This window comes from Thalassococcus lentus (assembly GCF_028023555.1).
Lineage (GTDB): Bacteria > Pseudomonadota > Alphaproteobacteria > Rhodobacterales > Rhodobacteraceae > Thalassococcus_A > Thalassococcus_A lentus.
This window is the reverse complement of the sequence record NZ_JAQIOY010000004.1, coordinates 57,672-115,342: the sequence shown is the minus strand read 5'-3', so window position 1 is coordinate 115,342 and position 57,671 is coordinate 57,672. Positions and strand designations below refer to the sequence as shown.

The 57,671-nt window shown below is 56.7% G+C and carries 52 protein-coding genes (2 of these 52 cut by a window edge); 25 read left to right on the top strand and 27 right to left on the bottom strand.

The genetic code is table 11. From position 1 onward, the window contains the following. Both PFY00_RS13220 and PFY00_RS13215 read right to left on the bottom strand, forming a co-directional pair. Positions 1 to 79 carry the start of a hypothetical protein gene (locus tag PFY00_RS13220; protein WP_271433046.1) on the bottom strand. Its footprint begins 1,019 nt before the window's first position, so only the first 79 of its 1,098 coding nucleotides appear in the window; its start codon is at positions 77 to 79; the stop codon falls past the left edge of the window. Positions 80 to 82: 3 nt separating this feature from the next. Then, positions 83 to 1,315 (bottom strand): hypothetical protein, encoded by a 1,233-nt coding sequence (locus PFY00_RS13215; RefSeq protein ID WP_271433045.1) that lies wholly within the window; start codon positions 1,313 to 1,315, stop codon positions 83 to 85. Between the two features lie 105 nt (positions 1,316 to 1,420). Here PFY00_RS13215 and PFY00_RS13210 point away from each other — a divergent pair, with 105 nt between their 5' ends. Together PFY00_RS13210 and PFY00_RS13205 are read left to right on the top strand one after the other, a co-directional pair. After that, complete coding sequence (locus tag PFY00_RS13210) at positions 1,421 to 2,305, top strand: LysR family transcriptional regulator (protein WP_271433044.1); 885 nt, start codon at positions 1,421 to 1,423, stop codon at positions 2,303 to 2,305. 303 nt (positions 2,306 to 2,608) lie between these two features. After that, entirely contained in the window at positions 2,609 to 3,424 is an 816-nt protein-coding gene (locus PFY00_RS13205) for a siderophore-interacting protein (protein ID WP_271433043.1), read from the top strand. Positions 3,425 to 3,488: 64 nt separating this feature from the next. Here the strand turns inward: PFY00_RS13205 and PFY00_RS13200 are convergent, their stop codons facing one another. The 4 genes from PFY00_RS13200 to PFY00_RS13185 are packed head-to-tail and all read right to left on the bottom strand — an operon-like array spanning position 3,489 to position 6,847. Next, positions 3,489 to 4,376 carry an amidohydrolase family protein gene (locus PFY00_RS13200; protein WP_271433042.1) on the bottom strand — a complete coding sequence of 296 codons (888 nt, stop codon included), beginning with the start codon at positions 4,374 to 4,376 and terminating at the stop codon, positions 3,489 to 3,491. Next, a complete protein-coding gene (locus PFY00_RS13195) occupies positions 4,373 to 5,428 on the bottom strand; it encodes a 4-oxalomesaconate tautomerase (RefSeq protein ID WP_271433041.1) in 1,056 nt (351 codons plus the stop codon). Before PFY00_RS13195 ends, PFY00_RS13200 begins: the two co-directional genes overlap by 4 nt. Beyond that, on the bottom strand, positions 5,421 to 6,113 hold the full coding sequence (gene ligK / locus PFY00_RS13190; RefSeq protein ID WP_271433040.1) for a 4-carboxy-4-hydroxy-2-oxoadipate aldolase/oxaloacetate decarboxylase: 693 nt from the start codon (positions 6,111 to 6,113) through the stop codon (positions 5,421 to 5,423). Before ligK ends, PFY00_RS13195 begins: the two co-directional genes overlap by 8 nt. Then, complete coding sequence (locus PFY00_RS13185) at positions 6,110 to 6,847, bottom strand: PIG-L deacetylase family protein (RefSeq protein ID WP_271433039.1); 738 nt, start codon at positions 6,845 to 6,847, stop codon at positions 6,110 to 6,112. Before PFY00_RS13185 ends, ligK begins: the two co-directional genes overlap by 4 nt. 156 nt (positions 6,848 to 7,003) lie before the next feature. Here PFY00_RS13185 and PFY00_RS13180 point away from each other — a divergent pair, with 156 nt between their 5' ends. The 11 genes from PFY00_RS13180 (at position 7,004) to PFY00_RS13130 (ending at position 18,458) form a co-directional block, all read left to right on the top strand. Beyond that, positions 7,004 to 8,194, top strand: a complete 1,191-nt coding sequence (locus tag PFY00_RS13180) for a LysR family transcriptional regulator (protein WP_271433038.1) — start codon at positions 7,004 to 7,006, stop codon at positions 8,192 to 8,194. A 112-nt stretch (positions 8,195 to 8,306) separates the two neighbouring features. Next, positions 8,307 to 9,218, top strand: a complete 912-nt coding sequence (locus tag PFY00_RS13175) for a DUF1932 domain-containing protein (protein ID WP_271433037.1) — start codon at positions 8,307 to 8,309, stop codon at positions 9,216 to 9,218. Between the two features lie 3 nt (positions 9,219 to 9,221). Next, complete coding sequence (gene ligA, locus PFY00_RS13170) at positions 9,222 to 9,629, top strand: protocatechuate 4,5-dioxygenase subunit alpha (RefSeq protein WP_271433036.1); 408 nt, start codon at positions 9,222 to 9,224, stop codon at positions 9,627 to 9,629. Next, positions 9,629 to 10,498 (top strand): class III extradiol dioxygenase subunit beta, encoded by an 870-nt coding sequence (locus PFY00_RS13165; protein WP_271433035.1) that lies wholly within the window; start codon positions 9,629 to 9,631, stop codon positions 10,496 to 10,498. The genes ligA and PFY00_RS13165 overlap by 1 nt, the downstream gene beginning before the upstream one ends. Further along, on the top strand, positions 10,495 to 11,439 hold the full coding sequence (locus tag PFY00_RS13160) for a Gfo/Idh/MocA family oxidoreductase (RefSeq protein WP_271433034.1): 945 nt from the start codon (positions 10,495 to 10,497) through the stop codon (positions 11,437 to 11,439). The genes PFY00_RS13165 and PFY00_RS13160 overlap by 4 nt, the downstream gene beginning before the upstream one ends. Before the next feature lie 28 nt (positions 11,440 to 11,467). Next, entirely contained in the window at positions 11,468 to 12,187 is a 720-nt protein-coding gene (locus PFY00_RS13155) for a sulfite exporter TauE/SafE family protein (RefSeq protein ID WP_271433033.1), read from the top strand. A gap of 555 nt (positions 12,188 to 12,742) precedes the next feature. Further along, entirely contained in the window at positions 12,743 to 13,756 is a 1,014-nt protein-coding gene (locus PFY00_RS13150) for a TRAP transporter substrate-binding protein (protein ID WP_271433032.1), read from the top strand. A gap of 87 nt (positions 13,757 to 13,843) precedes the next feature. Beyond that, entirely contained in the window at positions 13,844 to 14,842 is a 999-nt protein-coding gene (locus PFY00_RS13145) for a TRAP transporter substrate-binding protein (RefSeq protein ID WP_271433031.1), read from the top strand. Between the two features lie 81 nt (positions 14,843 to 14,923). Further along, complete coding sequence (locus PFY00_RS13140; RefSeq protein ID WP_271433030.1) at positions 14,924 to 15,508, top strand: TRAP transporter small permease; 585 nt, start codon at positions 14,924 to 14,926, stop codon at positions 15,506 to 15,508. Then, the gene (locus PFY00_RS13135; protein WP_271433029.1) at positions 15,505 to 16,866 is read left to right on the top strand and encodes a TRAP transporter large permease; all 1,362 of its coding nucleotides are present in this window, start codon (positions 15,505 to 15,507) and stop codon (positions 16,864 to 16,866) included. The genes PFY00_RS13140 and PFY00_RS13135 overlap by 4 nt, the downstream gene beginning before the upstream one ends. A 29-nt stretch (positions 16,867 to 16,895) precedes the next feature. Next, positions 16,896 to 18,458 carry a sulfatase family protein gene (locus PFY00_RS13130; protein ID WP_271433028.1) on the top strand — a complete coding sequence of 521 codons (1,563 nt, stop codon included), beginning with the start codon at positions 16,896 to 16,898 and terminating at the stop codon, positions 18,456 to 18,458. A 224-nt stretch (positions 18,459 to 18,682) separates the two neighbouring features. Here the strand turns inward: PFY00_RS13130 and PFY00_RS13125 are convergent, their stop codons facing one another. Continuing rightward, complete coding sequence (locus PFY00_RS13125; protein ID WP_271433027.1) at positions 18,683 to 20,341, bottom strand: sulfatase-like hydrolase/transferase; 1,659 nt, start codon at positions 20,339 to 20,341, stop codon at positions 18,683 to 18,685. Then, the gene (locus PFY00_RS13120; RefSeq protein ID WP_271433026.1) at positions 20,338 to 20,850 is read right to left on the bottom strand and encodes a MarR family winged helix-turn-helix transcriptional regulator; all 513 of its coding nucleotides are present in this window, start codon (positions 20,848 to 20,850) and stop codon (positions 20,338 to 20,340) included. The genes PFY00_RS13125 and PFY00_RS13120 overlap by 4 nt, the downstream gene beginning before the upstream one ends. A 139-nt stretch (positions 20,851 to 20,989) precedes the next feature. Here PFY00_RS13120 and PFY00_RS13115 point away from each other — a divergent pair, with 139 nt between their 5' ends. The 3 genes from PFY00_RS13115 to PFY00_RS13105 all read left to right on the top strand — a co-directional run bounded on the left by PFY00_RS13115 (position 20,990) and on the right by PFY00_RS13105 (position 24,874). After that, positions 20,990 to 22,045, top strand: a complete 1,056-nt coding sequence (locus PFY00_RS13115; protein WP_271433025.1) for a TAXI family TRAP transporter solute-binding subunit — start codon at positions 20,990 to 20,992, stop codon at positions 22,043 to 22,045. 77 nt (positions 22,046 to 22,122) lie between these two features. Further along, positions 22,123 to 24,435: a TRAP transporter permease gene (locus tag PFY00_RS13110; RefSeq protein WP_271433024.1), complete on the top strand. Its 2,313-nt coding sequence runs from the start codon at positions 22,123 to 22,125 to the stop codon at positions 24,433 to 24,435. Then, on the top strand, positions 24,416 to 24,874 hold the full coding sequence (locus PFY00_RS13105; RefSeq protein ID WP_271433023.1) for a DUF3237 domain-containing protein: 459 nt from the start codon (positions 24,416 to 24,418) through the stop codon (positions 24,872 to 24,874). Before PFY00_RS13110 ends, PFY00_RS13105 begins: the two co-directional genes overlap by 20 nt. Positions 24,875 to 24,965: 91 nt before the next feature. Here PFY00_RS13105 and PFY00_RS13100 read toward each other — a convergent pair whose 3' ends face one another. From PFY00_RS13100 to PFY00_RS13065, 8 genes are all read right to left on the bottom strand, one after another. Next, a complete protein-coding gene (locus tag PFY00_RS13100) occupies positions 24,966 to 26,147 on the bottom strand; it encodes an OsmC family protein (protein ID WP_271433022.1) in 1,182 nt (393 codons plus the stop codon). Between the two features lie 39 nt (positions 26,148 to 26,186). After that, the gene (locus tag PFY00_RS13095; RefSeq protein WP_271433021.1) at positions 26,187 to 28,463 is read right to left on the bottom strand and encodes a TRAP transporter large permease subunit; all 2,277 of its coding nucleotides are present in this window, start codon (positions 28,461 to 28,463) and stop codon (positions 26,187 to 26,189) included. 171 nt (positions 28,464 to 28,634) lie between these two features. Then, on the bottom strand, positions 28,635 to 29,669 hold the full coding sequence (locus tag PFY00_RS13090; protein ID WP_271433020.1) for a TAXI family TRAP transporter solute-binding subunit: 1,035 nt from the start codon (positions 29,667 to 29,669) through the stop codon (positions 28,635 to 28,637). Between the two features lie 39 nt (positions 29,670 to 29,708). Further along, positions 29,709 to 31,346: a sulfatase-like hydrolase/transferase gene (locus PFY00_RS13085; RefSeq protein ID WP_271433019.1), complete on the bottom strand. Its 1,638-nt coding sequence runs from the start codon at positions 31,344 to 31,346 to the stop codon at positions 29,709 to 29,711. 3 nt (positions 31,347 to 31,349) lie between these two features. Next, positions 31,350 to 31,829 (bottom strand): cupin domain-containing protein, encoded by a 480-nt coding sequence (locus tag PFY00_RS13080; protein ID WP_271433018.1) that lies wholly within the window; start codon positions 31,827 to 31,829, stop codon positions 31,350 to 31,352. A gap of 3 nt (positions 31,830 to 31,832) precedes the next feature. Beyond that, positions 31,833 to 32,588 carry an SDR family NAD(P)-dependent oxidoreductase gene (locus PFY00_RS13075; protein ID WP_271433017.1) on the bottom strand — a complete coding sequence of 252 codons (756 nt, stop codon included), beginning with the start codon at positions 32,586 to 32,588 and terminating at the stop codon, positions 31,833 to 31,835. Positions 32,589 to 32,622: 34 nt separating this feature from the next. After that, on the bottom strand, positions 32,623 to 33,447 hold the full coding sequence (locus PFY00_RS13070; RefSeq protein ID WP_271433016.1) for a glutathione S-transferase family protein: 825 nt from the start codon (positions 33,445 to 33,447) through the stop codon (positions 32,623 to 32,625). Further along, entirely contained in the window at positions 33,444 to 34,883 is a 1,440-nt protein-coding gene (locus tag PFY00_RS13065) for an aldehyde dehydrogenase family protein (RefSeq protein WP_271433015.1), read from the bottom strand. The genes PFY00_RS13070 and PFY00_RS13065 overlap by 4 nt, the downstream gene beginning before the upstream one ends. A gap of 215 nt (positions 34,884 to 35,098) precedes the next feature. Here PFY00_RS13065 and PFY00_RS13060 point away from each other — a divergent pair, with 215 nt between their 5' ends. From PFY00_RS13060 to nrtS, 3 genes are read left to right on the top strand one after another with little or no spacing between them, the layout of a single operon-like run. Beyond that, positions 35,099 to 35,890 (top strand): GntR family transcriptional regulator, encoded by a 792-nt coding sequence (locus tag PFY00_RS13060; RefSeq protein WP_271433014.1) that lies wholly within the window; start codon positions 35,099 to 35,101, stop codon positions 35,888 to 35,890. Between the two features lie 12 nt (positions 35,891 to 35,902). Beyond that, positions 35,903 to 37,180 carry an alkyl/aryl-sulfatase gene (locus PFY00_RS13055; protein WP_271433013.1) on the top strand — a complete coding sequence of 426 codons (1,278 nt, stop codon included), beginning with the start codon at positions 35,903 to 35,905 and terminating at the stop codon, positions 37,178 to 37,180. A 17-nt stretch (positions 37,181 to 37,197) separates the two neighbouring features. Next, positions 37,198 to 37,449, top strand: a complete 252-nt coding sequence (gene nrtS, locus PFY00_RS18985) for a nitrate/nitrite transporter NrtS (RefSeq protein WP_408648465.1) — start codon at positions 37,198 to 37,200, stop codon at positions 37,447 to 37,449. Between the two features lie 183 nt (positions 37,450 to 37,632). On the opposite strand, the gene PFY00_RS13050 is transcribed toward nrtS, so the two are convergent. From PFY00_RS13050 to PFY00_RS13025, 6 genes are all read right to left on the bottom strand, one after another. Further along, the gene (locus PFY00_RS13050) at positions 37,633 to 38,625 is read right to left on the bottom strand and encodes an ABC transporter ATP-binding protein (RefSeq protein ID WP_271433012.1); all 993 of its coding nucleotides are present in this window, start codon (positions 38,623 to 38,625) and stop codon (positions 37,633 to 37,635) included. Continuing rightward, complete coding sequence (locus PFY00_RS13045; RefSeq protein WP_271433011.1) at positions 38,622 to 39,653, bottom strand: Gfo/Idh/MocA family protein; 1,032 nt, start codon at positions 39,651 to 39,653, stop codon at positions 38,622 to 38,624. The genes PFY00_RS13050 and PFY00_RS13045 overlap by 4 nt, the downstream gene beginning before the upstream one ends. Next, positions 39,650 to 40,489, bottom strand: coding sequence for a carbohydrate ABC transporter permease (locus tag PFY00_RS13040; protein WP_271433010.1), 840 nt, complete (start codon positions 40,487 to 40,489; stop codon positions 39,650 to 39,652). Before PFY00_RS13040 ends, PFY00_RS13045 begins: the two co-directional genes overlap by 4 nt. Positions 40,490 to 40,499: 10 nt before the next feature. After that, positions 40,500 to 41,414, bottom strand: coding sequence for a carbohydrate ABC transporter permease (locus PFY00_RS13035; RefSeq protein ID WP_271433009.1), 915 nt, complete (start codon positions 41,412 to 41,414; stop codon positions 40,500 to 40,502). A gap of 63 nt (positions 41,415 to 41,477) precedes the next feature. Further along, positions 41,478 to 42,731 carry an ABC transporter substrate-binding protein gene (locus PFY00_RS13030; RefSeq protein WP_271433008.1) on the bottom strand — a complete coding sequence of 418 codons (1,254 nt, stop codon included), beginning with the start codon at positions 42,729 to 42,731 and terminating at the stop codon, positions 41,478 to 41,480. Between the two features lie 36 nt (positions 42,732 to 42,767). Next, positions 42,768 to 43,655, bottom strand: coding sequence for an N-acetylmuramic acid 6-phosphate etherase (locus tag PFY00_RS13025; RefSeq protein WP_271433007.1), 888 nt, complete (start codon positions 43,653 to 43,655; stop codon positions 42,768 to 42,770). Between the two features lie 169 nt (positions 43,656 to 43,824). On the opposite strand from PFY00_RS13025, the gene PFY00_RS13020 reads away from it, so the two are divergent. The 4 genes from PFY00_RS13020 to nagA are packed head-to-tail and all read left to right on the top strand — an operon-like array spanning position 43,825 to position 47,636. Then, entirely contained in the window at positions 43,825 to 44,706 is an 882-nt protein-coding gene (locus tag PFY00_RS13020) for a BadF/BadG/BcrA/BcrD ATPase family protein (RefSeq protein ID WP_271433006.1), read from the top strand. Next, positions 44,693 to 45,448, top strand: coding sequence for a GntR family transcriptional regulator (locus tag PFY00_RS13015; RefSeq protein ID WP_271433005.1), 756 nt, complete (start codon positions 44,693 to 44,695; stop codon positions 45,446 to 45,448). Before PFY00_RS13020 ends, PFY00_RS13015 begins: the two co-directional genes overlap by 14 nt. Positions 45,449 to 45,462: 14 nt before the next feature. Beyond that, positions 45,463 to 46,491 carry an SIS domain-containing protein gene (locus PFY00_RS13010; RefSeq protein ID WP_271433004.1) on the top strand — a complete coding sequence of 343 codons (1,029 nt, stop codon included), beginning with the start codon at positions 45,463 to 45,465 and terminating at the stop codon, positions 46,489 to 46,491. Continuing rightward, positions 46,488 to 47,636 (top strand): N-acetylglucosamine-6-phosphate deacetylase, encoded by a 1,149-nt coding sequence (nagA, locus tag PFY00_RS13005; RefSeq protein ID WP_271433003.1) that lies wholly within the window; start codon positions 46,488 to 46,490, stop codon positions 47,634 to 47,636. The genes PFY00_RS13010 and nagA overlap by 4 nt, the downstream gene beginning before the upstream one ends. A 49-nt stretch (positions 47,637 to 47,685) precedes the next feature. Here the strand turns inward: nagA and PFY00_RS13000 are convergent, their stop codons facing one another. Then, on the bottom strand, positions 47,686 to 49,329 hold the full coding sequence (locus PFY00_RS13000) for a hypothetical protein (protein WP_271433002.1): 1,644 nt from the start codon (positions 49,327 to 49,329) through the stop codon (positions 47,686 to 47,688). Between the two features lie 194 nt (positions 49,330 to 49,523). Here PFY00_RS13000 and PFY00_RS12995 point away from each other — a divergent pair, with 194 nt between their 5' ends. Both PFY00_RS12995 and PFY00_RS12990 read left to right on the top strand, forming a co-directional pair. Further along, a complete protein-coding gene (locus PFY00_RS12995) occupies positions 49,524 to 50,672 on the top strand; it encodes a phosphatase PAP2 family protein (protein ID WP_271433001.1) in 1,149 nt (382 codons plus the stop codon). Continuing rightward, positions 50,669 to 52,864, top strand: a complete 2,196-nt coding sequence (locus tag PFY00_RS12990) for a S8/S53 family peptidase (RefSeq protein WP_271433000.1) — start codon at positions 50,669 to 50,671, stop codon at positions 52,862 to 52,864. The genes PFY00_RS12995 and PFY00_RS12990 overlap by 4 nt, the downstream gene beginning before the upstream one ends. On the opposite strand, the gene PFY00_RS12985 is transcribed toward PFY00_RS12990, so the two are convergent. From PFY00_RS12985 to PFY00_RS12970, 4 genes are all read right to left on the bottom strand, one after another. After that, positions 52,865 to 53,215, bottom strand: a complete 351-nt coding sequence (locus tag PFY00_RS12985; RefSeq protein WP_271432999.1) for a hypothetical protein — start codon at positions 53,213 to 53,215, stop codon at positions 52,865 to 52,867. Positions 53,216 to 53,415: 200 nt separating this feature from the next. Further along, positions 53,416 to 55,509, bottom strand: coding sequence for a S8 family serine peptidase (locus tag PFY00_RS12980; RefSeq protein ID WP_271432998.1), 2,094 nt, complete (start codon positions 55,507 to 55,509; stop codon positions 53,416 to 53,418). A gap of 12 nt (positions 55,510 to 55,521) precedes the next feature. Continuing rightward, positions 55,522 to 56,691 (bottom strand): phosphatase PAP2 family protein, encoded by a 1,170-nt coding sequence (locus tag PFY00_RS12975; RefSeq protein ID WP_271432997.1) that lies wholly within the window; start codon positions 56,689 to 56,691, stop codon positions 55,522 to 55,524. A gap of 16 nt (positions 56,692 to 56,707) precedes the next feature. Further along, positions 56,708 to 57,671, bottom strand: partial view of a winged helix-turn-helix domain-containing tetratricopeptide repeat protein gene (locus tag PFY00_RS12970; protein ID WP_271432996.1) — the 3' portion only. Its footprint extends 716 nt past the window's final position; 964 of the gene's 1,680 nt are visible here — the last part of the coding sequence; its start codon lies beyond the right edge, outside the window — the gene reads right to left on this strand; it ends in the stop codon at positions 56,708 to 56,710.

Genomic DNA, 57,671 nt, shown 5'->3' with positions numbered 1-57,671 from the left:
TGAGGGCGGCTGCCGGCGCCAGCGCCAGAAGACCTGCCAGAGAGAGACCTCTCCAACGATTCAGGCAGCCCGGGCGCATGGGTTACTTATCCTCCCAGTACTGCGGAAAATCGAACTCCGCGACGAGATTGTGCAGGCGGTTCGGGAACCCGTTGAAGTTCGAGTCCATGTTCAGGCTGCCCGTGTACATGTCGCGTGTCAGCGATACGAAGAAGTTCTCTCCCAGATTCGCCATTTGGAGCGACATACCATCAAACATGATCGCTTTCCCGGTATCGCCAACCGGCATGATTGGCATGGTGTCCGACTTGCCGCCCTCAGGCAAATCGCCCTTGGTATAGCTTTGCGCATCGTTCAGGCTGGACACCGGAATGATATGCGGCGAGCGGCTATTGCTTGTCAGGAACAGGGACTCCTCTCCGTTCAGCTTGTAGCTGAGCATGTCAAGCGGTTGGCCGTTGCCATAATCCATGATGGTGCGCGCCGAAATTTTGGCACCATCCACGATTTCATCAAGGCCAATCAGAACAATCGGGCTACAAGTGTAAGCCGCAACGAGCGTGGGTTCGCCATCGATCTCGTGAATGGACATCGCACGGATCGGCGCACGGGTTTCGAATTGGTCATGGCTGATGTGGTACATCTCCACATTCGCCGCCGACTGTGTGTCGGTGAATGGGTACGGCATGCGGCGCAGTGTGGACAGGAAATTGTCAAACGCGACACCAGAGACAAAGAGTTCGCCCTCATGGAACTCCATATCCATGATCGCGAGCGAGCTTAGCTTGATTTCGCCCTTGGCTTGGTCACGCACGAGTGGCGGCATCTGCCCAAGGCCCCGAGGGCGGAACGTGGTTTCCTGATCGGGATAGTGATCCAGCATCTGCTTTTGAAAATTCAGGGATGAAAGGTCGACAACGCTGATCTCCCCGGCCTGCGACACCTGAATGAGCGCCGGTGCGGACTCGAAGTTCCCGATGCGCGAGACAGAAATATAGATCTCAGCGCTGACTGGGTGGACCGCCATATCATTGATGGCGAGCGCACTCGAAGGCATGCCGAGAACATCGGCAATCTTAACGTCAATGTCGCCGATATTGACCGGCGTAACCTGATCAGGCGCTGCCGCAGAAGGCATCTCGAACGCAAAAATCGCACCGCTGTAGTTGTCGCCAACAAACAATGTGCCATCATCCGCGAACTCAAGCGCGCCGGCAAACTTCAGGTCTGCGCTGGCTGCGTGGGCGACGGGGGCCATTCCGATTGGCAACGCCGCAATCAAGGCCGCGATGGCCGTGCTTCTCAGGTGTTTCATTTCCGGGTTCCTCCAATTGATCACATCTACGCATGCACTCTAGGCAGCAGGCAATAATTCGACTATTTGCAGATTTCAGAAGTTACTCATCGGTGAGGCAGAACAATGATCGACCACCTCAAACAAATGGCCATCTTTGCACGCGTCATTGATGAAGGTTCGTTTCGCGCCGCCGCAAAAGAGATCGGGCTTTCGCCGTCACGGATCAGCGAGACGGTCTCGGATCTTGAGGAATACCTTGGGGTCACGCTGCTGCACCGCACCACGCGCAAGATCGCGCTGACCAACGAAGGCCGGATGTTCTACGGACGTGTTGTCGAAATGTTGCGCAGCGCCGAGACTGGCCTGAACGAGTTAAACGCGCTTTCCCTCGACCCGGTTGGCGCTCTGAGGATATCGCTGCCTGCTTTCCTGTCTGGCGGGCCATTTACCACTGCGGTCGCATCGTTCACCAAACTGCATCCCAACGTCGCATTTTCGGTCGTCTATTCCGACAATCGGCTTGGCCTTGTGGAAGACGGTTTTGATATGAACATCCGTGTGGGTTGGCTTGATGACAGCTCCATGATGGCGCGCAAACTTGCCGACGGGCAGCGCGTGATGGTTGCCGGATGTGGTTACGCTGCCAACCGCCCCGTTCCAAAGCGACCGAGTGACTTGGAAGACTGGAACTGGATCCGGTATCGGAACCGCTCAGATGTGACCAGCTTCACGGATCGCAATGGTAACGAAGAGAGCGTGACAGGCCATTCACAGATCGAGGTCGACAGCATAGATGCGCTGTATCACCTGGCCATTCAGGATGCCGGCGCAACAATTCTGCCGTCCTTTCTTGCCGAACGCGGCGAAGCAGAAGGGAAACTGGTGCGACTTTTGCCGGACTGGTCGCTTCGGCCACTTGGAATCTATGCCGTATGGCCCGACAAATCCCGGCGCGAGAGTCTTACGCTTCTCTTTGTCAGGTATCTTGCTGAGCAGGATCTTTGCTAAGCGGCGAAGCCTGATTGGTTTTCCATAGCGGCCCTGCCCTTCAGCAATGCTGTCGGTCGACTTTTGCCGAACTTTGCTCAACCTCTTGCCTTTAGTCTCGTCACTCCAAGTCTACGCGCCGCCTAGCAAGAAGCGTCAATGCGCGATGAACCAACCCAACACCGGTTGGCCAAATGGAGCAAAACACCCCTTGCCCGACAGACCATTCGGTGGCGCCGAACAGTGTCTTCTGAATTTGCAACGTTGTGGATCGAGGGCCAAGCCCTATATCCGACAATAACAGTAGGATAAAGGCAGTATGAAATGAGCATCCTTTCCAAGGCAAAAAATACAATCCGCAAAGCCACGGGTCGCCCCGGCCCCCGGCTTTTGACCGTAAAGAGCGCGTGGCGTCTGACACCCAACATGATCCGGGTGACCTTTGCAGGGCCGGAGTTGGCAGGGTTTCCCGAAGGCTGCGAAGGGGGAAACTGCAAACTGATGCTGCCCGAGCCTGCGGAAGGCCGAGATGCCTTTGCCGATCGTATTGTGAACGGCCCGATGCCGGTTCGCCGCACGTACACAGTGCGCAACTTCCGCCGCGACATGCAGGAGTTGGACATCGATTTCGTTGCTCATGGTGACAATGGCCCAGCCTCTCGCTGGGCAAGCCACGCAGAAGCAGGCGATTTCCTTGGTTTCATGGGTCCAAGCAGCCCCAAGGTCACGTCGTTCGACGCGGATTGGTATCTTGTCGCCGCCGACCCTTCGGCGATTCCGGTAGCAGCTGCGACGCTAGAAGCGATGCCGCGCGATGCGAAAGGCGTCGCTGTATTTGAGGTGACGGCAGCCGAGGATCGGCAGGACATTGATGCGCCAGAGGGCATTCAGATGCATTGGCTGGTTCATCCGAAACCCGAGATGCCCTCAGTCCAGCAAAGTGATCTTATCCGATCTCTCGATTGGCCAAGCGGCCGGGTTCAGACTTGCATTGCAGGCGAATCCGGCTTGATCCGCACCCTGCGCGCGTTTCTCCATCAGGATATGGGCCTGCCACGCAGCGACACCTACATCTCGGGCTACTGGAAAATTGGGCTGGTCGAGGACGAGCATCAAAAGATGAAGCGCGCAGAGGGCTGAACATGTGCTCAGGCCGTCTGCACTGCATGCCGTGCCGTTAGGATCCGATGTCTTGCGGTCCTTTTTATGATCCCCAGTATAGCCGCAGTGGGTTTGTCACGAGCAACTTCTGCTGTTGCGCCTCTGTCCGTGCAATACTAGGGATGTAGTCCACCAAAGCTCCATCATCCGGCATATGTGACTTCATATTCGGATGGGGCCAGTCCGTCCCCCAAAGCACACGATCTTCGAACTGGTCAACGATGGTTTGGTAGAACGGCACGACGTCGTCATAAGGTGGTCCCGCAACGGTCAGGCGTTCCGGGCATGTGACTTTGGTCCAGATGTTTTCGTTTTCTTCCATCAACCGGATGAAGCGCTGAAAATCTGGATGAGTCACCGCCTTGGTGACGTCCGGGCGACCCATGTGATCAACCACGATTATCCCCGGCAGTTGCTTTAGGAAGGGTTCCAATTCTTCCAGGTCAGCCGCTTCGAAATAGACCACGATTGACCAGCCAAATTGCTGGATCTTGTCAGCGATGTTCAGAAATACCACTTTCGGGGTGGCATCAACCAGTCGTTTGACAAAATTGAACCTGACGCCGCGCACACCCGCCGCATGCATGTCTTCCAATTCCGCGGCAGAGATATCTGCACCGACGCTGGCGACACCCCGTGCAAGCTCACCTGCGCTGCGGCAGGCATCGACCATCGCGCTGTTGTCCTTGCCATGGCAGGTCGCCTGCACGATCACATTACGCGAAAAGCCCAAGTGGTCGCGCAAGGCAAACAGTTGATCCTTTCCGGCGTTGCACGGAGTGTATTTCCGCTCGGGCGCATAGGGAAACGCAGGGGATGGACCAAACACATGGCAATGCGCATCAACTGCGCCGTCCGGCAGTTTGAAATCGGGTTTTTTGGGGCTTGGATGAAAGACCAGCCAATCCTCGTCCATTTTCTGTTCGCTCATGCGAAAATCTCTCCATCCATTAGTTTGCGGGCTGTCCGCAAAATTGCTGCCTCTTGCACCGCCCCCACGGCATCCAACGTGGCGATGACCGTCATTTCACCCGTGGGATGTTCAATCGAAAGACTGCGCTGTGTTCCCCGCCCCTGATCGGCAAGGGAATGCGCCGGCGATCCGGGCAAAAGGCAAGCCGTTGCAACGCTGACGGCACCCAAAACGCCGATTGTCTTATGGCAGCGATGCGGAATGAAGGTGCGGGTGCTTATGGCACCGCCAGCACAGGGCGCACTGACCATGGTCATTTTTGGAACTGACTTTTCAGTCACATCACCCAGGTTCATCAATGGACCACAGGCAAGGCGGATCGCTTCGAGCCTGCTTCGAAGCATTTGGTCTGCTTCAAGCGCCTCTGGCGTCTCATCCCCCGAGATCCCCAGATCTGATGCGCGCATCACAACACAAGGCATGCCATTGTCGATCATCGTGACCTCGACACCTTCGATCAGATCAACGGCATTTCCCGTTGGTAGAAGCGCGCCGCAAGACGAACCCGCGGTATCCTTGAATGTCAAAGGGACGGCCGCCGCACTGCGCGGCACCCCGTCGATTGACGCGTCGCCCCGATAGTTGACCTTGCCATCCGGCGTGAACACCCGCGCCACGGCAATTTGCCCGGTGTTTTCCATATAGATTGAAACCGGGGTTTCTTCTGATTGCGCGTCGATCAAACCGCGCTCAATCGCAAAGGCACCAACACCAGCCAGAATATTTCCGCAGTTTTGCGCATCTGTGACGACAGCCTGATCTACGAAAACCTGCAGAAACAGATAGTCCACATCAACACCCGGACGTGCTGATTTTTGAACCACGGCAACTTTTGAGGTCAGCGGGTCTGCCCCGCCCATCCCATCAATCTGCCGCACATCCGGTGAACCCATGACGCGCAACAAGAAATCATCGCGCGCGGCTGGATCGTTTGGCAGGTCGCTGGCAAGGAAATAACCGCCCTTAGAGGTGCCGCCGCGCATCCACATGCACCGCACACCGTCAGACATACTTCAGGCCTTTTTCCGCGAGCCGCCCGCGCATATCGTAGATATCAAGGCCCAGCTCTCCGGCTTCGAACCGCGCGCGTTTTGCGCTTTCGTTCGCTTCGCGCGCCTGCGCCTTTTCGAGCACCTCAGCCGCCTCGTCACGGCGCACGACACAAACACCATCATCATCCGCGACAACGATATCGCCGGGGTTCACAAGCATATCCGCACATACAACGGGCACATTGACCGAACCCAGCGTTTCCTTGATCGTGCCTTGCGCATGCACGGCCTTGGACCAGACAGGAAAACCCATGTCTTGCAGATCGCGGATATCGCGAACACCAGCATCAATAATCAGCCCTCGGCATCCCCGCGCCATGGCAGAGGTGGCCAAAAGATCGCCAAAATACCCGGCATTGGACGGTGTGATTGTGCCCAGCAGCATAACATCGCCTGGCCTGAGCTGTTCGATTGCCACGTGGATCATCCAGTTGTCACATGGCGGTGCGAGGATCGTCACGGCAGAGCCGGCAATGCGTGCTCCGGGATAGATCGGGCGCATATAGTCGGCCAGCAGACCCTTGCGCCCTTGCGCTTCATGCACAGTTGCAACGCCGCAAGCGGCCAATCCGTCTATAATGGACTGATCGGCGCGCTTAATGTTCTGGACGACAACGCCCGTGGTTCCGGCCTGATAACTCATTCCAGCACATCCACGGTGCGGGGAAAGATTGTCTCGAACCCTTCGGCGTATTTCGCTGCCCGTCCGCCGGCCTGCCCGCCAGAGTTCCGCCGAAAGTGATTGGCGCGGTTCTCGGCCACGTTCCTATAGAAATTCCAGAGGTGTTCCTGACCCTGCATACACTGGATTGCGGCCCATTTTTTGTCCCATACATCGGTGATGTCGAGGAACGTTGTGGGCTTCCACTCCATTTGCTCGGTCTGATGCGGTTCAAACAGGTATAGCTGCGGCGCGCCCAGCACTTTCTGACCCGGATTGTGACCCCAGGCCTGCGCAATCATGCGGCATTCAAGCGCGAACTGCGTCGTGTTCATGTGGTCCGTGTTGTAGGGATCCCACTTCGAATGCGACATCATGAAATTGGGCTGCACTTCGCGGATCACGTCGACCATGCGTTCTTGGGTTTCGCGGCCCAGATCCAGTGGATAGTCACCAACGTCAAAGAACCGAATATCATTTACGCCCAGCGCCGAAGCGGCATTCTCGGCCTCTTTGCGGCGTTCGGTTTTGACCTTTTCGAGCGTCATCCCCTCCTGCTTCCAAAGCTTGGCGCTTTCGCCGCGTTCGCCATAGGACAGGCAAACCACGGTAACCTCAAAGCCCTTTTCCTGATGCAGCGCGATGGCACCCCCCGCGCGCCAGACAAAATCAGCCGAATGGGCGCTGATCACCAGCGCAGTCTTGGTGTCGGACATATGCAGTGGCCCCTCTTCTCATACCATGATTGGGCCCTCGGGCCGGTGTAACGACTTTAGGCAGGCTACATCAAATTGCCTATTTCGAATTGAGCGCATAAGATTGGAAAAAGCTATAGAGGTGATATGCGCGGCGGCTTCCCCAATATCCGGCACATGCGAATTTTTCTTGAAACCGCTCGCTCCGGATCGGTGTCAGAAGCCGCGAAGCGCTGTCACCTGTCCCAGCCTGCGGCCACCCAGGCGATCAGCCGGTTGGAAGCGGACATCGGTGTACCCCTGCTGGTTCGCCGCCGCCAGCGCGCTGCATTGACTGACGTTGGCGCACTGTTTGCAATGCGGGCGCAAAAGGCGCTGGACCACCTCAAGAACGGGCTGCAAGCGGCCCTGGGTGAAGCCGGCATCAAAAGCCGTCGCGGTACAACATTTGAATTCTCGGTCACAGCATCACAGCTCCGCAATCTCATCGCTATTGTGAACACAGGAAGTTTTACAATGGCCGCTCAAGTGCTTGGCCTGTCGCAGCCAACCGTGCACCGCGCTGCCCGCAGCCTGGAAGCCGTTGTCGGCACGCCGTTCTTTGTCGCACTTCCTTCTGGCGTCCGTCTTACACCGGCCGCTGAACGTTTTGTCATTGGCGCCAAACTTGCTCAGGCTGAACTGAAGCAAGGGTATGAAGAGATCAGCAACGCATTGGGGCATGAGCAAGGAACATTCGTGCTTGGCAGTCTACCTCTTGCTCGAACCACAATTGTGCCCAAAGCCGTTCATTCAATGGTCACTGGAGTTGATGGCTTCCAAATTCGGGTGGTTGAGGGACGCTATGGCGAACTACTGCGTTCTTTGCGTGAGGGCGATATAGACTGTTTGATTGGCGCCCTCAGGTACCCGGAGCCAGCAGAGAACGTCACCCAAGAGCTGCTCTTTCGTGATGCGCTGACCATTGTGACACACCCAAAACACCCTTTGGCATCAAAGCGCAATCTGCGACTGGAAGACACTTTGGACTTCCCATGGATCGCGCCACCAATTGAAACGCCGGCGGGGCAGTACCTTTTTGAAACCTTGCGCATCGGCGATCGTGAGCAAACGCCCGTGCGTATCGTCGCGTCCTCTTTGGCAATCTTGCGCGGTGTTTTGGCAGAGGGACCGTACGTCTCGGTCGTGTCTGGCCACCAGATAAAAGTAGACCAGAGCCAAGGCACGATAACCCCTCTGGACATCCCACTGTCAGGGCATTTGCGCGACATCGGCCTGACCTACCGCACGGCATGGAAGCCAACGGCCGCGCAAGAAACATTCATTGGCTTTTTGCGGAAATTCAGCAAAATTGCGACCGAGGATTGAAAGCCTTCCAAGCAGCAATATAGCTTTTTTCAATGCCAACCCTGTCAATTGAATTGGCGCAAAGCACCTCGGACTTGTTAGATAGAACGACCAAGACCACTCAGGGGCTGCTGTGACTTTGTCGAGACCAAAAATTGCATTTCTTGGATTTGGGGAAGCCGCCCAAGCTTTTGCGACGGGCCTTCGAAACGAAGATGCTGCTATGCGTCTTTGCGGCTACGACATCAAAACGGATGGCCCGAACGCAAAGGTCAAACAAAACGAGTTTGCAGAGCATGGCGTAACAGACGCCGCAAGCGCTCTGTCCGCCTGCTCAGATGCCGAGCTGATCTTTTCATTGGTTACGGCCGATCAATCAGAAGTCGCCGCACAAGCCGCAGCGCAGTCCGTTTTGAACGAAGCCCTGTTTTTCGACTGCAACAGTTGCGCACCGGAAACCAAACGTCGGTCGGCCCAACTGGTTGAGGCTGCTGGCGGGCGATATGTCGATGTCGCCGTAATGACGCCAGTGCATCCAAAGCTGCACAAAGCCCCATGCTTGTTGTCAGGGCCGCATGCCGAGGCAGCACAGGAAATTGCAACGCAACTTGGCATGAATGTCGAGATTGCGGGCAGTTGTGTAGGCGACGCTTCAACCCGCAAGATGATCCGCTCGGTTATGATCAAGGGGCTCGAGGCGTTGTCGCTTGAGTGTTTCTTGGCAGCTCGCAAGGCTGGTATTGAAGACGATATTGTCGCCTCGCTTGACGCAGGCTTTCCCGGCTTCGGATGGGGCGAACGTGCACCCTATATGATGGAACGGATGGCAACCCACGGCATCAGGAGGGCGGCCGAAATGGAAGAAGTTGCCAAGACCCTGCGTGATCTGGGCTTGGCACCGCGAATGACTGAACGCACTGTGCAGCGTCAGCGTGAAATGGGCGCGCTGGCGCTACATGTCACCGAAGAACAGGCCCAGAACCTCGGAGCACTGGCGGATACAATCCTCGCTTCTATGGCCGCACAGAAAGACACAAAGGAATAGGAAATGGCTCTAAAAAAAGACTATGAGGACATCCCCGGCACTTTCGTGTTTGACGCCGACCGCGGACGCGAGGGGTATCAACTCAACCAGTTCTGCATCTCACTAAGGCTTCAGGTGAACCGTGATGCGTTCAACGCCGATGAGGGCGCATATCTCGACAAGTATCCAATGACTGCCGACCAGCGCCAGGCCGTGATCGATCGCGACTGGAACCGGCTCTTGGAGCTTGGGGGAAACATTTACTACACCTCCAAACTGGCCGCCAATGATGGGATCAACTTTCAGCAATTGGCCGGGCTGATGACCGGCATGGGCAATGAGGCGTACCGCGCCATGATGGTTGCGGGCGGGCGTTCGCCCGAGGGCAATCGCTACCAATCCGAATGGGATGACAAAGAGGGAGACAGCTAATGGCTCGTATTACAGCAGGCGTCGGGTGTTCTCACGTGCCCGCCATCGGTGTGGCAATGGATCAGGGCATCACGGAACAGCCCTATTGGGTGCCCGTCTTTGAGGGTTTCGAGAAGTCGCGCGAATGGATGAAAGCGCAGAACGCAGACGTGATTTTTCTCGTCTACAATGATCATTGCACGGTTTTTGACGCATCCTGCATTCCGACCTTTGCGCTTGGGTGCGCGCCCGAATTCGCACCAGCTGACGAAGGCTGGGGCCCCCGCCCCGTTCCCGTGGTCAAAAACCATCAGGTCATGGCCAGCCACATCGCTCAGTCTCTGATCCTAGATGAATTCGACATCACGATCATGAACGAGATGGAGGTCGATCACGGCCTTACCGTACCGATGTCCGTCATGTTTGGGGACAAAGGACCAGACGATGAATGGCCCTGTCTTGTCATTCCGCTGTGCGTGAATGTGGTGCAGTACCCTGCCCCGACCGGCAACCGCTGCTACAATCTGGGCAAAGCGATCCGGCGCGCGGTCGAGAGCTTTGATGAAGATCTTAACGTCGTCATCTTTGGCACCGGCGGCATGAGCCACCAGTTGCAATACAAGCGGGCCGGCTTGATCAACAAGGAATGGGACACCCAGTTTCTTGATCGTCTGACGTCGGATCCTGTCGCTCTGAGCCAAACTCCGCATGTCGAATACTTGCGCGAAGCCGGTTCGGAAGGCGTTGAAATGGTGATGTGGCATGTCATGCGCGGCGCGCTCGACGATGACGTGACAGAAGTGCATCGCCATTATCATGTGCCAGCTTCGAACACAGCCGTTGGTCATATCATCCTTGAAAACAACAAAGACAGGATTGCAGCAGAATGAGACTTTGCGTAGCAGGCGCCTACGGCGCATTCGGAACCAAACATCTGGAAGCTTTGGACGCGATTGACGACGTTACCGTAACCGCGGTGATGGGACCGACCGAGGCCAAGATCAACGCCGCTGCCGCAGAGCGCGGCATTGACTTTGCCTCAACTTCGCTGGACGCCTGCCTCGCACGTGACGATGTGGATGCGGTTATTCTGGCGACACCCACCCAGATGCATGCCGATCAGGCTGTGGCCTGCATGAAAGCGGGCAAGCCTGTGTTGATCGAAATTCCGATGGCAGACTCGCTGGAGGATAGCGAGCGCATTTGTGCCGTTCAAAAAGAGACAGGTGTCCTGGCAATGGCCGGGCAAGTGCGCCGCTTCAATCCCTCGCACCAGTGGATCAAAAACAAGATCGATGCGGGCGAACTGAACGTGCAGCAAATGGATGTGCAGACCTATTTCTTCCGCCGCACGAATACCAATGCGAAGGGGGAACCCCGCAGCTGGACAGACCACCTTCTGTGGCATCACGCCTGCCATACGGTTGACCTGTTCCAGTATCAAACAGGCGAAGTTCCGTCCGAGGTCTATGGCCTGGAAGGCCCGCACCACCCGGAACTGGGCATCGCCATGGATATGTCCATCGGTATGAAAACGCCATCCGGCGCGATTTGCACGCTGTCGCTGTCGTTCAACAACGATGGCCCGCTTGGCACGTTCTTTCGCTACATTTGCGACAACGGCACCTATCTGGCACGCTACGACGATCTCTATGACGGCCGTGAAAACCAGATTGATCTGAGCGATGTGGCCGTCAGCAATAACGGGATCGAACTGATCGACCGGGAGTTTATTGCCGCCATCCGGGAAGGCCGCGAGCCCAATGGATCGGTGCACGACACGCTGGCCGCGATGCGCACACTGGATCGGATCGAAAAGTCGTTCAGTTGATTTTGGCTTGTAAAGCTTAGGCGGCCCTGTGGACTGGGCCGTCTTTATCGTCACAGCGGGCAGTTTCGTTGCCAGCTTTGTCAATGCAGCCTTTGCAACAGGCGGCGTCTATATCCTTCTGTTCACCTCCTCTTCTGTTCTCCCGCTCAGCGCTGCTGTTCCGTTGCAATCCGCTTTTGCGGCAGCCTCTCTCTTGGCCCGCGTGGCACTGTTCTGGGAGCACATCGACTGGCGGATCGTCCGCTTGTTTTTTCTGGGCTGCCTGCTCGGCGTGGGCATAGGGACCTGGACCTTCGCTGCCTTGCCCGAACGGGCGATTGCTTTGCTTTTGGGCCTTGTCCTGCTGCTTTTGATCTGGGTACCGCAACTGCCTTCACTGCCGGTAAAACATCCCTTTGTCTTTGTTGGCATCATTCACAGCTATTTGGGATCTCTGTTTGGCGTCGGCGGTGTGCTGCAACCGCTGCTCCTGAGGACCGATCTTCTGAAGATGCAGCTCACGGGAACGTTGGCCGCAGCTATGCTCTCGCTCGATTTGCTCAAGGCGATTGGCTACAGCTCTTTCGGGTTCAACTACGCCGACTATCTGCCTCATATCATCGGGGCTACGATTGCCGGGTTCGCGGGCACCTGGGCCGGCAAATGCGTGACACACCACGTATCAGAAACGCTGTTCAGACGGGTATTCCGCATTCTCGTCAGTGCCGTCGCGCTGAGGTTTATCTATGTCGGACTTTTGGGCGATTGAGATCCGCAAAACTGCTTGGGCCGCAGCAATCAGCAGGACAGTTTCGAGCCGAACACTGTGTCCCGGCCTCAGATCCAGCGCGCCGCCTTGTGCCAACTATTCAAGATGCGCAGGTGCCGGGAGTGGCCGCCATAATGATGCCGTCTAGCAATCAAAAGCGGTGCACTTGGCAAGGCGCATGTTCCAGGCAGGTGCCCCGCAATTTGCCGTGAAACCAGATTGGCACCTCGGTTGCCTCCATGAATAGCGAAGCTGTTTTCCCCAAAGTGCATTGCCCACGCCACGCGACATCACTTTGGACGATTCGCAAAAGGCGAGCCAACGGCACAGAATGACGAACCTTCTGGACACACGCGCTGCGATTTGGGGCACTCGGGATCCCAAATGAAGCGAAAAAGCCCCCACAACACCCATCTTGCACACAAATTACTTGAATCAGGATCCCAAATGCCCCTAGATTGACCTCATAAAGGCGCAAAACAGTCTAATATCGGTTTCCCGGCTACAGCTTGGGATCCCAAATCGCGCCGCTAACTGGATTTGGAGGATCCCCCAATGATGAATTTCAAGATGTTCAGCCTTCCCGCTGCCCTTTCCATTGCAGTGGGGCTATTCGGCCAAGCTGCTGCGGCTGAAGAGCTGAGCGTTGCCACCTTCGTGCCACCCCAGCATCACACCAATACAGGGATGTTTGCGTGGTTTGGTGAGCAAATCGAAGAGCGTTCTGGCGGCACGTTGACGATGAAGCTTTACCCGGCAGGCCAGCTTGGCGCAGGACCCGTCCAGCAATACAAGCGTGCCGTTGAGGGTGTGGCAGACATCACCTTTGGCGTTTCGGCTTATACGCCCGCGTTGTTTCCAAAAACCATGCTGGCAATCCTGCCCGGCGCCTCTGAAAACGCCGATCAATCCACCCGAGCGATCTGGAATATCTTCGAAGAGCATCTGGCCGACGAATACGGCGACGTAAAGGTTCTGGCCATTGGCACTGTCGCGGGCAACCTTTTGGCAGCGACACGGGATGTCTCGACCATGGAAGGTCTGAAAGGTGCAAAGGTCGTGCCATACGCCGCCATGACCACGCCGATCATCGAAGCCATGGGCGCAGTTCCGGTCCAGATGCCCGTGACAGAGATGTATACCGGGCTTTCCACCGGGACGATTGATGCAACGACATCGTCATACAACAACATCACCCCGCCGTGGAATTTCTGGGACGTCTCGACCCATATCGTTGAAAATGTCCCGACGAGCTTTGCTGTCACCTTTGCCGTGATGAACAAGGAACGTTACATGGGCCTTTCCGATGAGCACCGTGCAATCATCGATGAATTGGCGGGCTTGCCGATGTCGTTGGAACTGGCCAAATCCTTTGACGGTGCCGACGAACGGTCGAAGGCGATGATCGCGGCAGAAACCGGGAAATCCTACGAATGGGTCGTCGTCTCGGACGAAGAACGCGCAAAGATGGATGACGCCGTTGCGGCGGGCCTTGACGTCATCTTTGCCGATTACGAAAGCCAAGGCATCGCTGATGCCCGCGCGATTTACAACGCCCTGAATCAATAAGCATTCGGCACGGGCGCTCGAAGCGGCTGCTTTGAGCGCCTTTTTCCTCAGGAGGAGCAAATAGTGATGAATTTCAAAACATTTAGCATGGCTATCGGCTTCGCTTGTGCGGTCGGGCTCAACACCACGGCAGCAACCGCAGAAGAGCTGAGCGTCGCGACTTTCGTACCGCCGAACCATGAAACGGTCACTGGCGCGCTGGCGTGGTTCAGCAACGAAATCGAAACGCGGTCCGGCGGATCGCTGACGATGAAACTTTATCCCGCCGGCCAATTGGGTGCCGGCCCAGCACAACAATACAAACGTGCCGTTGAAGGCGTGGCCGATATTACTTTTGGCATCGCCTCGGTCACACCAACGCTGTTTCCCAAAACAATGCTCGCTGTGCCGCCCGGGAAAGCGGTTGATGCGCTCGATTCAACGGAACGGATGTGGGCGGTCTTTGATCAATACATGGCCGACGAATGGAGCGACGTCGTCGTTCTTGCCATTGGCAACCCGGCCGGTGGCATGATCATTTCCACCAAAAACGTCTCGACTATGGAAGGTATGCGAGGGGCAAAGATCGTCCCGTTTTCGTCCATGACCACCCCCGTGATCCAGGGGCTGGGCGCGGTTTCCGTGGCTCTGGACGCGACCGAGCATTATACAGCGCTCAGCACGGGAACCATTGATGCGGCGATTTCGACGATCAACAACATCATGCCGCCGTGGAACCTCGATGAGGTGGCCAACTACGCGATCGTGAATGTCCCTCCGACATTTAACCCTGTCTACTTTGTCATGAACAAAGAACGCTACATGGGTCTGAGTGACGAGCACCGCGCCATTTTGGATGAAATCTCTGGCCTTCCGTTCTCGCTGGAGCTGGCAAGGTCTTTCCATCACGCTGATGAAATTGCGTTGGAATGGAAAGACGAAAAAATCGCTTCGGGTGAGCTGAACGTCGAGTGGATCGAAGTTTCTGCAGAAGAGCGGGCCAAGATGGAAGCCGCGGCAGCAGAGGGCATGCAACAAATCTATGCCGAGTACGCAGAACGCGGCATCGATAACGCGCAAGAAATCTACGAAGCGCTGAACCAATAAGACCCCTGCCCCGGACCTGTGCCGCGAGCAAGGGTCCGGGGCAACGCACTTCTACAACCCGCAGGCGTCAGTTCCATCGAAATGGATAGCTTGCGCGATGAAACCACTATCGGAGGCTTCGCGATGACCGACCACGGCAAACCCCTGCCACCCCTTATTGCGTTGCTTGACCGCGTGCTCACTTGGATCGCGGTGATCTGTGGCGGGGCCACTTTGATCTTTATGACATGCCTTTCCGTTTGGAATGTCTTGATCATGCGCAAGGCGCTGAACGCGCCGATCCTCGGAGCCGAGGACTACCTCATCCTGACACTGGTGGTCATCGTCGGTCTTTCAATTCCCCTAGGTGCACGCACCGGCGCGCACATCGAAATTGAGGTGTTGGAATCCCGCATGTCGGCCCAGTTCGCCAAATGGTCGATGGTTGTGGTCAAGCTGGTCGGGGCAGCATTGCTGGGCGTTATGGCGTGGTGTCTTTGGCATGCAGGGGGGACGGCCAGCAAATTCGGCGAGACCACACAGCAATTGCTCATCTCGTTCGGGCCTTTCTACTATTTGCTGTCCATCTCCATAGCTTTCTATGCCTTGGTTATTGTTTTGGACATTTGGCAGATTTTGCGTTCGGGCGAGGTGATCCGGTTGCGCATTGGGGACGATATCTCATGATCAGTTTAACCGTTCTCGGCATTCTTGGACTGCTGACGCTTTTTGCACTTTTGGCGCTGCGCATGCCCGTCGCCCTGTCGATGCTGGTCGTTGGATTTTTTGGCACGATTGTCGCCAACGCAACCAAATTGATGGCCGTGGGAATGGCCGAGGATCAGGCCTGGGCACGCGGGCTGAAGATCGCCTATTCAAACCTCGCCGGCGAAACCTTCGAAGCAGCCTCGAACTATAACCTGTTGGTGATCCCGATGTTCGTCCTGATGGGCAATCTTGCGGGCGTTTCCGGCATGTCGAACGATCTGTTTTCGGCAGCCTACAGGTGGATGGGGCATCTACGGGGCGGTCTGGCATCAGCCACAATTGCGGCCTGTGCCGGGTTTGCCGCGCTGTCAGGGTCATCGCTTGCCTCAGCGGTCACGATGGGCCGCGTCGCCTTGCCTGAGATGAAGAAATACAAATACGCCGACAGCCTTGCCACCGGATCAGTGGCTGCAGGCGGAACGCTTGGATTCTTGATCCCGCCCTCTGGCGGTATGATCATCTATGCGGTGCTCACAGAACAATCCATCGGACGACTGTTTATGGCCGGGGTATTTCCGGGGATCATCCTGACCTTGCTCTTTATCGGGGCTATCTATTTTGTCGTCCTGCGCAACCCAGACGCCGGACCGCAGGGCGAGCGGTTTGACCGGTCTGAAAGACTTGCATCACTTTGGCGTGCCCTGCCAATTGTGGGCGTTGTTCTGGCCACCATTGGCGGCATGTACACCGGCTTTTTCACACCGGTAGAGGCATCAGCGGTTGGGGCATTCCTGACGTTTGTTGTCGCCGCGTGGCGCCGTTCTCTCAACTGGCAAGCTGGTAAACAGGTGATCCTGGAAACCATGAACGCAACAGCGACGGTCTTTTTGATCATCATCGGCGCGTTTGTGTTTATTCCCTTCATGTCGCTGACCGAGTTGCCGGCACAACTGGTTACAATCCTGACCTCGCTGCCTATCGGCGAAATCGGGATCCTGCTGATCATCGTCCTGATCTACATGTTTTTGGGTATGTTTCTCGAAGCCATTGCGATGCTTGTTCTGACCATCCCTGTCGTTATCCCAATTGCCATTGCACTGGATTGGGATCTGATCTGGTTCGGAATCATCGTGGTGATCGTGCTCGAAATGGGCATGATCAGTCCGCCAGTCGGCATCAATGTCTTTATCGTGAAATCCATCGCCCAAGACGTTCCAATGAGCACAATCTTCCGCGGCATCTGGCCATTTTGGTTCGCTATGGCGGCAATGATCGGGCTGTTGATCATCTTTCCACAGATAGCGACATTCCTTCCGCAGGCTCTTGTCGGAGGGTAGCCAGCCCAAAGCACTTCAGGACGAACTTCATGACCAGAAAACCAAACTTTCTATACATCATGGTCGACCAGCAAAGGGCGGACTGGCTTGGCTGCTATGGGCATCCGGTAGTCAAAACCCCAAACATTGACGCGCTTGCCGCGCAGGGAACACGGTTTGATGAATTCCACGTAGCAACGCCTGTTTGCATGCCCAATAGGGCGAGCTTCATGACCGGGCGAATGCCGTCCGTGCATGGACTGCGATATAACGGTTGCACTTTGCCCGAGCGTGCAAACACCTTTGTGGATGTTCTCAAAGCGGATGGCTACGCGACGGCGACCATAGGCAAAAGCCACCTGCAGCCCTTTACAGACATGCTGGCACAACATCCTGATCCGGGTCTGAATGGGCCGATTGCCGAGGCGTGGAAGCCGGAAGCCGGATCCTATGATCGCGAAGAGCCCGAGAGGTATGTTGAAGGGGATCGCTATGAATTCCCAACTCCATACTACGGGTTTGATCACGTCGACATGGTGACAGGTCACGGCGACCGGGCCGGTGGTCACTACCGCCAATGGTTCAGGAACAAACACTCGGATTGGAAAGATCTGTGCGATCCCGCCAATCAATTGCCGCATAGCTACACCTGCCCGCAGGCCTATCGCACACCGATCCCCGAGGACAGCTATCCAACCGCCTACATCAAGGAAAGTGCCCGAGAATATCTGGCAAATACAGCGGACAAGGATCAGCCGTTTTTTGCCTTTGTGTCATTCAGCGACCCCCATCACCCCTTCAACCCACCCGGGAAATATTGGGACATGTATGATCCCGATGACTTTGAATTACCCTCCCGGTTTGAGGACCACGAAAACCCGCCGCCGCCTCTGCAGGAGGCCCGTCAAGTCTTTGAAAACGGTGGTGGCCAAAAGACCCCTCAGACGGCTTTCATGGCGCCGGATCGTGAAGTACGCGAGGCGATGGCGCTGACCGCTGGCATGATCACGATGATCGACGATGCCGTGGGCGACATCATTCAATCGCTGAAGGACGCGGGGCAATTCGAGAATACGGTGATCATCTTCAACGCGGATCATGGCGACTACATGGGCGACTTTAACATGTTGCTTAAAGGGGCCTGGGCCACGCGGTCTATCAACCGAGTGCCAATGATCTGGTCAGATCCCATGGATCGCACGGAACACGCGACGCCCGCCCTCGCCTCGACCATCGACATCTCCGCAACCATTTTGGAACGCGCCGAACTGGACCCGTATTTTGGCATGCAGGGGCAAAGTTTTCTCGCTTGTGTCCATGGCGCCAACCACCACCGCGACAGCCTGCTGATCGAATACAATGATGGGCTGACCCGCATGGGCTTTGACAAACCCGCCCGCGTGCGCTCAGTCGTGACGCAGGATTGGCAATTCAGTGTCTACAAGGATCAGGATTGGGGCGAGCTGTATGACCTTAAGAAAGATCCGCGCCAGACCCGGAACCTTTGGGCGGACGAAGCGTATCGCGAAACCAAAGCCCGGCTTTTCGAAACGCTGTCCGATCACCTGATCGGGCAAATGGACGAAAGCCCGCGATCAAGTCGGATGGCGTAACGCATAAGGACTGCGGATCACCAGTTGGCATCACTGGTTTCGACATCCAATCCATCGCGTGCGTTGCCTTGATGGGCATGTATCGCCGAGGCATCGCGCCCAATCGGCTCACAATGGCGGCGATGACAGGCTGGTCGCCGTCACGCGTATTGCGAGGCTCCAGCCTCTGTTAGAAGCGGAACCGGGCGGATACGCAAAGATGTCGAAAAATCCGCTTTAAGCACCTAACGATCCGGGCGCCCCACTGGCGTGAGGCTATCAAATCGCTTGCCGGTCGCGGCCTCATATTCCGCTTCATCCCAGAAACCGATGAGGACGCCCGTCTCCGCGGACTTGGTCTGGCGGGCAAGCATCTCGGGGGTTGCCGTGATGCGGGTGTGATGTTGGCGCGACCAACTGAGGAGTGCGTCGGACATGCGTGCGCGCACCGCTTCATGTTCAGGCGTATCCGAGGCACCGAGATCAATCAGTTCTCCGGGGTCGCTTTCGAGATCAAACAACACCGGACGGAACCCCTCGCAACGGATGTATTTCCAACGCCCGTCAAAGATCATCACAGTATGCGCATCTTCTTGTGGCTGGTTTAACGCGCGTGCCATTTCCGACCAATGGTAGTCGTGTTCGCTGATTACGTAGTTGCGAGAAAACCCGTCTTTTCCATGAAGGATCGGGGTCAAATCGCGCCCCTCGATTACCCAGGGTTTCGGGGGACACCCGATCGCCTGCATGAAGGTGGGCGTAAGGTCGATCTGCTCGACCAAAGCATCCGACACGGTGCCTCGGGTGCTGTCGGCCTCGGGGCGGGGATCGTAGATGATCAGCGGAACTTTCACCGCCTGCTGATGGTAGAAGTCCTTGTCACCCATCCAGTGGTCGCCCATGTAATCACCGTGATCTGACGTGAAGGCGATGATCGTGTTATCAGCCAGACCCGTTTCCTCCATCCAGGCAAACAGCCGTCCCAGATTGTCGTCGAGTTGCTTGATAAGGCCCATATAGGCCGGGATCACATGTTCACGGACATGGTCGCGGGCGAAACTCTTGCAAACGCGCGAGTCCAGATAGGCCCGGATCAGGGGGTGATCGGTCTGCTGCTCGTCTTCGCTGCGCACCGGGGCGATGACGTGGCGCGCGTCATACATGTCGTGATAGGGCGCAGGCACGATATAGGGCCAGTGTGGCTTGATGTAGGACAGATGACAGACCCACGGCCCGCCATTGGGATCAGACGAAGCCTCTCGCATGAAGTCCATCGCGCGCTTGGTCATATAGGCGGTCTCGGAATGCTCTTCTGGCACATTGGCAGGAAGGCGCGAGTTCTTGAGAAGCCAGGCCGACATCAGTTCACCGTCGTCACCAAGACCGGAATTGGCAAAGTCTTCCCAAGGGTTGTCAGAGCTATAGCCATGGGCCTCAAGATAGTCGTCATAGGCCGACCACTTTTGCCGGTGACTGTCGGGATGCAGGCCATCATCACGTTCGAACGGTTCAAAACCGCATTCGGAAACCCGCACACCGATAAAGCTTTCAGGGTCGATGCCGAGCCAGGCCATACCCTCAAGGTCGGCAGCCATATGAGTTTTACCAACCAGCACGGCACGCGCCCCGACCTCGCGTAAGTGATCGCCCAAGGTCGGCTCGCCCACACGCAATGGCATGGAGTTCCAGGTCGAGCCATGACTGCGCACGTAGCGGCCGGTATAGGCTGACATGCGCGAAGGTCCACAAACCGGCGACTGAACATAGGCATTGTCAAACCGCACGCCGCGCGCGGCAAGCGCATCAAGATGTGGCGTGTGCAGATGTGGGTGGCCGTAGCAGCTGAGATAGTCATACCGAAGCTGGTCGGCCATGATCCACAATACGTTGGGGCGCTGGGTCAATTCACCCTCTCCTTTTCGTACAGAATGTCGTCGATGGGTTGACGCAGAAAGGCCTCCAACCGGTCAAGGTAGTCAACGAAAGTGGTAAGCTCCTCGGGTGTGAACTGCTCGCGAAGCGCGTCACGGCGGCGCTTCATCGACGGCGCGGCACGCTTGTATGCTGCGCGGCCCGCGTCGGTGAGTGCAACAATGGTCTGGCGACCGTCGCCAGCGTCACGCTGCATGCTCACGAGGCCCTTTTTCTGCATAGCCGGAAGCGCCCGTGACAGAAGAGAATGATCGGCGCGCTGGATTTCGGCAAGCTCACGTATTGTCAGCGTTCCGGCTTCGGAAAGGTCCCACAGTGTACGCCATTCAACGACTGAAAGTCCTGCGGCGCGTTGCAGGATCTGCTGGCCCTGCTTGCGCGAGGCCGCATAGGTCGCAGGCAGGCGAGAGAACAGGTTCTGCTCCTCATGCAGACGCCGCTGGCGAACCTTTTCAACCTTGTCGCCATCATACTTCGCCATTGGGAGCCTCCTGTATTGCTGATTATCACCGAATAGAAACTACGTGACAAGTCACATAATCTTTGCCACGCTTTAGACAGGACCCCGGAACAGGGGCGCGCATGCCGTAAAGGGCGGCGTGAAAAACAGGGAGGAAACTATGTTTAGATCGACCATTCTGGGGGCAGTTTGTGCGCTTGCACCGATTGCTGCCGCCGCTCAGGCGACGCTCACCGCCGAGACCACCACACCCGGCTCCACGCCGCATTATATCGACACGACGCTGGCGGCCGTGCTCGACAGCGCCGGCGTCGCGACAATGCAAATCACCGAAGGCGCAACGCTCACAAACTCGGTTCAGGCTGTTGCCGAGGGCCGACTTGATATGGCCCCTGCCCCGCTCATCCTGCCGTTTTTGATGTCCAAGGGCATCGGCCCCTATAGCGGCATCGGGCCGGAAAAAGGCGCGGAAATGGCTGCCAATATCCGGGTGCTTTTCTTCAACGCCGGGTCGGCACAAATGTTCGGGTATTACAATTCGAACCCTGTCGAAGACATCCGCGACCTCAAAGGCCTGCGCATCTGGAACGGTCCGCCGCGCGGGGCGGCGCTGACTTCGGGTCGCGCGATGATCCAGCTTTTGTCCGGTTTGAAAGACGGGGAAGGCTATGAAGGCATCCAGACCGCATGGCCCGACACGGTTGGAACCATCACCGGGGGCGGCGTCGACGCCTGGACCATTCCTGAAGGCCTGCCTTCGGGCCGCGAAATCGCCATTGCGGCAGCCGGTGACATCACGATCTTTGACGTCCCGTCCGATCTGCTCGCCAGCAAGCTGGGCCAGCAAATCCTCAAAGCGCCGGGCCACGCGCCTTATTCGGTGCCTATTGAGGAATTCCGCGCCGCCTATGCGGGCAATGGCATCACTGTGGTGACCGACGATGACAGCTTTGACAGCTTTGCCACCGCCTTTGGTCAGATCGTACCGGCCTCACTTGACGAAGAGCTCGCCTATCAGATCACCAAAGCTTATCTCGCCGGCGAAGAGCGTTTCCTGACCGGCTCGCCGCGTGGTCCCTACACCCGGCTGAGCTTTGGCGACCTCGATGGTGTGAGCCAGGGCGCCTGTGGTGCGGTCAAGGTCAAGATGCACCCTGGCGCAATCCGTGCCTTTGAAGAGGCTGGTCACACAGTCGCAGATTGCCTGCGTCCGTAACCGCACTTTGAAACCTCAACACGGGCCCGCCCCCCAAAAACGGGGCCGGGCCCGCTCCTTTTGAGCGCGAGTTGTTCATGACTGATCAAACGTCCTTTCGCCGACCGATAAATCAAACGATTGCCTTGGCATTGGCGCTGGTGCTGGTCTTTTTTGGAATGATCAACACAATGCCCGAAATTCCGGGCATTCAAGAACTCGCACGCTCTGTCACCGGACGGCCCTTTTTCCGGGTATCCAACTTCGCGCCGGAATTTTTCTTTCCGCCGATGTTCCTTTTGATGATGGTGATCGTCGCCTTTCACGGCAGCGCCTATCAAGACTGGAAGACCACACCCCGCAAATACCGCCCAGCATGGCTTGGGCTGTTGCTCGATATTGGTCTGATCACAGCGGCCATGTTGGGTGCGCTGGGGTACCTTGTTGAAAATGATGCCGTTTGCCTGTTCGACCAAATCAGCGGTGAACGGGCCCGCCTGATCCAAGAGGCCGCCGAACGTGCCGAAGGTGTGATCCCCGGCATGTCCTTCGATGCCGAAGTGCCGGCCTGTCAGGCGCGGTTCGGCATCTGGATTATACCACTGCTGTTTACCATCATCGGGCTGTTCTTCCTCTACAATGTCCGCCTTTGGGGGGCGCCTTTGGTGATCGTTGCGACAATCGTCGTGGCCTACACTGTCGCGACAGCGCTGATCTGGATGTTCAGCATGTCGGACAACAATTTCCTGCTGACCAAGCTCGGGGCCGACAACGGCGACGTGATGGCCGCAGCCGTGCAGAAGGCCACCAATGTCTTCATCACCCCCGACGGTTTCATGGGCCGGTTCATGAACATCGTCGTCAATCAGGTTTTTCCCTATGTGATCCTCGGTTCGCTCTTTGGCACCTCGGCCGGTGGCACATCATTGATCAAGCTTGCCGTGCGGCTCACACGGCGCTTGCGGGGCGGCCCGGCCCATGCTGCTATCGTATCATCGGCACTCTTTGGCACGATCACCGGCGGGCCTGTGACCAACGTGCTCTCCACTGGACGGCTCACCATTCCGATGATGATGCGCAACGGGTTTTCCGCGCGCTTTGCCGGAGGGGTCGAGGCAGCCGCATCATCCGGTGGTCAGATCATGCCGCCGGTGATGGGCGTGGCCGCCTTTGTCCTCGTGGCGCTCACGGCAGTGCCATACACCAAGGTGGTTGTCGCAGCCTTCCTGCCCGCGATGGCGTTCTTCTTTTCGATCTTTCTGACGGTCATGTTCCAGGCCCGGCGTGAAAAGGTCGCCGCCATGGGTGAGGTACCAGACGATTTACAGATGGAACGTCAGGACTGGCTCAATGTCGTGATGATTTTCGTTCCGATCCTCGTGATCCTGTTCCTTCTGCTTGGCAGCAAGGATGCAGTTTCGACCGGTGTTTTGTCATGGGTTCTGCCGGGCTGGGTGGAGCAGATCATCACCAACGCCACCGGTGACGCGGTTTCCGCCGGTTGGTGGGCGGTGGCGGTGTTGCTGCCACTGTTGTTTCTCGACCCCGAAACCCGCGCGAAGCCCTCCAAGATCCTGAAGTCGTTTGCCGAGGGCGGGATCCTGCTTTCAAACCTGTTCCTGCTGCTTTTCGCTGTGTCGATCATTTCAGCCTTTCTAAATGAAAGTGGTTTGACCGGCGAACTGACCCGTGCCGTCACGTCATGGCTCGAAAGCGCCGAAGTCATTCGCATCTTCGGCATCGATGTCCACATCACCGGCGGTGTCTATCTCATGGTGGCGCTGATCTCAGCGATGTTCTGCGCAATCATTCTCGGCATGGGCATGCCTACGGTTCCGGCCTATGTGAATGTAGCGCTTCTCCTTGGGCCGTTGCTCGCCAATCTCGGGGTCAGCTTCTTCACGGCCCATATGTTCGTCTTCTATTTCGCCGTCGCCAGCGCCATCACCCCACCGGTGGCCATTGCCGCCTTTGCTGCTGCCTCGATCGCCAAGACCGAACCGATGCGCACTGGTTTTGAAGCGGTCCGGGTGGGCATCGTCATGTTCACGATCCCCTTCATCTTTGCTTGGTATCCCGAACTCTTGCTTATCGAAGAGGCTGTCACGGTGCTGGACGACAACGGCCAGCGGGTCCTGATCGAAGGCTATGGTTCCGGTGTTGATTGGCCATCGCTGGCCGCACTTTTGCTGCGACTGGTTCTCGTGCTGTACCTTCTGGCCTCGGCGCTCGCGCGGTTCGACCGTGGGCCGATCAGCCGATTGGAAATGGCGCTACGCCTGCTGGCGGCCTTGCTGGTCCTATGGAAAACCACGCCGGTTATGTGGGTCGGCATCGGCCTCGCCGCGGCGCTCGTATGCTCTCACTATTTTCTCTCGAAAAGGACTGATCATGATCCCGCCCGAGCTTGAATTCATCTGCCAACTGAAAGTGCAACTTGCCCCAATCCGTGAGATGGGGCCGGGACGGGCGGGACAACGGCGGATCATCCCGATCATCGGCGGCACAGTTTCCGGCCCCCGCCTCTCGGGCAAAATCGTCAATCTCGGTGCGGATTGGCAGACGGTCTTCGACGATGGCCTCGCGCAACTCGATACGCGCTATGCCTTTGAAACCGACGATGGCGCACTGATCGAGATCATCAACTTTGGCTACCGCCATGGCCCCGAAGAGGTCATAGCGGCGCTTGCACGCGGCGAAGACGTGCCGGCCGACAGCTACTATATGCGCACCCATGCACGACTGGAAACCGGTGACAGCCGGTATGCATGGGTCAACAAATCGCTATTTCTCGGAACGGGCAAACGCGATAAAGAGCGCGTTGTCATCGATCTGTTTCTGATCCGATAAGCCTTGCCGGACGGCCCGGCACCCTGTTGCTACCAAGATACCGGGGAGCCCAATCACTGCTTTTCTTTTGGTCCGAAGTATCCCGCTTACCTCAGACCCTTTTCACTTTCAGCTTTGTCTTCAGGTCAGTTTTACAGAAGGCATGCAAAAAGCAGGTCTTCTCCGAGATATCGAGCATCTCTTGCGCCGTCTCATCGCTTTCGGATGTCTGCAAATAAACATGCGTTTCGATCGGGTCGGCCTCGCCCGCTTTGCCGGTGCCGCCACTGGCACCACCGAGACTGAAATGAGTGTCCTGCACGATGCGGTAGTCTGGCAGGTCGAGCTTGAGCATCGACACGAAACGACCAAACTGCGTCATGAAACAGAACCCGATCCCGGCGCTGATCAAGGTGTTCGCGTCGGGCGCGCGACCATCCTCTGAACTCAGCAACATGAACGAGGTACCGTAGGGCGAATACTGCATTTGTTGGATCTGTTTGATCCCATCTGCGCGCAATTCAGCGACAGCCCCGATGTTCAGCCGCCTGTCCTGTTCGTCCGACAATGACGAACTGCCGGATGCGGTCCCCTTGGCGACCTCTTTCTTGGGCGTAGGACCGACTTTGCTCATCAGATCTGAAACGCTCTCGCCCGGCGTGGCTTTGGCGAAATGATCACCGGGGTCCGGCAAGATCGAACCACTTAGTTCCAAAGCTTTGGCCGTCGGAAGCTCGTTGCCATTCTTCGCCAGTTTGAACAGGCTTTCGATCTGTCCGCGCATCAATCCGTTCAACGGCGATGCAAAGGTCGCATTGATCAGAAATTCATTGAGAGCCCCATCATCCAGATCGCAGTCGATTTCGACCTGCAATTCGATGTTTTCGGCCCCACCAACCATGGTCCGCCTCGGCATCGAGCCTTTCATGGTATAGAAGTTGTCCTGCGTCAGCTTCAGCTTGCGGATCTCAATGCCCTTTTGCTCTGCAAGAGCCATGATCTCATTCATGAAGCTGGCAACCATGCCGCAGGACAGGAACGCCAATGGGCAGCACGCGGCATCATGGCCATTCAAATACGGCCCCTCGTCACTGACAAAGCGCCAAGTGTCACCGGTTTTGGCCGATCGCACCAGCGCCTCTTTCTGAAAACCGCTGAAAGAGCGCACCCATGTGCGCAGGGCATCGCCTTTGCGGTTCTCGGGCGCGGATATGCCCACCTCATCTGCATTTTCCACTTTGAAAAATGCGGGCAGTGCACTTTTGCCAATGAGGTCTTCGCCAATTTTAGCCACGTGAGGTGCTCCGTTGTTGAGTGTTTTTTGGGTGATGCCCTATGTCCGGACAGGCTCGTCCGCGTGGATCTGGCGATTCTTGATGAAATGCAGTCCAAGCCAGAGACAAGCCGCGACAGCAGCAGATGAGTAGATCACAGGGTCTTTTGTCATGAGCGAAACCGCCAACACCAAGCGCAGGATAACATCCCAGGACGCCAATGCAGCGCGGTCAAAGCGGGCCAGCGCACTGGCGAGCAGGAAGAGCGCAAGGAAAAGACGCAACAGCACCAGTGTCAGGGCACCCCAATCCAGCTGATCAGTGTAGCCAGGCAGATACTGGATCTCTGCCCCATCGCTTGTGCTTGGATCAATCACGGCCGCTTCGATCAACAAGATCTCTGGATAGAGCGCGAACACGAATGGGATCACAAACATTACGATACCGACCCGCACAGCCGCGAAGCCGGTCGCCATGGGCTCACCTTTGGTGATCGTCGAGGCGGCAAAGGCAGCCAGCGCGACAGGCGGTGTGATGGCTGAGGCAACAGCAAAGTAGAAGATGAACATATTGGCCGAGAACACGGATATCCCAAGGCCGGCCAGCACCGGCCCCATCAACAAAGCCACGTTGATGTAGGCCGGCACCGCAGGCATCCCCATACCAAGAAGTACCGCCAGCAGCATGGTCACAAACAGCGCTACAAGCTGGAACATGGCGGATCCGTCCGCACCCAGATCCAGACTTTGCAGCCATTGAAGAACATCGAGCGAGATAAAGAACGGCATGCCAGTGAATTTCAGGCAGAAGTCGATGATCGAAACAGCAAGAAACATCAGATACAGCGTTGCGATCAAAGTGCCTGCACTTGCAAAAGACTCCAGCAGCTTGAACGGTTTCGCCCGCATGTCCGGGTCTAGAAACAGCAAGAAGCACAGCACGATCACCGCCCACCATCCAGCGCTGCCGGCGTCACCAGCGGCATTCTGAACGAGTTGCAGGAACCAAGACAGGCTCTCGACCTGACATACCCCGTCAACAAAGCTGCGCTCTGCCCCAAGGATGCCACCAAGAAGACCGCAGCCGACGCCCCCCTTGCTGGTCAAAAGCAGAACCAGAATGATCAGGATCGGCGCAAAAATCATGACCAGGTTCAGGATATCCTGACGGTCCATCTGCATGTCATCGGTCAACTCGCCAATCGCGCGGATTTTCTGTTTGCGCGCCTGAAAGACCACCGACAGGAACAAACAAACGAAATAGGCCACGGCCGGAATTGCTGCGGCAATGATCACCTGATTGTAAGGCACTCCCGTGAGAGCGGCCAAAATGAATGCAGCAACCCCCATGACCGGCGGCATGATCGACCCGCCCGAAGAGGCCGCCGCCTCCATCCCGCCAGCGAAGTTCTTAGAGAACCCGCGTTTGATCATCATCGGGATGGTCAGCACACCCGTCGAAAGCACATTGACAACGGGCCCGCCCGAAATCGTCCCGAACATCGCGGATGAGACAATCGCTGCATGCGCCGGACCACCGGCCAAGTTACGGGTCCAGCGGAAGGCCACCTTGATCAAAGAGCGCCCGCCGGCAGAGGCACCAAACAGCGCACCAAGAATAAGATAGGGGAAGATTTCGTTCAGGATGATGTCCATGAACCGCCCCAACAGACCCGAGGCATTGTTCACCAGAATATCGTGCACGCGCGGTCTGCCATCCGAAAGCATCCGTGGCTCACCGCCGATCTTGGTCACCAGGTATTTGTTGATGTCTTCGACACCATAAAAATACCAAACCAGAACAGTGCCAATCGTGTAGGCCGCAACCAGGATCGCGACCAGCACCAGCGGCAGACCCCAGACTTTGACGTTGTAGGCAAGGAACACGACAATCGCCAAACCGATGATCAGCACCAACCAAGGGCCTGTGGTGCTCAGACACTGTGGATCATCAACCGTGGTTGGCTCTGGCAAACCAAACAACACGGCATTTTCTTTCTCGATCAGAAGACTCTCGGCAATCAAACGGGCGCGATCACCGGTTATCTGATCGATCATACAGACGGACTCGATCTCGATCAGATAGGTGAGTGATATGGTCAGCGCCATGAGCACCAACGCAAGATCCATTGCCAGACCAAAGCCGCGGCGGAGTTTGGATTTATCGACCCACGCGCGCCACATCGAATGATGCAGCGCGACGATGAGCATCATCACGGCAAATGCCAAAGGATAGTAGTATTCGAAGGGAAACTTGCGAATGACGAAACCGTCATTGCCGGTAATCCGAATGGCCCATGCATCGAGCCCCGGAATACCCGGCATCGCATTGATCATTCCGACAATGACGAACGCGACAGATAGCCAAAAAACCAGAAATTGCGCCCGGCCTTTTTTTGGTTTTTCAACGGTCTCAGGCCCTGACATTTTTGTCCCCGTGCTCATGATCTGTTCGGGGTCGCGACATTTGCCGCGCCCCCGCCTGCCTTCACTGCTCGCAATAGACGATTAGGGCTTGGCGCAGTCTGGCACTGTAATGCCAGCTTCTTCGTAGGCCGCGATCGCGCCGGGATGGTACTTGAGCGGGATAGGACCGCACAGACCAACACCCACTGAACCGACCTGAGTGGTTCCCATATAGGGCGCCTTGGTCAGGAAGGTGTCGACGTTTTCCAGCATCGCCTTTGTCAGTGCCTTGGCAGTCTCAAAGTCCATGCTGGCGTTCACGACTTCCGCACCCAGGGTCGTTGGGCTGCGCCACATGCCATCCTCGCTGACGATCGTCAGACCTTCGATGGGCGCCAGGTCAGACAGTGGGAAAGTCATAGAACCCGTACCAGGGGCTTTGGTATATTTCTGCATGGCTTCGCCTTCCCAGATCTCCTTCGGGACCGACCAAAGCGTGATGTTGCCCGCCGACAAAGACCGCGTGATGCGGGCATCCGGGAACGTCACCGGAAGCATCATCGCATCGACCGAACCATCTGTGATGGTCTTGGGCATCTGGCCCCAGTTGAGCTGGACACCCTTGTAATCCTTGCCGTCTTCGACACCGCTCACCAGCTTGAGAATGCCGCGACCGTGGGTCAGCGCCCCGCCGCGTGGCGGACCATTCAGGATGGTTTTGCCGGCTACGTCTTCCCATCCTTTGACGCTGGCGCTGTCGTAAGCGTAAAGGCCAAAACCGCCATAGTTAAAGGTGTGAAGCGCCTGTACTTTGCTTGCCAGCTCAGCGCCCTTTTCCTTTCCGAGTTTTGCGTAGGGACCAGCGCCCCGAGACATCAGGAAGGTGAGGATCAGTGGAGCGGCCGACACGTCCGTTTTGCCCTCTGCAACGTTTTGCAAAGAGTTGGTAAGCGTCTGGCTGTCAGCAACCTGCATATCTGCGACACCGGCCCCGGCTGCGATCTCGGCCAAAGTTGTCGTGGCCGTGAAAGGGACAGTTCCCGGAGGTCCGGTTTCGGCACTCAGGATGACCTGCGCAGAGGCAGCCCCTGAAAGCAGGCCAAACGCAAGTCCGGCGGCGATAATTCTCTTGATCATGATTTCCTCCCAGTTGATCAAAGGTCTCTTTTCGAGACGTTATTTTTTTGTCGCCCCCCGCGCGTAATCAGGCGCAGAAGCAGGCGGTTTCACGTCGTCCTCGTTCCAATATCCGATCAGCACGCCAAACTTGTCCTCCAGCCCGACCATCTCGCCCGCACGCTCTTCTGAGATCGTCTCGCGCTGACGGTATTGCAGCGCCCAGTCAGCAAGGGCGAGCTGCATGGTTTTGCGCGCGTCGTCATAGTCGGGCGCCCGGCCCAGATCGTGGAATTCGTCGGGATCGTTGGTCAGATCGAACAACATCGGCGGGTAGCCGGGTATGTGGATGTACTTCCAATCCGCGTTGGCGATCATATAGCTGCGGCAGTCCAGCGGCGCGCGTCCAGTTTGTGGGCTGAACGGCTGAATGAAGTAGTCATATTCGCTGATGACATAGTCACGCCAAGCGATTTGCTTGCCTTCAAGCAGCGGCATGAGCGATCGGCCATCCAGAATATGCCGCTGCACCTCGCCCCCGGCGTATTCGACAAAGGTCGGCAACAGGTCGATGGATTCGACAAACATATCATTCACGGTCCCGCGGGTGGCATCACATGCGGGATCCGGATCAGCGATAATCAGCGGGATTTTGACGGCCGGATCATGGAAAAAGTCCTTGTCGCCCATCCAATGGTCGCCGAAATATTCGCCGTGATCCGATGTGAACACGATCATCGTGTCCTCCATCAGGCCACGCTTGTGCATAAAATCGAACAGGATCCCCAATTGGTCATCGATCTGTTTGATCAGGCCCATATAGGCAGGCACCGTCGCGGCACGTTTGTCGTCATCGGAAAACGTCTGCCCGGAAATCCTGTCCTGATAGAGCTTTGCCAGCGGGTTGGTATCCTTCAGCTCAGCCTCTGAACGATGCACAGGCTGCACATCTTCCGGGCCATACATATCGTTGTAGGGCGCAGGTGCGATGAATGGCCAATGTGGTTTGATATAGCTCAGGTGCAGCAACCACGGTGTTTCGCCGTCATCTTCCTCCAGGAACTGCATGGCGCGGCGGGTCATGTAAGGCGTCTCAGACTCTTCGTCCGTTACGCGTGCGGGCTGGCTTGCGACATCGTTGAAAAAACCGGATCGCGGCTCTGTTTCCCCGGCGACAGAGTTTGCCGCCCAATGCCACGGGTTTTCGTGATCATCGTAGCCGCGTTCCTTGAGGTATTCGTTGTACGCAACCCCCGGCTTCAGAACCAGATCGGGGTGAATTCCGTCATCACGCTCATAGGGCTCAAAGCCTGTTTGCGAGTGGTGCACACCAATCTCGCTGGCAGGATCAATGCCCAACCGTTTCATGCCCTCCTGATCGGCAACCATATGGGTTTTGCCCACCAAAACCGGGCGCATCCCCAGAGGCTTGAGGTGATCGCCGATGTTTTTCTGACCCACGCGCAACGGCACAAAGTTCTGCGAAGACCCATGCACAGACATGTAGCGCCCTGTATAGGTGCTCATCCGGCTGGGGCCGCAGATGGGTGATTGAACGTATGTGTTGGAAAACCGAACACCCCGCGCGGCAAGCGCATCAATATTGGGCGTATGCAACGTCTTATGGCCTGCGCAAGACAGGTAATCATGGCGCAGCTGATCGCACATAATGAAAAGGATGTTCTTGCGTTTTGACATGGCTCAGCTTTCTTCCCGATCACGCTCGGGCAATGGCCCGATGTTCACGATGTCATATTTGGCGTTCAGGGCTTCCATCTTTGCCGTGTCTTCAAAGTCGGCTTCCGACATCGCGCTGAGCTCATTGAGGTAGCCATCAAACCCGGATGGTTGATAAATCATCAGCATGCGCCCACCCTCACAGCCCTTTGCCAGACAGCAGGCGTGTTCGACGCCGGGCGGGATATGAATGCATGTCCCCGGCTCTGCGGTCATCCAATCACCATCGATGAAGAAATCGACACGCCCTTCGAGGATATAAAAAGTCTCGGCATGATACCGATGCAGATGAAGGCCAAGTGCAAAGTTGGCCTTCAGGTTGTCTTCCATCAACGTGTACTGACCGCCCGTATCCGCGGCAGAGACCTTTACGTAGGTATGGTCTGCGGACCACTCGTAGTTCGGGCCTCCACCGGGAGGAAGATATGCGTACCGCTTGGCCATCAATCAGAGATTCACCTTGCCGCCATCGACGTTGATGGTCTGGCCGGTGATGAAATCACTGTCAGAGGTCACGAGGAACATCAGGGTGCCCATCAGATCCTCTGGCACCATTTCCCGCTTGATCGAGCGTGAGTCTACAGTGGGTGCGCGAGCGCGATCCCACTTGTCGTCACCGGCAATCGAGCTGCTTTCGGTCAGGCCAACCGCAATTGCGTTGATCTGAATGTTCTTGTCGCCCAACTCGCGCGCATGTCCGCGTGTCAGGCCAATCACAGCGGCCTTGGAGGCGGTGTAATGAGACAGACCCGGAGGGCCGTAATAGAATGTGCCCGAGGCGATATTAACGATTTTGCCGCCTTCTGCCCGCATCATTGCCGGAAGAGCGGCCTTTGTCGCCTGATGGATCGAGCGCGCATTGATCGTCATGACCTTGTCGAACTCATCGTTGCTGATCTGAAAGAATGGCTTGAGCTCAAGATTTGCGAACAGACCCGCGTTATTCACCAGAATGTTCAGCGCGCCGTACTCACTTTCCGCCTTGGCCACCATTGCGTTCAGATCATCGTCTGATGTCACGTCCACGACCATTCCTGTGGCCTTGCCGCCGGCTGCGGTGATCTCGGACACAACTTCGGCAGGATCCAGAATGTCAGTGACGACGACGTTGGCACCTTCAGCGGCCAGTTTCTTCGCATATTCTGCCCCGATGCCGCGAGCGGCTCCTGTGATGGCGGCGGTTTTTCCGTCTAGTCGTCCCATATTTCACTCCCTTATCTGGCGCAGTCTTCGCGCCTTATTCTTCGATCTTGATGTCGAGGATTGCGGCCACTTCGGGCCAGCTTTTCTTGCCATTCTCGCGCAAGTCATCGGTCAATTGCTCTGGCACCCAATCAATAAAGCAGGTCTTGAAGTTGGGCAGCGCTTCGATCCGGGCAAACCAGGCTTCGAGATTGGGCAAACGGCCATTTTCCCACATGCCCCGCATCGACATCATCGCGAGCCGATTGACGTAGGGCGTCAGTGCGACATCGGCAATGGAGAACTTATTGCCGACAAGCCAGTCCTGACCATCCAGTGCCTTATCCATCTTATGCAGATAGCTATCGTAAAGCTTGACCTTGTCCAGCGCACCGGGAGCGTCAAAACCCTGCCTCACAATGGCGTCTTTGAAGCTTTTCCAATCAGAGGTCACTGAGAATTCTGGCGTGGAAGCAAGGAACTTTGCAGCACCTTCTGGACCAAGATTGCGCAAAACTGTGTGCCGGTGCGAGCACAGGAATGTCATCGCGCCACAAGCAGGATGCAGATCTTCATCAACGGCCTTGGTCCAGTAGCGGACCTGCGCTCGCTCAAACGGATTGGTTGGGTGCAGGCTGGTTTCCGGCGCGATATGATCGAGGTACTCACAGATCACGGTGCTGTCCGTGATGACCTGTTCATCATGCTTAAGCGTTGGAACAACCGCTTTGGGGTTCAGCTTCATGTATTCGGGATCGAACTGCTCTCCCGCGAGGATGTCGATGTAAACCCCGTCCCACTCCATGCCCTTTTCGGCCATGGCAAAGCGAACCTTGGCCGCGCAGACAGAAGATCCATGGTGATAAAGTGTAAACGTCATAGCTGCACCGTGACCCATTTGAGTTCTGTCATCGCTTCCATGTCGGCATCGGTTCCCTCCCGCCCGACGCCACTTTCGCCGTTGCCGCCAAAGGGCACATGCGCCTCGTCATGGATTGTGGGTCCGTTGATGTGGCACATGCCAGCGTTAGAGTTGCGGGCGAAATGGAACGCCTTGTCGATGTCTTTGGTGAAGATGGCAGAAGACAGGCCGTATTCCGTGTCATTGGCCTTCGCCAAACCTTCTTCATAACTGTCGACCGGATAGATGGACGTCACTGGCCCAAAGGTCTCCGCACGACAAACGGTCATGTCGTCAGACACATCCGTCAAAAGGGTCGGCTGGCAGCGGTTGCCCACCCATTCACCACCCGCAACGATGGTTGCGCCCTTCGCCCTTGCGTCTTCGATGTGGGTTTTGATCCGATCGCGCTGACGTGGAGAGATAGCAGGCGCAATCACTGTGTTCGGATCGCGCAGATCACCCATGCCCAGCTTCCCGACGATCATCGCAAAGCGCTTGACGAACTCATCATAGAGCGGGCGTTCAACATAGAACCGGCTGGAAGCGATACAGGCTTGCCCCGCGAACATGAACATTGACCGCGCAGCCAGCGGCATGACCTTGTCCAGATCGGCATCGGCAAGGATAATCGTCGGGCTTTTGCCCCCCAATTCCAATGTATTTGGGGTTTTGTTTTTCGCACATATTTCATTGATGTGCTGACCCACGACCGTCGATCCTGTGAACGTCACAAAATCCACGTCTTTGTGGCCTGTTAGATCATCGCCGATCTCTGCGCCCATACCGGTGACGACGTTGTAGGCCCCCTCCGGAACCCCGGCCTCGGCGACGATCTCGGCAAACAGAACCGTCAAATGCGGTGCCATTTCCGATGGCAGGTGCACAACCGTATTGCCGACGGCCAAAGCATTGGCAACCAGTCGCGTTGTCTTGATCAGTGGCACGTTGAACGGCGTGATAACGGCAACCACACCAAGCGGTTCGCGGATCGACATTGAGAATGTGCCCGGACGGTCCGACGGGATCGTCTCACCGCGCACATTGCGGCACATGCCTGCGGCCGCACGGATCATGGTCAGGCCTTTGGTAAACTCGAACATCGCCTTTTGAACCGGCGATCCGATCTCGTCGATCAGGCAGTCGACCAGATCTTTCTGGCGCGTCTCCATGATCTCAGCAACGCGCAAAAGCCAACGCTCACGCTCTGTCGGCGTCGTCTCTTTGTAGGACGTGAACGCTTCCTTTGCTGCAGAAACAGCTTTGCGGACGTCATCAGCAGTGCCTTTCGCAGCATGTGCATAGTGACTGTCGTCCAACGGATTGAGCACATCAAATGTCGCCCCGCCAGACGCATCAACCCACTGACCGCCGATATAGTGACGCAAGGATCGAATGTCCGTTCTACCATCCATGGAAGGGCTCCCTCTATCATGTCGCAAGCATCAAATCCGAGGTCTGCGATTGGGATCCCAAAAAAGGATCTTTAAGCCAATGCGACCCGATTCCAGCTCTGTTACATGCCTTTATTGAGGTTTAAGGATCCCAAAGCAAGCAAAAATCACGATATCCGGCAGTATTGGCCTGTACGAACCTTGACTTTGGGATCCCAAGAATGGTCAATACATCCATGGAATCTATCGATACTCAACTTGCTGCCAAAATCAGGCATGACATTGTTCTCGGCAATTACGGGAAAGAAGAACGCCTGTCAGAGTCGCAGCTGTGCGAAACCCATAGCGTTTCGAGAACGCCCGTTCGCCTTGCGCTGCGTATGTTGGAACAGGAAGGCCTAATCCGACGGAGCGAGGGGCGTGGATACTTTGTCATGGCCCCAAAGGTCGAGGACATCCTTCAAGCGGTGCAGGTTCGCGGACATTTGGAAAGCCTCGCTGCACGGTTGATGGCGCAATCGCCGAACCGTCATAGCGTTCTACCAACTCTGGAGATTGCGATCGAAAAGATCGAAGGCTTCATCAACGCGGGCAAAATGGATGAAGCATCGCTGAGCTCCATGCAAATGCAGAACGCGATCTTTCACAGGACGATCCTGGACGGTTGCGGCAACAACTTTGTTGGCTTTACCTGCAGCCGCATCAGCCATTTGCCAATGCTTGAGGTGGGCTCAATGGTCTTTGATCGCGAAGTTCTGGCCTCAAAGGAAGGCATCGACCGAAGCCTCTTCCGACTGCAGCTCGGCAACTCTCAGCACAAAGTGATCTTTGAAGCGATCCAAAGCGGCGATGCGGTGCGCGCAGAGGGCATAATGCGTGAGCATTCAAACACCATGGTTGAATACATCAAGATTTTCGAGAAACGGAACGAAGAACTGACGATCAAAGACCTGATTGGCTACTCAGGTCTGAGCATTACGCGCGCGATTGCCCCCGCAGCCGATACCGATCAGCAACTGCAAACATAACCAAGAGCAAACATGCCAGCACATCCAGACCTCATCGCTCAGAACGCTCAATTCGCAAAGAAAATCCATCAGCTATCAGACAGCGTCTACTCGGCTGTCGGATATGCTGCATCCAATGTGCATTTTCTGGTGGGAAAGGCTGGCATCGTCCTGATCGATACCACCGAAACAACGCAGGCCGCTGAGAACATTCTGAATGATTTTCGCGCCCATTCGGACCTTCCGATCACCACGATCATCTACACGCACTCACACAGGGATCACATTTCGGGCGCAACGGTTTTTGCCGAAGGCCGCGAAGTCGAGGTCATTGCATCTGACAATTTCACATCGGATCTTGTTGGCGTCGATGAAACCCGCCCTGCCCCGAACAAGGCGCTGATGGCGCGCACAAAACGGCACTTTGGCATTAGCCTTCGGCCCGATGAACGTATCAGCGTTGGCGTTGGTCCGGGCGACCGTCCGATGAAAGGAATGGGCGCCGGATATATTGAGCCCACCCTTCGGGTTTCGGAAACGACACGCATCACTCGTGAAGGGTTTGATCTTGAACTGACCAAAGCGCCTGGCGAGACACCGGATCACATCGTGGTTTGGCTCGCCTCGCAAAAGACGCTGTTCTGTGGCGACAATTTCTACCACGCCTTCCCCAATCTCTACGCAATCCGCGGCACACCATATCGCGATTTTGATGCCTGGGCTGATACGATGGATCAGCTCATGGATTTCGAACCCGAAATTCTGGCACCCGGTCATACGCAACCGGTCATCGGCGCGGAGGCAATCCGCGCGGCTCTGACCGACTACCGCGATGCAATCCGCTATGTTGTCTCCAAAACAGTGGAAGGCATGAATGCCGGACTGGACCCGGTAACGATTGCAGCTGATTTGAAACTGCCCGAGCATCTGGCATCCAAACCCTACCTGCAGGAGTTCTACGGCGATGTCGGTTATGCGTCGCGGGCCTATTTCGCGGGGACATTGGGCTGGTTTGATGGCAATCCCACGAGCCTTGCCGAACTGCCGCCAGCCGTTGAAGCGGCCAAGATCATAGCACTCGCGGGTGGGGCAGAGGCGGTTCTGGCCGCAGCTCGAACGGCACTTTCGGGCAATGATGCACAATGGGCGATGGAACTGGCCGATCGTCTGATCGCCTGCAATCAGCACAAGGCGGAAGCCAGCCAGCTCAAGATCGAAGCTTTGCGGCATATCGCCGACTTCACGGTGAATGCGCCGACGCGGAACTACTACCTGCTTTCAGCGCGAGAGCTGGAAGAATCCCTCGGGTAGATGCCGGAAAAGTCGGTATGCCAGCACAAAACGCATCTTTCTTTTGGCTCGCAAGGCAGCCTTCGGTTGTTCGACGCGCCTCAAAAATTGCACTGATCGTCGGCGTCGTTCTGGCTTGTATCAACCACGGTGATGCGATCCTTTCGGCAAGCCTGACCACCGGCGGTCTGCTCAAAATAATGGTCACATTCTGTGTGCCCTATTGCGTGTCCACGTATTCTTCCGTGCTCGCAATTCGAGAGAGGTCTCAGCTGATCGAGGCAGGGTAAACGGACACCGCGACCACCACGCAAATTCCAGACAATGAACGACGGAAGGCTTGCTGATCGCCTCTACCAGAGTGGCCCGCTGCTGGTTTCGCCCACCCCTGATGCGTCCCGCACCTGAAATGACCGGCATAGACGGCTATGTCGGTGCAGGCGCGCGAGCGCCATTGTTTGGCGCTCAAAGCGTTAGACGCGATGCCCTTCCTTGTCGAAGTAGTAGGCACGCTCAGGCGCGTATCCCAGTGTGACTGTCTGTCCTTGGTTGATCGCGTGCTGACCGAACAGGCGCGCCGTGATCTGGGTGCCTTTAGCCTCCGCGATCACATTGGTGTCGCCGCCCAGGTGCTCGACGTGCTGCACCGTGGCGGCGAGCCCGCCGTCATCCTGCAGTCGCAGGTCTTCCGGGCGTACGCCGATGGTTCTGGGATCCCCTTCCGAAACAAACCCGGCCGGCATGAAGTTCATAGCCGGAGAGCCAAGGAAACCGGCGACAAACTGATTGACCGGATTGTTGTACAGCTCCATCGGACTGCCGATCTGTTCCACCCGGCCATCGCGCAGAACCACGATCTTGTCGGCCAGCGTCATGGCTTCGGTCTGGTCATGCGTAACGTAAATCATCGAGGCGGCAAGCGTGTCGTGCAAATTCGCGATCTCAAGCCGTGTGTTCATGCGAAGGGCCGCATCAAGATTGGAAAGCGGTTCATCGAACAGGAACAGTTTCGGCTCTCGCACAATGGCACGCCCAATGGCAACGCGCTGACGCTGTCCACCCGAAAGCTCGGAAGGGTATCTTTCCAGATAGTCTTCAAGGTTCAGCATCTTGCTGGCCTTGGCCACACGCTCGTTGATGACGGCCTTGCTTTGTTTTTCCTGTTTGAGAGCCAGAGACATGTTCTTGAACACGTTCAGGTGCGGGTAGAGCGCATAGCTTTGGAACACCATGGCTATACCGCGCTTCGATGGTGGCGTGTTGTTGACCAGATCGCCCCCGATATGGACCTCACCCGAGGTCGCATCCTCAAGCCCTGCAATCACGCGCAGCAATGTGGACTTGCCACAGCCCGACGGGCCGACGAAGACGACAAACTCGCCTTCCTCCACCTCGATGTTGATGTCTTTCAACACGTGAACCTCTCCAAAGGACTTGTTCACATTGGTCAGGGTCAAGGCAGTCATCGGTTTGGCTCCTTAAGGATCACGGGCTGACCGCTGCGGATGCTTTCATCGGCGGCCAGGCAAATAGCGAGAGATTGTACGGCATCATTCATGTGCCGGGTCAGATCAACGTCATCCCTGATTGCGTTCAGCATGTAAGCTTGCTCTGCGTCACACAGTTCCTGATGACCAGGCTCATCGGGCATTTCGATCAGCTGATCGCCAGACGTGCGGTGCACAAGGATACCGCCAACCTTGGTGTGGCCGTCTATGTCAGCGGACGCGCCCTTGTTGCCATCAGTGATCGAGACCGCGCCACTGGGTGAAATGATGTCTTTCACGAAAAAGGCCGTCTCTGACATCATCGGGCCCCAGCCGGCCTCGTACCAGCCGACCGATCCATCTTCGAACACGACTTGGAACTGGCCGTAGTTGTACATGTCCTCGGCAATTTCGTCTGAAAGCCGCAACCCCATGCCGTGAACGCGGATGGGATCAGCATCGGTGATCTGGCACATGACATCGACATAATGCACGCCGCAATCCACGATCGGGCTGGTGGTTTGCATCAGCGCCTTGTGCGTATCCCATTCCGCGCCAGACGACTGTTGATTGAGATTGAGCCTGAACACGTAAGGGCCACCCAGACCGCGGGCCTCATCGATCAGCCGCATCCACGACGGATGATGGCGCAGAATGTATCCCACAACCAGCTTGCGCCCCAATCGTTTGGCCGTGGCGACAACGCGTCTTGCATCTTCGACGGTCATGGCCAGAGGCTTTTCGACAAAGACATGCGCACCCTTTTCCATCGCGGCACAGGCAAAATCCGCATGGCTGTCAGTATAGGTTGCGACCACCACGAGATCCGGCTCCAGCGCCAGCCCTTCTTCGAAGGTCGCGTAACGTGGATAACCCTGCAGGGCGTCCGGCAAATCAACGTCAGACCGGTTGACCAGACCGACAATTTCCGAATGCGGATTTTCATGGTGGGCCAAGGCATGAGACAGCCCCATATTGCCCAAGCCGGCGATAAGAACACGGATCATTTGACCGCTCCTGATGTCAGACCGCGGATCAATTGCCGCGAGAAGATCACGTAGAGAACCAGAACTGGCAGGATCGCCATGGAAAGCGCGGAAAGCACCGCGTTCCAATCGGTCACGAACTGACCAATGAAGACCTGCGATCCCAGCGTCAGCGTCTTGGTTTCTTCTGCTGGCGCCAGGATCAACGGGAACCAAAGATCATTCCAGATCGGGATCATGTTGAACACGGCAACGGTGGCCATGGCCGGGCGCACCAAAGGCAGCACAAGCCGGAAGAAGATGGCGTATTCACTCAGCCCATCAACGCGGGCCGCATTTTTGAGATCATCAGAGACTTGCCGCATGAATTCGCTCAGGATGAACACTGCGAGCGGCAGACCCTGTGCCGTATAGACGAGGATCAGGGCCCAGAGCGTGTTGACCAGACCTGTTGCGACCATCATCTCCAGAATGGCAACCGTTCCGATCCGGATTGGGATCATGATGCCAAGCGCCAGATACAAGCCCATCAGCGTGTTGCCCTTGAACCGGTATTCCGCCAGCGCAAAGGCCGCCATTGCTCCGAATAGCAGCACAAAGAACAGCGAGGCGACCGTCACGATTAACGAGTTCTGGAAGTACAAGAAAAAGTCGCCCTGCTTCAGCACCGTTTGGTAGCCAATCAACGAAAAGCTGTCAGCGTCAGGCAATGCGAGCGGTTCGCGAAAGATGGCTTTGCGGGTTTTGAAGCTGTTGATCAGGATTACGAAAACCGGGAACAGCGCAATAAGGGTATAAAGGATCAACGCGCCGTGCATGGCGATGTTGTTGAACGGGTTCGTGCGGGCTTTGTTCATTTTTCCGTCCTCACATCTGATAGCGACGCATCCGGGTCTGGATGCCAAAGAGATAGATGCAGACACCAATCAGAATGATTGCGAACATGCCGCCAGCGATGGCCGAGCCCATGTGCGGGTCTCCGAGTTGCAACTGGAACCCAAAGAAGGTGCGATACATGAAGGTGCCGAGGATGTCGGTCGAATAGTCTGGGCCAGCCAATGCGCCCTGCGCGGCATAGATCAGATCGAAAGCGTTGAAGTTGCCTACAAAAGTCAGGATCGAGATGATCCCGATGGATGGCAGGATCAGAGGCAGTTTGATTTTCCAGAATGCCGAGAACCCGGTGATACCATCCACCTCTCCGGCCTCCAAAATCTCTTCTGGAATAGTCAGAAGCGCCGCGTAGATCAGCATCATCGGAATACCGACAAACTGCCAGACCGAGATCAGCGCGAGCGTCGTCAGCGCATATTCCTCTTTGCCCAGCCAAGGCACAAACAGCGACTTCAACCCGACAAAATCCAGCATCGACGGCGCGATGCCCCAGATCGGTGACAGGATCAGTTTCCAGGCGAAACCGACGATGACAAAGGACAGGATCGTCGGAATGAAAATTGCCGACCGGTAGAGCGCGGCAAACCGCAAGCGAGGGTGGCTGAGGATCGCAGCCAGCGCTACACCAATCGGGTTCTGCACCAGCATATGAACGACGAAAAACCAGAAGTTGTTCCCGAGCGCGTTCCAGAACTGTTCTGACCAGATCGGATCGAAGAACAAGGTACGGAAGTTTTCGAGCCCGACATAGACACGTTCCTGATCAACCTTGCTGTACAGCGCGAGCCGCAAAGTGTTGAACAAAGGGAAGATCATGACGGTGGTGTAGACCAGCACGGCAGGTGCCAGAAAAACCGCGATATGCCAGCGGATGCGAGCGCGTTGCATTTGGGAATCTCCTAAAGAGTCCGGGCGAAAAGGCCCGCCCGGACAAGGCAGTAAAGGGAGGGTTTACTGCTGAGGTTCGTACCAGCTCGCCAGACCTTTTTGCAGATCGGCGCCCAGCTCTTCGGGTGTCGCGGTGCCCTTGATGGCCGCAACGGATGCGCCCCAAGTCTCATTCTCGAGGTTGGGCGTGCCACGTGACAGGATCTGATAGGTCGACCGGATCGTGCTCTCGCACTCGCCGCGCCAACCAACGATTTCCTTTGCCAGCGGATCGCTCAGCTCAACCGGTTCCTTGGACAGCGGGAAGAAACCCGGCAGTGCATTTCCGAAGATCGAAGCGAATTCGGGACTGCCAACCCATGCGAGAAATGTCTTTGCGGCCTCTGCGTTCTCTGTCGCGGCATTCATGCCGATACCGATGTCGGTGTGGTCAGAGATATAGCAGGTGTCGCCCGCATTCCGGACCGGCGGCTTGAAGGCGCCCATTTCGAAATCAGCCTGAGCATTGAAGCCCGCGATTTCCCACGAACCGGCAGGATAGATTGCCGCGCGGCCCAGCGTGAACAGGTTCTGGCTGTCAGGATAGGTTTGCGCTTCGTACCCGTCGCCAAGATACGCGCTCCATTTGGCCAGTGTGGCGTATGGGGCGGTCCAGGCTTCGTCGGTCAGCTTTTGCTCGCCCGCGATCAATGCACGGCGGCCTTCTTCACCCTTCCAGTAGTTTGGCCCAATGTTGTTGTAGCCCATGGTCGCGGCTTCCCATTGGTCGTTGGTGCCCATCGCCATCGGAATGTAGTTGCCGTCTTCCTTGAACTTATCGAGCGCCGCGAAGAACTCGGCTTCGGTGTTTGGAACTTCGACACCGACTTCGGCGAATGCATCTTTGTTGTAGATGAACCCATGGATCACCGAGGCCATCGGCACGCAGAACGTGGCCGAACCATCGTCAGTCTGCCACGCGGATTTGGCAACGTCCGAGAAGTTGTTCATTGCGTCCATATCGTCCAGATCGGCGAGATGACCCGCCTCGAAGAGTGCAAGCGATGCGTCAAACGGGCGGCAGGTGATGATGTCACCGGCTGATCCGGCGTCCAGTTTGGAATTCAGAACCGCGTTGTATTCGGCCGGTGCGGAAGGCGTAAACTTCACCTTAATTCCGGGATTTTCCGCTTCAAATGCCGGGATGATCTTTTCCTGCCACAGCACCAGATCGTCGTTGCGCCAGCTTTCGATTGTCAGCGTAACATCCTGCGCCATGGCGCCTGTGGCTGTCAGCGCTGTGCTCAGTAAAGCCAGTTTCAGTATGTTGCGTTTCATGAATGGATCCTCCCAGTTGAAACATTGGTTTATGTACTAAGGTGTTTGCCCCATCGCCGGGCGCAGATGCCCGGCGGTCTCGTTCAAAAGTACCCGCGCCGCGTCCGGGGTCAGCCCGCGCGAAGCAATCAAAACGGCCGTCTTTACGTCTCCGTCCGCATCATCAAGCGCACGGCCGGCATCGACGATGGACACACCGGCAATCTGTGACACGATTCCGCTGGCTCGATGCCGGAGCTTGATGTTGTCCGCCCGCAGATTGACCATCATGCCGTCATGGACATGCCCAAGATCCACCGCCATCAGTGTCGAAAGCATGTTGAGCGCAATCTTTTGCGCCGTCCCCGCCCCCATTCGTGTCGAGCCGGACAAGACCTCGGGCGGCGTTTCCAGCAAGACGGCATGGTCTGCCAGATTCAACAGGTTAGAACCGGCATTATTCGCAATACCGATAACGGAAGCCCCGAGCGATTTGGCACGCTCTGCCGCTGCAACCGTGTAGGGGGTTGAGCCGCTCGCCGAGACGGCAATAATCGTGTCCTGCGCAGACACATCCGACATCGCCAACAGAACAGAGTCGGTGTCGTCCTCTGTGTCACCGGGCATTTCAACGCCGGTCGGCAGACCGCCCGCCATATGAATGCGCAGTTGCGCGGCCGGAATGGAAAACGTGCCGCCAAGCTCCTGAGCATCTGCCGCCGCCATCAAACCGGACGAGCCAGCCGCCACATAGTGCAGGCATCCCCCGACCCTGATCGATTGCGCCATCGCCTTGGCACCCGCACAAATACCTGAAATTGCGTGTTGCACCATGACAGCCGCGGCGAGCTGACCGCCCGCAAGAAGCGAGGCGATCTCCTCCGGCGCGCGCTGATCCAGCCCAATCGCAAAATCATGCAGATGTTCAGTGGTCTTGGCGTTCACACGATTCTCCCCATAGCTGCAATCAAAATACCTTTTAGATACCATTTGTCTACCATTTTGTTTCTCGCCGCAATTTTGACATGGAATTCACCAACTTACGCCCGCTTTAAGCGCATTTGGTATCAATTGGGCCTTTAATTCACGTAAAAGGTATTATAAAGGTATCAACATGAGAGATTCGACCGAAACCCAGACCCTGGCCATCGACGGCGGTGGCACACGGTGCAGAATTGCCCTGCAAGACGCAGGTGAACGTCTGGTGTCTGAATTTGGGCCGGCCAACACTGCAACCGATTTTGACAATGCAGTTCGGTGCCTTCTGGATGGCCTGAACGCGACCGCGCAGAACGCAGATATGTCTTTCGACACCCTATGCGCTCTGCCCGCTTTCGTCGGGCTCGCGGGCATCACCGGCAAGGCAGAAGCCAAACGGATGGCCAATGCTTTGCCGCTCAAAAATGCCCGTTACGCGGATGATCGCCGCGCGGCCCTCAGGGGCGCACTGGGCCGACGTGATGGCCTGATCGCACATTGCGGAACAGGGTCGTTCTTTGCGTCTCGAATTGCTGGCGACGAACAATTTGCAGGCGGTTGGGGTGCACGACTGGGTGACGAAGCATCGGCCCAATGGGTTGGGCGCAAGGCGCTGGCCAAGGTGCTGCAACACCATGACGGGTTTGTTGCATCCAGCCCGATGATCGAAGACCTGCAATCCCGCTTTGGCGATACTGGCAGTCTCGTCAGCTTTGCGCAGGACGCAAGCCCTGCCGCGTTGGGAGCGCTTGCGCCCTGCGTCACACAGCACGCGCAACAGGGCGATGTCGTTGCGGTCAGCATTTTGCAATCCGCGGGTGATCACATTGCGTCCAGCCTGCGGCAGATGGCGTGGAAACCCGGCCTTGCGATTTGCCTGACTGGCGGGATCGGGCCGTTCTTTGCCCCCTATCTTGCGCATGAAATGGCCCAAGACCTTATTGACCCGCTGGGCGAGCCGCTGGATGGCGCGATTGCACTTTCGCAGGAAATAGAGGTGACACATGGATATTGCTGACTTCTTGCGCCCCGAAGCATGGTTGAGCCGCTCCGCAGGGCCACGGTACGTGCAGTTGCGCCGCCGACTGGAGGCGGGGATCGAAGAGGGCATTCTTGCCCCCAATTCATCGCTTCCGCCCGAACGCGAACTGGCCGAGATCACAGATTTGTCGCGCGTTACGGTCCGCAAAGCCATACAAGAGCTCGTCCGGGAAGGTGCTGTCGAACAACGTCAGGGGTCCGGCACATTTGTGCGGGAACCGATCCCCCGCGTCGAACAATCCTTGTCGCATTTGACTTCGTTTACCGAGGATATGCAGCGACGCGGGCTTCAAACCACATCCAAGTGGCTTGAACGAGGCATCTTCATGCCCTCGCCCGACGAAGTGGTGGCGCTGGGGCTCGCAGCAGGGGATCAGGTTTCCCGGATCTATCGCCTGCGCGAAGCGGGTGGGCAGCCCATGGCCTTGGAGCGGGCAGCGTTGCCGCTGGACATCCTATCCAACCCCACCGCTGTCACAACATCGCTTTATGAATTGCTGGAACAATCCGGCGTACGACCGGTACGCGCGGTCCAGAAAATCTCGGCGATCAATCTCGAAGCAGAAGACGCCGAATTGCTGAACGTCGCCGAGGGAACCGCCGGGCTGCGCATCCAGCGCACATCCTATCTTCAAAGCGGACGGGTCGCTGAGTTGACCCGTTCAATCTATCGCGGTGATGCCTACGATTTCGTGGCCGAACTGCGTCTGTCACATTAACAAAGGCGCGCCAGATGCACCCTGAACCCACTCGCATGCGACGGGAAATTCTTGAAATACCCGATGCCGTAGAACGCCTGCTGTCCGATGGCGGCGCAGACATCCGCGCCGCGGCCCAGACCGCGCGAGACATGGATCCGGCCTTTTTGCTGTCTGTGGCGCGTGGCTCTTCCGATCACGCCTGCACCTTTCTGAAGTATGCGAGCGAACTGGTTCTGCGCCGGCCCATGGCTTCGGTCGGACCTTCGGTCAAGTCGATCTACGGCGTCGATCTTGTCGCCAAGGGCGCCTTGTGCCTGTCCGTTTCGCAATCCGGTATGAGCCCCGACATCGTCAGGATGACACGTTCGGTTGTCGCATCCGGCGGTATGGCCGTCGCCATCACAAACGATCCAGCGTCTGATCTGGCAGCGGTGGCCAATGCAACCCTGCCGATCCATGCAGGCCCAGAGCTGAGCGTGGCGGCAACCAAGACCTTTGTCACATCGCTGGTCACGGGGCTGTGGTTAATTGCGGAAATCAAACAAGACGCCGATCTGATTGCGGCGATCCATGCCCTGCCTGCACATCTGGCGGCGGCCACACTTTGCGACTGGTCGGACGCCGCTTCGGCGATCAGCGGCCAGTCACTGTTTACGCTCGGGCGCGGCCCATCTTGGGCAATCGCCAACGAAGCTGCACTCAAGTTTAAGGAAACCTGTCTGATCCACGCCGAGAGCTATTCATCGGCTGAAGTGCTGCATGGGCCGGTTTCCATCGTGGAGCAAGGCTTTCCCGTGATCGGCTTTGCCGCAGGCGACGCCGCCGAAACAAGTGTCACCGAGGTCCTGGACGCTTTGGCCGATAAGGGCGCAAAAGCCTTTGCGGCATCAACCAAAGTCACGCGGGCAGCCGCCCTGCCCCATGCACGCACCGATCACTGGCTTACCGATCCGATCGCGGCCATTGTGTCGTTTTATGGAATGGTGGAAAAGGTCGCACGGGCACGCGGCATCAATCCCGACACACCGCGTCACCTGAAGAAAGTGACTGAAACCGTATGACCCAGACGTCCGTAACATTCGCCGGCGGCCGCATTTTCGACGGCGAAAGCCTGCATGACGCCATGGCAGCGCGGTTTCGTGAAGGTGTTTTTGCAGAACTGGTTCCGGAAAGCGCGGTTACAAAGGACGAAGCAGCTGTTGATCTGAAGGGGGACATTCTGACACCGGGCTTTGTCGATCTGCAGGTCAACGGCGGCGGTGGTGTCATGTTCAATGAAAGCCCTGACCTTGATACTCTGACGATTATGGCCGAGGCGCACAGGTCATTGGGATGCACGGCGATCCTGCCGACCTTGATTACCGACCGTCCAGATAAAACAACGGCAGCCATCAACGCAGTACGCAAAGCCTTGCAGGCCCAGATTGCCGGCATTTCGGGGCTGCATCTTGAAGGCCCTCATTTGTCTGTTGCCCGCAAAGGCGCACATGACGCATCGCTCATCCGACCAATGGATGACGCCGATTTTCAGCAGTTGCTGGAGGCCAAGACAAACATTCCGGTTCTCAAGATTACAGTCGCTCCGGAAAACGTCACACCAGACCAAGTATCGAAACTGGCACAGGCCGGAATTCTTGTGTCGCTTGGCCACACGGATGCCGATTTCGAAACGTGCCGCCGCTATGCAAAGGCAGGCGCGTCCTGCGTAACGCATCTGTTCAATGCCATGAGCCAACTGGGCAATCGCGAACCGGGTCTGGTTGGGGCGGTTTTGAACCTTGGCCAATTGTCTTCGGGCGTAATTGCCGACGGCATCCATGTACACCCCGCTGTTCTGCAAGCCGCATGGAAAGCAAAAACGGGTCCGGGCAAGATCTATCTGGTCAGCGATTCAATGGCCGTGGCCGGCACCGAGGAAACCGAGTTTTTCCTCGACGGACGACGCATCTGCCGCGAGAACGGCAGACTGACATTGGACAACGGTACGCTTGCCGGGGCCGATCTGGACCTGACCCAAGCAATCAACGTGCTGGTCAACGCGGTCGGTGTCGATCTCGAAGACGCGTTGCGCGCCGCGACCTCGGTCCCCGCCGGTCTGATTGGCCTGCCCAGCGGTTTGGCTCCCGGCGTTACCCGTCTGGAAGACATCAACCGGATTACGCATGATTTGCGTTCGCTGTCCCGCCCCGCGGTCGAATTAAACTGATCGCTGGAAACCCAGCGGGCACATGCGCCGAACCGCGTCCCGGCGCGGGCTAGAGCCCAAGCAGCAAGTCGCGACTACGGTCATTCATGAATGCCTCGCTGCGCGCAAGCTTGGCCGGATAGGTTTCATCCTCGACCAGTCGTTGCGACGTGAAATCACTCTCCAGTGCCTGTAGCCGCCGGATCATTTCGGCCGCGTTTTCCTCGTCATCAGACAGACCGTAAAGCGCGATCAAGAACCGCAACGCGGGCCTGAAAGTTGGCGCGGTCGCATGGGTCCGGCGCAGATCCCGGATAGCATCCTGCACAGACCCGACAATCGCCGTTGTCAGCCCCTTGTGCTGATCCCACCAGAATTTCAACGGCCCGGGCCCGAGCAAGGCGCTGGCTTGCTTGGCGCTCGAATGTGCTTTGTCAAACTCGTTAAGATAAAGCTCGGAAGCCGATCGAACCCACCACGCGAACGGATTGCCCGGGTTGATCGCAATCGCCCGGTCGGACAGTTCTTCGCTGCGATAGAAATCCCGGTCGAGGATCAATGTCGTGTTGGCAAGATTGGCCAGAACGGCTGAATTACCCGGCTCCAAATCCAGCGCTGATTGCTGAAACACCTGTGCTTCACGCCTGAGCTGTTCTTCGTCAATGCCGTAGCGTTCGACCCATTGAATGGCCCGTACATGGGCGCGGGTCGCCGCAACCAACCCGTTCTTTGGCGATGTTTCCTGCGCGATTTGCAACAGTCTGTCCGCCTCGATGCTGCCTTTGCGCGTCATTGAGAACAGATTGCGCAGAGCGAGTTGTAACAACATACCGCTGGCCGCCATTTCAGGCTGCTGCACGCGGCGGGAAAAGTGCATGCTCAGCGCGTCGAGCATCTGATTTCCAATGCGCAACAAACCCACATTATCGGTTGGCAGCATCCCATCCAGAAAGGACTGCTGCGTATCCGACCAAATCAACGTGCCGCTTTTCCCGTCTTCGGCCAAGACGCGCAGACCGATGATTTCATGTCCCAACGAAAAGGCCTTGAGTGAAACCCGCACGTCGCAGGCGATGGCGGGCTGTTCACCAGGTTCATGGGTCGGATCAGTCTGGCAGACCACATCCGCGATCAGGTTTTCGCGAAGGGTGCAGGACAGGTGATCAAGGATGGAAAGTTCAACAGCGGCCAATACTTCGTTTTCGGTTCCCGAGCCAACAAACAAAGCCCGAAGCGGCGCTGGGTTATCCTGCTCTCGAACGCCCAGAACAGGGGTCGGGATCGGCCCCTGCGGGTCACGTTTTGACCGCTCCAGCGTTAGCCATTCCTCAAATTCTTCGTCCCGGATGTCGATCCCTTCCAGAAACTCGCCATCTTGGGGATTGTCGACCACGTGAATGAAAGACGCGTCCAGCGACACATGCGTGCGTGAGGCATTGAGCGCATCCCGGTTGTCACCCAATATCCGACGCAATGAGGCCAGCGCCTGCCGCAACGAAGCAGCGCCCTGCTCACGACCCCGATCACTCCATAACTTGTCCTGAAGCCAGATGCGTGTCTTGCGGTGCAGATGCGCTGTCGCCAACAGGGCCACCAACCCGCAGGTCTTTGCCCCACGCGGCGTGACGTCTTTGCCAGCCGCATTGACCATACGAAATGTACCGCAAAGGTGAATCGTAACAGCTTTTTCTACAAAGGCAGAATGGACACTCATAAACGCCATAGTAAGGCCCCCACCCATTTTTCCGAAACTTTTTATGAGCAGTAGGCGCTTCAGCGTGAATGCTTCGTGAATAATGCAGCGCCATTGCCATTAAGATTTGCCAAAGACATTCGGCTCGCCTCACAATTGCAGCCAGAGACACAGGTACATCTTTGTTGAAGGTTCACGATAAGGGGAGAATTATCATGGTGGCTTTTGGTTCGGGTTCGGGATCTGGTTCGGGCAGCGGTTCGGGTTCGGGTAGTGGATCGGGTTCGGGATCTGGGTCGGGTTCCGGCAGCGGGTCCGGGTCCGGCAGCGGATCGGGCTCTGGTAGTGGCACAGCACACGCGGGCGGCTCTGTTTCGCCAGCTCTCAGTGCCACGATAGCGGCTGCCAGCGATGCGGTGATCGGCTATTGGGACGGGACAACCGATGCTACGCTTGCGGACACCGACGTCGGCCATGGAGCCCCCTTCTATCTGCCTCCGGGCTTGCGTCATCAGTTAATGGTTATGGAGGTTCTGCAAAAAACTAAGGTCGAGAGCGGCGAGGGCACAGTGGCGCTACAGAAATCGGACGGCTCTCTTCTTTTGGAATTAAACCGACCGGGTCCCACAACGCTCAAAAACCAATTGATGCACGTTCGGAACTATGCCGACCTGCGCATCGATCGGGCGGTCGAAATCAATATCCAGATGACGGATATCCTGTCCTATCTGGCAAGCCCGGTACAACTGGATGCCAGCGGCTACAAACACACTTTTGAGTTCATAACAGCGACCCTGGAAATCGCGTCGGCGCTGTCGCAACACATGAAACATCACGTGGCAACGAAACGGCCGGTGGAAATCGAGCCCAAGGTCATGCCGATCATTCAAACACCGGCGCATTCCAGTTTCCCATCAGGGCATGCAACCGAAGCCTTCGCTGTTGCGACCGTGATCGGCAATTTCTTTCCGTGTGCGCGGACCTATGTTGACCGCCTTGCCGCGCGAATAGCCGTGAACCGCACAGTCGCCGGTGTTCACTATCCGATCGACAGCATCGCGGGCTGCACCCTTGGGCGCATCATTGGCCAAGCGGTTTGGGATCTTGCCAGCACCGGGGGCATGCAAGCCGACAAAGCTGTGTACAAACTCGGAAACGACAACAGCGATGATTTCGACTATACCAAGGTCGACAAGGGTACGGTCGCGGGCCTTGGCGCATCCGACGGCAACAAGATCCCACTCCAACCAAACGTTGCCGCGGCCAATGAGACAAAGGCAGCAGAAGCGGTCCCCGTACTACATGCCGTCTGGAAAGCCGCAACAGAGGAATTTGGCCAACGCACGCAGGGGCCAATCCGATGATCGGCGATTGGCAACCAGAGAAGGAAGACGAGCAAAAAATCCCGCCCTACGTCCGCTATGTTGCGCGACTGGGACGCTATGTTTTTCCGCCGGGCCAACATATTATCCCAAACTTGTTTGCGAGCTACAGCTCGCTTGGAGGCGGCCCACGAGAAAAAGGTCAATTCGACAGTCTAAGCGACAAAGGCATTTTCGATGAAGACGGTCAGATTGATCCAGAAAACCAAGCGGTTGTGCAGTTTCTCCAACAGTACCAACCACCGCAGGCATCAATCGTCCAACCAAACTTTCCCGGAGACACATTGCCGCCTGCGGACACCGCGGCAAACCCTGTTGTGCCAGAAACGCTCAATTTCACCGGTATCTTTGGCCCGCATTTGGATGTGCTAGACCAGGTTCCCGAAAAGGTACTAAACCAAAAGTTCGACCCCGACGAACAGATCCCCATTGATCAAGAAATCAAAGCAATGCCCTGGCACATCCGGAGCGATGCCGTGTTCACGGTCGTAATCGACACAGGGATGGTTCCTGCACATGAGCGTTTCTTGGACAATACTGGTGAAACGCGGGTTGTCGCCTCTTGGCAGCAATTTTCACTCAACGAAACCACCGACCTCACTTTGCCGTTCGGCCGAGAGGTCATGCGTTCTGAAATCCAAGCTGACGTTGAACGCATACAAAACGGTGTGTTTTCAGAAGAACAGGCATTGCGACATCGAGGTTTGATCGGGTCAGGCGAAGACATCAGTGTCGGGATGATGCGCCACAGCTCACACGGGATGCACAGCGCTGACCTTGCAGCGGGGTATGGCCCGATTGAAGACAGGCCCGAAACGGGTGCTCAGCCGATTTTTCTGATCAACCTGCCTCCCCGACGCGCCATTGGACGCACAGGCGCGTTCCTTCCCTATTTTGTGGTTAGCGCTTTGTCGCGGGCGTTGCACTGGATCGACACGCTCATGCTCGGCGCGTCATCTGCAGGCGACGATACGCCTTGGTCGATCTTTGTGAATCTTTCTTTCGGCCAACAAGCAGGACCAAAGGACGGGTTCGAAATCCTGGAAGGTGCAATCGCACAATTAATCGAAGCGCGCGCGGTGCGCCAATTGCCTGCGCCGACGATTGTTATGCCGATCGGCAACAACAATCTGGAACGCAGTCACGTCGAATTTTGCCTGCCCGGACAACAGGAAAGTGACGTCGTGGTTCACGTTCAACCCGAAGATCAGACAGCCAGCATGATCGAATTCTGGACAGAAAAACTGACAGATGCTGATTGGCCGCTGGACATAGGAATTTCTGCGCCGGGCATAACGCTTGAATTGGCAACGCCGCACCAACCGGACCAACCACATTATGCAGATTTGAAAGTTGGCGATGATCGCGTCGGGATGGTTTTTGTTCAGCGTCATGAACGCGGCGCAAAATACCGCTTTCAATATGTCTTCATCGTGAATCCGACCCAATTTCCCGGGGACATCCCGCAGAATGAAAACATTGCCTTGGCCCCGGCCGGGGCGTGGCGCATACGTTTGAAAAACAAACGCGATGACCCCATTCAAATCACCGGTGACATCGAGGTGGATCAGGCCTTGCGCTCTGACAATTTGACCGTGCGCCGTGCTTATTTTGCTGACCCAAAGTTCACAGATTTGACCGATGCCACAGGCCGCCCCTTTGATCACGGGGATATCCGTCAAAGCGACTTTGACAGGCTGACCGAGCAAGTGAAGCAGGCGGGCAACCAAAACTCTTTGGCCAATTCAAACCACGTGACCGTGATTTCCGGGCATCGGCGCAGCGATGGTCAGCCGGTTCCGTACAGCGCCGTAATGAAGGGAAAAGACCAGTGCGACACAGTCCGCATGATTGACTACTCATTCCCATGTGAGGACGCACCGGCCCATTTCGGTACGATGGCTGCGGGCATTGGATCGTGTTCAACCAGTCTACGCGGCGGCACGAGCTTTGCTGCGGCATTGGCGACGCGGCACCTCGTAGAAAACCGGATGGGCAGGACAATGATGCCGATCAACACCGAAGCGAAGTACAAGAAGAACGACGACAAAAAGCTCAAGAAACGCACGAAGGTTCCAGAAGCGAAAATTGGGCCCCAAGGCCGGAAAGACCGCAAGGCGCGAAAACCCGTGGACCGGCTGGACAGCGGATTTGATCCGAGTGTTTTGCCGTAGCTACGGTAAACGCCGAACTTCGGAATAGCGCGCTGCAAGATCAGAAAAACGGCGCGCTTTTCCAATCAGATCCCCTGTCGAAAGCAACGCATTAAAATCGGCTTCCGCCTCTTGCAGGATGCCCCAGAGCTGGTGGGTGCGCGCCAAGGCGATCTTGTCCCGATCCCGTCCTTTGGGTTGAGAACAAAGCGGTGGAAACTCCTGCGTCCGGAACGCGTTCAAGTCACGCAACACTTTCCGCTGAACGTCATTTGCGTCTGCGTTTCCTGCGACTGGGAGGTCCAGAGCGTCCTTCAAATGTGCTATGTATCCATTGGCAATTGCCAGCATCTCGTCGTGAAAATCTGCCAACGCCTACTCCATTTCGATTCTCGTGCCTGGAGCTTCAGTTTACGGCGCCCTCGTGAACCCAGCGTGATCCCGAGGCCAATCCAAACGTGATTTACGGTGGAAAAACACTTGCTTGATTGGAATTCGCACACAAATTTGGGTGTCACGGCAGCAACGCAGGCACGAGACGGCCCGCGTTGCTAATGATCCGCCGCGCTAAGCTACTTGCCATAGATCCAGCGCGCTTCCACAGGATAGCTATACGCACCTGACCCCGATTGTTGCGGCGTCTTCGGCGCTCCAGGGTTCAGTTTCTCCATGCCCGGTGTCGACGCTGTCGGCGCTTGCGCCCATTCACGACCTGAGCCATCGAAATCGTGGATTGCAACAGCCGCCGCCCGCGCCATGCGCGGCGCAGCGACGCTGGTTCCGGAGCGACGCACAAGCGTTCCACTGCGTGATCCCGCACTCAGAACCCCGCGAACGACATCGCTCTCGTCGCCCTTGGCTGCAAGGTCAGGACCCTCTCTGTCTGATCCGGCAGGCGATGACGGCTGATTGCACGGGCCAGACGCCGAATAGGGTGCCAAGTCCTCGGTTTTGGCAACATAAGCAGCGACCACCACCGGAGACTGACCACAGGCAAACCCGCTTAGGGTACCCGCCCGTTTTACGGGGCAATCCGAACCGGGTGGATCGACGCGCAACGGCTCGCCGTATTTGCCAAACCGTTCATATCCGGGATTGTCGAAATAGGCTTGTTTCCCACCAGGTTTCAGCCCCGGTATCGTTTCATCGCGGCGCACCCACAGCTCGATAGCATGTGGGGCATCCGCTTCGCGGGTCACTTCAATTTGCCAGATCCCGGAAGGAGCCAGCGGCTCTTTCCTGTCGTGGCTGGCCGTTGGATTGATCAACAGTTGAACCAACCCGCGCTTTGTTTCGCCTTGCGGTCCGGAAAAAGACAAGCGCGCGATCTCAAAATCCTGTTCATTCACAAAGCAGTGGCTCTGGTCCGGTCCTGACGTCGTCACTTGATGGCTCTTTCCATCAGGCGACCAGACCACGACGGTAGCCTTGGCCGGGTCAGCCCCTTCAAAAGGCATCCAGATTTGCACCGCGTTTCCAGTCCGATCATCCGGCAAAACCGAAAGGTCGAATTGCGCCAGTTCCACACCAGGCTCCAGAACGCCATGAAGCTGCGCCAGATTGGCATTTCCCCCGGGAAGCATCAGCCAAGCACGTTGAGGATCACCGTTCACCACGGCCTCTGCACCAAAATAGTGCTCGAACAATCGGGCAAACAAACCCGTGCCATCATGCGGTCCGCCCGAATTGCCGTAGGACAGATTAAAGATGACTTTCGCCAAAGCTCCAGAGGCTTCACAAAACCGGCGCGCTTCCTTGGTCAGCATCTGGAAGCCAAGGTAAAAGCTCGGCAAAAGATCAACCCCGGAGGTGTCTTCAACCAGACGAGAAGGTAGCGCAGCGCAAATGATGGGACGTTCGTCTTCTGCGTCATCCAACATCTGCCCAGCGGCCAAAGCCATGACGTGACTGCCATGCGAAGATCTCAGAGCAACAGTTGAAAAAATCTGTTTTGGGAAATCGATCTGACCCGTTCGACTATAGAACGTATCCTCATCCAATAGCCCCTGCCGTGTGCATTTTTCCAATAGTGCGTCGACTGCCTCTTTGTTCAGAGTACGGCCGACTGTCGTCTTGGAATCTTTTCGAAACGGAACAGATTCCAGAAACGCCGCAAATCTGACCCGGCTCGAAGTCTCGCCATCGCGAAACAAATCGTGCCCGATTGCAATGCCGTCATCAATCACGGCCATAACCGTCGCGCCTTTGGACAGGGGCGGGTGCGGTGTCGTATCGGGCCAATCTGCATCCAAATCAAGCACGACCGGATCCACCAGCCCCCCCAGAACGAGCGATTGCACATTCCATTGGTTTGCACTGTGACCAGCAAGTGGCTGCTGGTTCAGCAGGCTCAGAAAGGACTGCCGCGCAAAGATGGAGACGGGCTGTAGTCTATGATCTACCGCGCGATCTGCTGCGTCATAGGCGACCGGGACGACAAACGTCACTTGGTCCACAGGGATCGGCTTCAAATTCGGCGCAGTCGTCCCCTGCCCTTGCTCTATCGCGTTTGCGATGAATGCGTCGATTGATCCTTCGATTTCCACCAATACAGACCACCACTGGTCAGCGTTGTTCTTGTGACTGAACCGGGTCAGCCGAAAATCGGCGACCTGGCTCAGAACGCCTGGCGCATTGCCCGAAGTTGCGGTGTCGGAATCCAACATGACGATCCCCAATCAATCCTTGATCGCCGGAACTTCGCACCATTCCGCCACGGCCTGCTTCCAAAGCCAGTTCAACATGGGTGCCGGAATACCGGACGAGCCTTCGTGTTGTTCAGAGCCACCCCATTTCGCCCCACCGCTTTGGAAGGTTTTGCGCATCTTGTCCTTTTCCGGACCGTAGAGCCTGAACCATTCAAAATCGGTTTCGGAATTATACTGGGACCCATCGAATACGCACGAAGACCACTTGCCACCTTTCGCAACAGAATGGACGTGTTCCGCCAGTGTCAGGCCCAGTGCGGCCCCGGCAACGCTATCCACCGGGAAATGCACGCCAGCGACGGTTCGGTTGATCGCAACACGAGCGGCCTGCCGCATCAGCATATCGCCCCAGTAGGCATGATCCTCATACTGCTGCGCACCGCTCTCGCGCAGAAGTTTCCAAAGCACCCGCGCAATCAGGAAGGCTTCGGTCGCATGACCGCTGGGCAATGACGCATGCGTTGGCGTTGGGATCATCGGTTGAACCTGCGGCGAAAACTCGATCGGACGTTTGACCGCGAGGGCAAATTTCGTGCGCTGAATAACCGTGAACGAAAACGTGGTGATCGCATTCAGCAACTCAAGCGTCCGCGGCGTTCGCGACGGATCCATATATCCGATGGTCGCAAAGAACGGGATCGGCAGAGAGAGCTGGCCAAGTATCTCAGCAGCACGATCCCCGCGAATTTGCGAATAACCCGAAAGAAAGCGCATTTGATCGACCAGCTGGTCCATGCTCGGCGCAGTCATATTCATCATTTCAACGAAATTTGTGTTCCCGTTCTTAACGTTCAGGCCATTGCGCCGCCAAACCGTCACTTCCGGTGACGGACCTGCGGGGTTTGCCGACACATCCACGGTTGGTGCCAGTTCGGACACATAGAGGGCCGTTTGGACATCCGGTGACAAGCGTTTGAGTGTATTGGGATCATCGGCTAGCGCCTTGAGGGGTGGGGTCAGGTTTTCCAATCTGGCGCCGACAATTCCATCCCGGTTCGTCATCAGGGCAAGCGCGTCAACCGGGCTTTCCCGGCCATAGGCACTGTAGGCGCTATAGGCACTGTAGGCGCTATACGCGCTGTAGGCACTGTACGCGCTATAAGCACTGTAGGCGCTGTAGGCACTCTCTGGATTGGACATGGTATTTTCCCCTTTTTTAGTCCGGAACGCCCAACGAGGTGAGCATTTCGGCAAATCGCATTCCGTTTTTGAAATCCGCACTTGGTGAAGAGCGAAGCCAATCGCTCACTCGAAAATCTGGTTGCAGTGTCAGCAGTTCTTCGGCGGCCTTTTGCGCCGCTTTCTCTTTGCCCGTTCCCAGATAGGCCACGGGCAGCATGCGGCGCGCAGACATATGCGCCCGGTTGAGGCGCAGAGATTCCTTGGTCAAAGCGAGCGCGCGTTCATAATCTTCATCCGCGAGGCACGCACCTGCAGCCAGTGTCAGATACATGAAACGGTGGGGATCGAGCGGTGTCAGATGCAAGGCGCGTTCCGTATCGCGCTTGGCATCGGAACCGCGGTCCGTAAAGCCGCGCAACATGCCGCGCAGGCTTCGACCATTTGCATCGTTGGGATTGTTTTTCAGGGCCTGATCATAGCGTTCTTCTGCGGCATCCAGATCCTGAGACAAATGCACCAGGACCTGCCCTTCACAGACCAGCGCAAGGGTATGGTTGGGATCAAGGTCAAGCGCACGCGCCGTATGTTCCAGCGCCGCTTCGGATTCGCGCCTTGGATCATGCGCCCAGCCCTGCACCGCGTTCAGAGCATGCCAACGCGCCATCCATGCCAAGGGCGCCGGGTGCTGTGGCACTTTTTCATGAAGCAACTCCAGATAGCCCTTGGCCCGCCGGAAATCATCCGGCGACAGCCGGTGCATCAAACCAACAGCCCCGTGCAGGATACTGAAAAGCTTCAGATCACCGATTGGACGGGAATGAACCCGGCGCACTTCGTTGGCCATGATCGCACGCCTGATGTTGGCTGCCACCAGATCAAGCCCTTCGGTGGATGGGTTGATCGGATCAAACGGAATCTGCATCCGTTCAGCCCAGAGCACATAGCCAGTTTCCGTTTCGGCAAATTCCAGAGAAACGGCAACCTGATCACCATGCGGC

Coding starts and splice junctions, on each gene's coding strand:
- PFY00_RS13215 (WP_271433045.1), bottom strand. CDS start 1,315: ATGAAACACCTGAGAAGCACGGCCATCGCGGCCTTGATTGCGGCGTTG.
- PFY00_RS13210 (WP_271433044.1), top strand. CDS start 1,421: ATGATCGACCACCTCAAACAAATGGCCATCTTTGCACGCGTCATTGAT.
- PFY00_RS13205 (WP_271433043.1), top strand. CDS start 2,609: ATGAGCATCCTTTCCAAGGCAAAAAATACAATCCGCAAAGCCACGGGT.
- PFY00_RS13200 (WP_271433042.1), bottom strand. CDS start 4,376: ATGAGCGAACAGAAAATGGACGAGGATTGGCTGGTCTTTCATCCAAGC.
- PFY00_RS13195 (WP_271433041.1), bottom strand. CDS start 5,428: ATGTCTGACGGTGTGCGGTGCATGTGGATGCGCGGCGGCACCTCTAAG.
- ligK (WP_271433040.1), bottom strand. CDS start 6,113: ATGAGTTATCAGGCCGGAACCACGGGCGTTGTCGTCCAGAACATTAAG.
- PFY00_RS13185 (WP_271433039.1), bottom strand. CDS start 6,847: ATGTCCGACACCAAGACTGCGCTGGTGATCAGCGCCCATTCGGCTGAT.
- PFY00_RS13180 (WP_271433038.1), top strand. CDS start 7,004: ATGCGAATTTTTCTTGAAACCGCTCGCTCCGGATCGGTGTCAGAAGCC.
- ligA (WP_271433036.1), top strand. CDS start 9,222: ATGGCTCTAAAAAAAGACTATGAGGACATCCCCGGCACTTTCGTGTTT.
- PFY00_RS13165 (WP_271433035.1), top strand. CDS start 9,629: ATGGCTCGTATTACAGCAGGCGTCGGGTGTTCTCACGTGCCCGCCATC.
- PFY00_RS13160 (WP_271433034.1), top strand. CDS start 10,495: ATGAGACTTTGCGTAGCAGGCGCCTACGGCGCATTCGGAACCAAACAT.
- PFY00_RS13150 (WP_271433032.1), top strand. CDS start 12,743: ATGATGAATTTCAAGATGTTCAGCCTTCCCGCTGCCCTTTCCATTGCA.
- PFY00_RS13145 (WP_271433031.1), top strand. CDS start 13,844: ATGGCTATCGGCTTCGCTTGTGCGGTCGGGCTCAACACCACGGCAGCA.
- PFY00_RS13140 (WP_271433030.1), top strand. CDS start 14,924: ATGGATAGCTTGCGCGATGAAACCACTATCGGAGGCTTCGCGATGACC.
- PFY00_RS13135 (WP_271433029.1), top strand. CDS start 15,505: ATGATCAGTTTAACCGTTCTCGGCATTCTTGGACTGCTGACGCTTTTT.
- PFY00_RS13130 (WP_271433028.1), top strand. CDS start 16,896: ATGACCAGAAAACCAAACTTTCTATACATCATGGTCGACCAGCAAAGG.
- PFY00_RS13120 (WP_271433026.1), bottom strand. CDS start 20,850: ATGGCGAAGTATGATGGCGACAAGGTTGAAAAGGTTCGCCAGCGGCGT.
- PFY00_RS13115 (WP_271433025.1), top strand. CDS start 20,990: ATGTTTAGATCGACCATTCTGGGGGCAGTTTGTGCGCTTGCACCGATT.
- PFY00_RS13110 (WP_271433024.1), top strand. CDS start 22,123: ATGACTGATCAAACGTCCTTTCGCCGACCGATAAATCAAACGATTGCC.
- PFY00_RS13105 (WP_271433023.1), top strand. CDS start 24,416: ATGATCCCGCCCGAGCTTGAATTCATCTGCCAACTGAAAGTGCAACTT.
- PFY00_RS13095 (WP_271433021.1), bottom strand. CDS start 28,463: ATGATCAATGCGATGCCGGGTATTCCGGGGCTCGATGCATGGGCCATT.
- PFY00_RS13090 (WP_271433020.1), bottom strand. CDS start 29,669: ATGATCAAGAGAATTATCGCCGCCGGACTTGCGTTTGGCCTGCTTTCA.
- PFY00_RS13085 (WP_271433019.1), bottom strand. CDS start 31,346: ATGTCAAAACGCAAGAACATCCTTTTCATTATGTGCGATCAGCTGCGC.
- PFY00_RS13080 (WP_271433018.1), bottom strand. CDS start 31,829: ATGGCCAAGCGGTACGCATATCTTCCTCCCGGTGGAGGCCCGAACTAC.
- PFY00_RS13075 (WP_271433017.1), bottom strand. CDS start 32,588: ATGGGACGACTAGACGGAAAAACCGCCGCCATCACAGGAGCCGCTCGC.
- PFY00_RS13070 (WP_271433016.1), bottom strand. CDS start 33,447: ATGACGTTTACACTTTATCACCATGGATCTTCTGTCTGCGCGGCCAAG.
- PFY00_RS13065 (WP_271433015.1), bottom strand. CDS start 34,883: ATGGATGGTAGAACGGACATTCGATCCTTGCGTCACTATATCGGCGGT.
- PFY00_RS13060 (WP_271433014.1), top strand. CDS start 35,099: ATGGAATCTATCGATACTCAACTTGCTGCCAAAATCAGGCATGACATT.
- PFY00_RS13055 (WP_271433013.1), top strand. CDS start 35,903: ATGCCAGCACATCCAGACCTCATCGCTCAGAACGCTCAATTCGCAAAG.
- nrtS (WP_408648465.1), top strand. CDS start 37,198: ATGCCAGCACAAAACGCATCTTTCTTTTGGCTCGCAAGGCAGCCTTCG.
- PFY00_RS13050 (WP_271433012.1), bottom strand. CDS start 38,625: ATGACTGCCTTGACCCTGACCAATGTGAACAAGTCCTTTGGAGAGGTT.
- PFY00_RS13045 (WP_271433011.1), bottom strand. CDS start 39,653: ATGATCCGTGTTCTTATCGCCGGCTTGGGCAATATGGGGCTGTCTCAT.
- PFY00_RS13040 (WP_271433010.1), bottom strand. CDS start 40,489: ATGAACAAAGCCCGCACGAACCCGTTCAACAACATCGCCATGCACGGC.
- PFY00_RS13035 (WP_271433009.1), bottom strand. CDS start 41,414: ATGCAACGCGCTCGCATCCGCTGGCATATCGCGGTTTTTCTGGCACCT.
- PFY00_RS13030 (WP_271433008.1), bottom strand. CDS start 42,731: ATGAAACGCAACATACTGAAACTGGCTTTACTGAGCACAGCGCTGACA.
- PFY00_RS13020 (WP_271433006.1), top strand. CDS start 43,825: ATGAGAGATTCGACCGAAACCCAGACCCTGGCCATCGACGGCGGTGGC.
- PFY00_RS13015 (WP_271433005.1), top strand. CDS start 44,693: ATGGATATTGCTGACTTCTTGCGCCCCGAAGCATGGTTGAGCCGCTCC.
- PFY00_RS13010 (WP_271433004.1), top strand. CDS start 45,463: ATGCACCCTGAACCCACTCGCATGCGACGGGAAATTCTTGAAATACCC.
- nagA (WP_271433003.1), top strand. CDS start 46,488: ATGACCCAGACGTCCGTAACATTCGCCGGCGGCCGCATTTTCGACGGC.
- PFY00_RS13000 (WP_271433002.1), bottom strand. CDS start 49,329: ATGAGTGTCCATTCTGCCTTTGTAGAAAAAGCTGTTACGATTCACCTT.
- PFY00_RS12995 (WP_271433001.1), top strand. CDS start 49,524: ATGGTGGCTTTTGGTTCGGGTTCGGGATCTGGTTCGGGCAGCGGTTCG.
- PFY00_RS12990 (WP_271433000.1), top strand. CDS start 50,669: ATGATCGGCGATTGGCAACCAGAGAAGGAAGACGAGCAAAAAATCCCG.
- PFY00_RS12980 (WP_271432998.1), bottom strand. CDS start 55,509: ATGTTGGATTCCGACACCGCAACTTCGGGCAATGCGCCAGGCGTTCTG.
- PFY00_RS12975 (WP_271432997.1), bottom strand. CDS start 56,691: ATGTCCAATCCAGAGAGTGCCTACAGCGCCTACAGTGCTTATAGCGCG.